We start from the raw sequence: 50,650 nt of genomic DNA, 5'->3' as shown, positions 1-50,650 counted from the left end.
GTGTTTGACTTGCTCATAAAATGTCTTTATTAAAAAGACTAAAATTTAAACGTTGACGTATTGTTTTGTTTAGTTTTCAAAGAACAAAAACATCCATTTCGCTCGTAAGCGACTTTAATATAATAACATATTAAACCACTTGATGTCAACAACTTTTTTCACAACTTTTTTTCTTAATTGTTGTTTGCTGTCGACTTTTATTATTATATAGACATTATTAATAGAAATCAATATCCTAATATAAATTTAGAAAATTAAATTTAATACACTCCGTCCATAAGAATAGGAACCGGAGTGTATAACTTAATAAATTTCTTCTATATACAAATCTCTTCTTTTCTCTAAATGTATAATTTCATTCGTATCCAAGATGTTTATAAGAGGCCGGGTTGGATAATTTGAATCAATAAAAAGTATTTCTCCATTATAACCATTAGACAATTTGACTCGATTGCCTATAGAAAAGTTTAAGATACCAGACATCAATGCATTTATAACCTGCAAATCAAATTTCCCAAAATCATCCTGCATAATCATTTCAAGAACTTTAAAAGGGGAATGTTTTTTTCTATATACTCTTTCGGATGTCATCGCATGATATACGTCTGCAATTGCGACGATTTTTGAAAAGAGATGCAAACTTGGTCCTTTATCACCTCTAGGATACCCTGTCCCGTTAATCCTTTCGTGATGTTGTAAAATTGCTATTTTGACAGCATCTTTTACCATTGTATTTCCGGTTTTATGAATCATATTGAATCCATATTCAGGGTGTCTTCTAACTTCTTCAAATTCCATAAAGGTTAAAGCCGTCTTTTTCTCTAAAATATTCTGAGATATTTTTGCCATTCCAATATCACATAGACAACCAGCTAATGCAACTTGGACTATATCACCTTTATCAAGATTCAGTTTTTTCCCTATGAATCCACATAAGATTGCTACCGATACGGCATGGTGATAGAGGTAATCGGCTTTAGTGGAATAATGGTGTAATTGAAAGATTTCTGAAGAATTTTCCATAGCCTTGTCTAAAAGAGGCAATAAGAATTCTCTAATTTTTGTGAGATCTAGTGGACTTCCGGCCTGTAGATTCTTAAATATCCTTTTATATGTCTGTACAGCATTAAGATATTGAGCAGAAAAACTAGTAGATGCCAAACTAGTATCTTGTTCTTCTTCTATTATTTCTTTCGGAACAAATGGTTTTCCATCTATTAAATTTTTTTCTACACTTACTTCAGGAACTAAAAAGGCTCGTAATACTTCCATTAAGTCACGAGTAACCACAGTTTTCTTTAACATTATAGGATTGTTCGTCATACAGGTTATATCTTGTGCGAGGATACAGCCCTCTTCTAAAAATTTAGTTCGAACTCTCAAACTGCTTCCCCCTACCGCTGTTATGCTGAGTATATATTACTATTATTTTACTTTATTTTACTTGTGGTTTCTACCAGTTATGAAAGATATCATAAGGACAACTCTAGTTAAACCATGAAAAAAGACTATCCTTTATGGGATAGCCTTTCTTTCTTATTCTTCATCCATTATTTCTGCTTCTTCGGTTACTTCTGGTTCAGTTTCTAAAGGAGAAACAGTTTCTTCTTCCTCTCGGTCGACTACCGCAACCGTTGATACATATTCGTTATCATTAGCTTCTAAACGAATAAGTTTTACACCTTGTGTATTTCTACCTGTTTGAGAAATGTCACTTACATGCATCCGAATCAGTATTCCAGATGCCGTAATTAGCATTAAATCTTCCTCGCCATTTACCGTTTTAAGAGCTATTAGAGGTCCGTTTTTATCAGTAACGTTAACGGTTTTTATCCCTTTCCCACCACGGCTTTGGATTCGGTACTCTTTTTCATGAGTTCTTTTTCCATATCCATTTCGGGTAACAATTAATATTTGCGAATCTTCCTCTACTAATTCCATTCCAATGACTTCATCACCTTCACGGAGACTAATTCCTTTTACCCCTGTAGCAGTTCTGCCCATTGATCGAACATCTACTTCAGGGAAACGGATTAACATTCCGTTTTTCGTGCCTATGATGATGTCTTTTGAACCATCGGTTAGTTTAACTGAAATCAGTTCGTCTCCTTCTTTCAAACCTAGTGCAATCAAACCATTGGTTCGAATATTTGCAAAGGAGGACAATGGAGAACGCTTCGAGATTCCATCCTTCGTTGTGAAGAAGATGTACCAGTCTTCTTTGAATTCCGAAACTGGAATAATGGCATTCACCCATTCACCTTTATCAACTTCAAGAAGATTAATGATTGGAATACCTTTTGCCGTTCTACCATACTCAGGAATGTCGTACCCTTTTGAACGATATACCTTCCCTTTATTCGTAAAGAACAGAAGCGTATCATGGGTAGAGGTAGTCAACAAGTGTTCTACAAAGTCATCTTCATTGGTGCCCATTCCTTGAATACCACGACCACCACGTTTTTGGCTTTTATAGGTGGAAACAGGAAGGCGTTTGACATATCCATTATGAGTCAAAGTTACAACAATGTTCTCTACTGGAATTAGATCTTCGTCTTCAATGTTTTCCAAACCTGCAAGGATAATTTCAGTTCTTCTTACATCGTTAAAACGCTCTTTAATTTCAAGAAGCTCTTCACGAATGATTTCTAGAACTTTTTCATTATCTGCAAGGATCCCTTTTAACTCTTCGATTAGCTTCACTAAACTTTGATATTCATCCTCAATTTTCTCTCTCTCTAACCCTGTTAAACGCTGTAAACGCATATCTAGGATAGCTTGTGCTTGTTTTTCAGAAAGAGAGAATTGAGTCATTAATCCTTCTCTAGCAATTTCGGTAGTCTGTGAACTACGAATTAAAGCAATGACAGCATCTAAATGATCTAAAGCAATCCTTAATCCCTCAAGAATATGAGCTCTTGCTTCCGCTTTACGAAGTTCGAATTCCGTACGGCGCCTAATGACTACCTTTTGATGCTCTAAATAATGAACTAAACATTGTTTAAGATTTAGAACTTTAGGCTGACCATCTACTAGTGCCAACAAGTTGATTCCGAAGCTTGTTTGAAGAGTCGTCTGCTTATATAGATTATTCAAAAGTACATTTGCGTTGGCATCTTTTCGTACTTCCATGACAACACGCATTCCTTTACGATCTGACTCATCTCGAAGATCGGTGATACCATCAATCTTTTTATCGCGAACAAGCTCCGCAATTTTTTCAATCAGCTTCGCTTTATTTACCTGATATGGTAGTTCTTTTACGATAATCGTTTGCTTACCGTTAGCCTTCTCTTCGATTTCAACCTTTGCTCGAATAGTAATAGAGCCACGACCTGTTTGATAAGCTTTTCGAATGCCACTTCTCCCTAAAATCATACCAGCAGTTGGGAAATCAGGACCAGGTATATATTCCATTAACTCTTCCACTGTAATCTCAGGGTCTTTACTAACCGCCAATACGCCGTCAATTATTTCTCCGAGCTGGTGTGGAGGAATATTTGTCGCCATACCAACCGCGATTCCAGAAGATCCGTTAACAAGTAGATTCGGGTATCTAGAAGGAAGGACAATTGGCTCTCTTTCAGAACCATCATAGTTATCCTGATAATCAATTGTGTCTTTATTGATATCACGTATTAATTCCATGGAGATTTTCGACATACGTGCTTCTGTATAACGCATGGCTGCCGCTGCATCTCCATCTACTGAACCGAAGTTCCCGTGACCATCTACAAGCATATATCTGTAGTTGAAATCCTGTGCCATACGCACCATTGTGTCATAAACGGCTGAGTCGCCATGAGGATGGTATTTACCAATAACTTCCCCAACAATACGTGCGGATTTCTTATATGCTTTATCAGAAGTCATGCCCAAATCGTTCATCGCATATAGAATTCGACGATGCACAGGTTTCAGCCCATCACGAACATCTGGGAGAGCACGGGCTACAATAACGCTCATCGCATAATCCAAGAAGGAAGTGCGCATTTCCTGGCTTATATTAATCTCTTTAACATTGGACTTTTCTATTTCTGACATGGAGACAACCTCCTTTTCCCAAAGCAAAAGCTTTCAAATGTAATATAATCAAGCCGACCTATTATTCTTTGTCTATTTTAAAGTGGGTCTACTATGTAAAAGACAGGATAGAAAAGATCCCTCTACCCTGCTTTCAAAATATTTATGTCTTGGATTTCTCGTTAAATATCTAAGTTCTTAACGTAAATCGCATTTTCTTCAATAAAGTTCCTTCTCGGTTCTACTTTATCACCCATTAGGATTTCAAAAGTTTCATCCGCTTCAATCGCATCCTTCAATGTTACTTGAAGCAATGTTCTTGTTGAAGGATCCATTGTTGTTTCCCAAAGTTGCTCGGGATTCATTTCTCCAAGACCTTTATAACGTTGCAAGCCTGGCTTAGGCTGACTTGGAAGGGTACTTAAAATTTCTTCAAGCTGTCTATCATTATACGCATATTCAATCTTTTTCCCTTGAGAAATCTTATAAAGAGGTGGTTGTGCGATATAAATAAAACCATGTTCGATAATTTGTCTCATATAACGATAAAGGAAAGTTAATAATAATGTTCGAATATGAGCTCCATCGACATCGGCATCTGTCATGATAACGATCTTATGATATCTTGCCTTTGAAATATCAAAATCTTCCCCGATTCCTGTTCCAAGTGCCGTGATGATGGCCCTAATTTCGTTATTGGAAAGGATCTTGTCCAATCTTGCTTTTTCAACATTAATGATTTTCCCTCGTAACGGAAGGATGGCCTGGAAATGGCGATCCCTACCTTGCTTTGCAGACCCTCCGGCAGAATCTCCCTCTACCACATACAACTCACTAATAGACGGATCTTTTGAAGAACAATCTGCTAATTTACCTGGCAAACTAGAGACTTCAAGGGCACTTTTCCGTCTAGTTAATTCCCTTGCCTTTTTCGCTGCCATACGAGCTCTTGCAGCCATCAACCCTTTTTCGACGATTTTTCTTGCGACCGTTGGATTTTCAAGCATGAAGGACTCTAACTTTTCAGAGAGTATTGAATCAGTGATAGTACGAGCTTCTGAATTGCCAAGTTTTGTTTTAGTTTGGCCTTCGAATTGAGGATCTGGATGTTTAACAGATATGATACTCGTCAAACCTTCTCTTACATCATCACCAGTCAAGTTTTGATCATTATCCTTGATTAACCCTTGCTTTCGAGCATAGTCATTAATGACACGAGTCAAGGCTGTCTTAAAGCCTGATTCATGTGTACCACCTTCATACGTATGAATATTATTAGCAAATGAGTAAAGATTGCTAGTGTAGCTATCATTGTACTGAAGAGCTACTTCAATGGTGATTCCATCCTTTTCACCTTCAATGTAGATGGGCTCTTCATGAAGTACTTCCTTCGTGCGATTCAAGTGCTCTACATAAGAGATGATTCCACCCTCATAGTAATACTCACTCTTTTTGTTTTCCACTCGTTTATCTTCAATGGTTAGTCGAATAGCACGATTTAAAAACGCTAATTCTCTTAAACGGCTAGCCAAAGTATCAAATTCATACTCTAACGTTTCTGTGAAAATTTCTCCATCTGGGGAGAAATGAACCGTTGTTCCAGTACGGTCAGTTTCACCGATAATAGCTAGATCCGCTGCCGGAACACCTTTTTCGAATTTCTGGTAATGGATTTTCCCATCGCGATGTACAAAAACCTCTAATTCTGTTGAAAGGGCATTTACAACGGAAGCACCTACCCCATGGAGTCCACCAGACACTTTGTAGCCTCCGCCACCAAATTTCCCTCCTGCATGGAGTACTGTCATGATGACTTCAACAGCCGGCCTTCCCATTTTCTCATGAATACCAACTGGAATCCCACGGCCATTATCAATGACCGTAATACTATTATCTGCCTCAATGATGACATTGATTTCATTACAGAATCCTGCAAGTGCTTCATCGATACTATTATCTACAATTTCCCAAACTAGATGGTGAAGACCTTTGCTACTCGTTGATCCAATATACATCCCTGGTCGTTTACGAACCGCTTCTAGACCTTCTAATACCTGTATCTGACTCTCATCATATGATTGGGCCTGCACTTCTTTTTGTTCCATAGTCAACTTGTATCACCTACACTTTTCTTTTAGATGAAAATGTATTGCTGTTGTTCTATTTCTTGCTATCTATTAACAGTCACACTCTCTTCAAATGGATGCTGAGTAGAGCGTTTCATTAGCGTGGAAGATGAAAGTGGTGAAAAAAATAGCTGTTCTTTCGTTACAATAATGGATTTAATGGAACCCTTGCTCATTACTTCTGAGTTCCCTGCTTGCTTGAAAAATTCTTCCATCATCGATGAATGATTCAACAGCTGTTTATCTAGGATTGCTACGATGTCTTTCGTTTTTACTAATATATCTTCCCCTATGTGAAGGTACATGGAGACACACCCCATTATTGAACTTTTGAAATACTTCCTTGCACAACATGATAAGTGGAAGCCTCGCGTAATGTTTGATGGTCGATCCCTTCTACGCTAGTGGTTGTCACGAAAGTCTGAACTTTTCCTTGGATGGTATTAAGCAAGTGTGATTGTCTGAAATCATCCAGCTCTGATAGTACATCATCCAAAAGAAGAATCGGATATTCGCCAATCTCTGCATGTATGAGTTCGATTTCAGCTAGTTTGACAGATAACGCTGTTGTCCGCTGTTGCCCTTGTGAACCAAACGTCTGTACATTTCTTCCGTTCACAATAAAAGCGAGATCATCACGGTGCGGGCCTATCAAAGTCACACCTCGATCAATCTCTCTTTGTCTTATTTTAGCAAATTTTTCTTGGAATACCTCTATCATTTTCGACAAATCCATTGTTTCTGATACATCGACTGATGGAATGTACTCAATTTTCAAGGATTCAAGTCCTCTTGAAATTCCTGAATGGATTGGTTCTGCCCATTTTTGAAGCATAGAAATGAATTGATATCGTTTATCGACAATCTTCACGGCATATTGGACGACTTGTTCGGTCAAGATGTCCAACATGGCAAGATCCGATTGTTTTTTTAGCTGTAGCATTTTCAAATAGTGGTTACGTTGAAGCAAGACCTTTTGATACTGGCTACTTTCATGAAGATAGAGAGGAGATACTTGTCCAATCTCCATATCAATAAAACGTCGTCTTACCTGTGGACTTCCTTTTACAAGATTTAAGTCTTCAGGCGCAAACATGACGACGTTCATATTTCCGATATATTGACTTAAGCGTTGTTGCTCAATATGGTTATATTTTGCTTTTTTACCTTTTTTTGAAAGAATTAACTCTAAAGGAACAGTAGAATTTTTTTTATGTATCCTACCTTCTATTTTAGCATACTCTTCGTCCCAGCGAATAAGTTCTTTATCATTGGAAGTCCGATGTGATTTCGCCATAGCCAACACATAGATGGATTCCATAATATTCGTTTTTCCTTGAGCATTTTCTCCAAGGATGACATTAACTTTATTCTCGAAGGAAAGTTCCAAATGATCATAATTCCTGTAATTCTTTACTTTTATTGATTCAATGAACATAATCCAAGTCCTTTACAAAAGGTTTAATGGACTCCATAGTTCCCAAAGCCTGGAATCTCAATCTTATCACCGCTACGAAGCTTTCTTCCTCGGCGAACATCTAATTCGCCATTGATGTACACTTCATGCTCACTTAAAAACCATTTCGCCATCCCGCCACTTTGGATGATATCGGCTAACTTTAAAAATTGACCTAGGGTGATATATTCGGTATCGATTTGAATAATTTTCATAAGAATCTTCACTCTTTTCTAAATGAATCTCTAATATTTTATTTTACTAAACTTTTCACAAATAAACAAAATAAAGCTGTTAGCGACGTTTACTAACAGCTTTAAGAAATTTCCTAAACGAAATATGCTTTTGTTGCTTACGAATTTTTAATAAGTTCTTACAGGAAGGATCAGTTGGAGCATAGACTCATCATTCAAACTTTTAATTACGAATGGTCTCATTGCTCCAGTGAAGCTAATTTGAATATCGCTACCTTCTAACGCACGTAAAGCATCCATCATAAATTTAGCATTGAAAGAGATTTTAAGCTCTTCTCCTTCAATTGATTCCACTTGAACTTCTTCTTCTACTTTTCCGATTTCAGGGGTATTGGAGGAAATTTCAATAAAATTAGAATCGAAAGTCGTAAGTTTTACGACGTTATTTTTCCCTTCCCCAAGAAGTGAAGCACGGACAATCGCTTGTAGGAAATCTTTTGTATTCAGTGTCACATCCGTCTTGCTCTCATTTGGGATTAAGCGTGATGTATCAGGATAATTCCCTTCTAACAATCTTGAGAAGAAAAGAAGATGCTTGGCTTTAAATAACACTTGGTTTTCAGTAATGACAATATCAACTGAATCTTGAGTATCATCTAAGATCTTACTAAGCTCATTTAAGCTTTTCCCTGGAATGACCACATTATAATTACCAAGAGCTTCACCCTGTAATTTAGCTTTCCTCATTGCCAATCTGTGACTATCTGTTGCAATACAGATTAACTCCCCGTTTTCAACCTTCCAGTTGACACCTGTCAAGATAGGACGTGTTTCTGAGGTGGACACTGCATAAACCGTCTGCCTGATTAATGTTTTCAATAAATCTGTAGGTAGTTTAATAATGTTTTCTTCCTCAATTTGTGGGAGGTGTGGATATTCTTCTGCGTCAAGCCCATTCAAATTAAATTCAGCTTTGCCAGAACGAATGATCGTTTGGAATTGATTTTCAACCCTTATTTCAACAGAATCCATAGGTAATTTTTTAATGATTTCATTAAAGAAACGCGCTTGTAATACAATGCTGCCTGTTTGTTTTAGTTCAACTAATTCGTCCCCCTCTTCTTCTAAAGGGATAAAAGATTCAATGGAGATATCTGAATCACTACCAGTAAGTGTTACTCCTGAATCAGTTGCCGTAATTTTAATACCAGTCAAAATTGGAATAGTTGTTCTAGAAGCAACAGCTTTCATTACATCTTGGACACTTTGTACTAAGCGGTCTCTTTGGATAATAAATTTCATTGTTTCCTCCCGAATGAGTTCTATTTTTTTTCTGCTAGCATATATTATTATTTTTTATAAAAAAATTAGTAGTAATAGTAATAGGGCCTGTGAACATGTGGATAACTCTAAAATACTAAGGAAAAACAGTCTATCCACATGTGGACAGACTGTGCATAAACTATTGCAGGTTATTAACATTTTCCCACAAGTTTTATACTTTTAATCGCTCATTAATTTCTTTCAGTTGCCTTTGCAATTGAGAATCAGTTTGTAAAAGCTTTGAGATTTTTTCATGAGCATGAATAACCGTCGTGTGGTCACGTCCACCAAACTCATCCCCAATTTTGGGTAATGAAAAATCAGTTAACTCCCTCGATAAATACATAGCGATTTGTCTTGGGAAGGCAACCGTTTTCGTACGCTTTTTCGCTTTAAAATCCTCTAATTTTACACTGTAATGATCCCCTACAGCTTTTTGAATATCATGTATCGTAATGATTTTCGGTTTTGAGCTTGGAATGATATCTTTTAATGCTTCTGCTGCCAAATCAGCGTTTATATCCTTATTTATTAAAGAAGAGTAAGCCACTACGCGGATTAGTGCACCTTCGAGCTCACGAATATTGGAGTCAATTTGGTTCGCGATATAAAGCATCACTTCATTTGGGATATCTAGGCCTTCTGCTTTTGCTTTCTTTCTCAGAATAGCAATCCTTGTTTCTAAATCTGGTGGCGTAATGTCTGTGATTAACCCCCACTCAAATCTTGAACGAAGGCGGTCTTCTAGAGTTGGAATTTCTTTAGGTGGTCGGTCACTAGAGATGACTATTTGTTTGCTCTCTTCATGTAGGGTATTGAACGTATGGAAAAATTCTTCCTGTGTTTGTTCTTTTCCAGCCAAGAATTGAATATCGTCAATAAGCAGGACGTCGACACTACGATATTTATTTCTAAAATCAACTGCTTTATTGTCACGAATCGAGTTAATGAATTCATTTGTGAATTTCTCAGAAGATAAATAGACAACTTTTGCTGATGGATTATGTTCTAAAACATAATGGCCAATGGCATGCATTAAGTGGGTCTTTCCTAGTCCTACGCCCCCGTAAATGAATAGCGGATTATACGCCTTTGCTGGTGCTTCAGCCACTGCAAGAGACGCAGCATGGGCAAAACGGTTGCCTGATCCAATAACGAATGTGTCGAAAGTGTATTTAGGATTCAACATATTTTGAGGAAAATCGATTTGTTCCTCTTCTCGTCTTTTCGGTTTTTTTGCCGGCGTTGGAATATCAAAATCTTCTTCCCCTTGATTTTGGGGAATGATGAACTTTACCGTCAATTCTTCGCCTGTTACATCATATAAAACTCCTGAAATCAGAGGAGCATAGCGTTCTTCAAGCCAGTCCCTGGCAAACTCATTCGGTGCGGTTACCGTTAATGTGTCTCCTTGCAAGGTATGAGCCTTTGTGGATTTCAGCCATGTTTCAAAGCTTGGTTTACTAATTTTCTTTTCGATTTCTTTAAGTGCCTGGCTCCATAAGGCAGCTATATTTTCCAAACAGATTCCCTCCTTTGCAAGGTTTTCTCTCTATATAATTTTGCTCCATGTCAAAATAAATTCCATAGTTTATCTATGAAAAAAAGCGTCTCCAAAGCTACTTGTACAACATATGTACAAGTATTTTCGGCTCGTTTGATTGTTAATTTCATTTTTATACAAACAGATGAATGGGAAAAATATATAATAAGGTAAGAAAACAATTTTCGACAATATCCACTGGTTGTGGATGAAAAGTTACTAACAAGGTGAATAACCTGTCCACAGGTTATTCACAGTTTGTGGATAAGTGAAAACTGTGAATAAAGTTATCCAGAATGAAAACAAAGTAATAATATCAAAAACTTTGAGTGGTTGCAATGCTTTTTATTGGTTATCCACAATACCAAAATCATGGGGACAATAATTTTCCACAAGAGTCTAAGTTGTGAAAAACCTGTCAATTAGTGATGTGGATAAGAAAAAAATGTCGAAATAATTATCCACATAATACTTTTTGTATAATAAATTCCAGAAAAAATATTTTTTAATTTGGCTGTTTTCGTAAATTTTGTTGCTTTTAATTTAATTTTATTTACTATATTTAAAGGCAAGTGTCTCTTACTGTATTCAAAGGTCACGCTTTTTAAATAAAAATTACAATTAAGATGGGATGAGTCTTTTCCTTTCTCTGTTTAACCAATGAATTATTTTCGATCTATATCATTTGCGGTTTGGATGGAGGAACATACCTAAGTTAATTTGATGATTTTATGAAAGTTTGATTCAATATAGAGGAGAATATAAATATGGGCGGATATAAGGATTAATAGTAGGGGAAAAAATGTGAAACCTTTTCTGCAATGCAATAGTTAACTTGCAGTTAGGTTATCAATTGTATTAAACTTTTATCTGTCTATTTTTTTAATTGAGATGTTTTTTGAAAGATGGTTGACAATTTTTATGTCTCGTCTATATAATTAGAAGGACTGTCTTTAACTGTTATTCCTCAGGGAGGTGTCATATAATGAAAAGAACTTATCAACCAAATAAGCGTAAGCGTAGTAAAGTTCACGGTTTCCGTGCGCGTATGAGCACTAAAAACGGACGTAAAGTATTAGCTGCACGCCGTCGTAAGGGCAGAAAAGTATTATCTGCATAGGCCACTGATCAGTCTCAGTGGTCTTTTTTTTAAGAATGGCAGCGACGGTACTGTGGGCTGTCATTCTTTTTTTGTTTTTTCCTAAAATATAAAGTTATAGAAACCAACATGAAGGTAAGTTTATCTTATGGTTCTAAATGTTTGATTCAAATATAGATTGGAAAGAATGTATTCTTATTGAGCTGAAAGAGAATGTGTTGTTCTTTTAGCGGAATCCTCGTTCTTTTTGAAGGTGTAATGAAATGAAAAAAAAATTTCGGATTAAGAAAAATAACGATTTTCAGGAAGTTTTTCAAAAAGGGGAATCTTTCGCCAATCGACAGTTTGTTATTTATGTCCTAAATAAACCTGCTCAAGGATATTATCGAGTGGGTCTTTCTGTCAGTAAAAAAATCGGCAACGCAGTCATGCGTAATCAAATTAAAAGATACATACGGCAAGCATTCCTGGAATTAAAGGATGGCCTGGAAATCGATAAGGATTATATAGTGATTGCCAGAAAACCAGCTGCTGACATGGATTTTTTTGAAGTCAAAAAAAGTCTCATTCATGTATTTAAACGTGCGAAGATTTTTCAACAAAAAAAATAAAGTCATATGATGCATTCGATTTTAGTAATCCACTTTAATCTTTTTTAGGACTATGTAGGAATACTGGATATCTATAGAGAATTGTATTTCTAGAAATCATGAAGAGTTTTCTAGCCATTTTGGCTGTTAACAATAAAGTAAAAGTTAGTAAGGAGGAAAAAGCGTTTGAAGAAACGATTATTGGTCATCCTTGGATTAGTTTCCTTGATGATACTGCTAACAGGATGTACTGAGGTAAATGATCCTATAACATCTGAGAGCAAAGGGTTTTGGAATGAATTTATTGTTTATCCTCTTTCTTTACTGATTGTAAAGGTATCAGAATTTCTGGGAGGAAGTTATGGTTTTGGGATCATTGCCGTAACTTTATTAATCAGATTGCTAATTTTGCCTTTAATGATCAAACAAACAAAGAGCTCTAAAGCTATGCAAGCTTTACAACCAGAAATGCAAAGACTTCGTGAGAAATATAGCTCGAAAGATGCACAGACACAACAAAAGCTTCAACAAGAAACCATGGCATTATTCCAGACGCATGGTGTTAATCCACTTGCTGGATGTTTCCCATTACTAGTTCAAATGCCAATTTTGATTGGTTTTTACCACGCGATTATGAGAACTCAAGAGATTGCTAATCATAATTTCCTTTGGTTCGATTTAGGGGAAAAAGATCCATTCTTTATTTTGCCAGTGGTTGCGGGTATCACAACGTTTATCCAACAAAAAATGATGATGGCTGGCCAAGAGGCAAATCCTCAAATGGCGATGATGCTTTGGATCATGCCAATCATGATTGTTGTTTTTGCAATCAACTTCCCATCTGCATTATCTCTGTACTGGGTAGTAGGGAACTTGTTCATGATTGTTCAAACATACTTTATTAAAGGACCTGAATTAAAGACGAATGCTACTGCAGGAGGAGCGAAAAAGTGAAAGAAGTAACTGCTACAGGACAAAATGTCGAGGAAGCAGTAGAATCCGCTTTAGCTCAGCTTCAAACAACCAGAGAAAAAGTAGAAATAACCATCATTGATGAAGGTAAAAAAGGTTTCCTAGGACTTTTTGGTAAGAAGGAGTCGATTGTAAAAGTAGTCCTCCATCCTGATCCTATTGATGAGACAGTTAGTTTTCTCCGAAATGTTAGTGAAAAAATGGGTGTCGAAATTGACATTCAAGTGAAAAAAGAAGGCAAAAACCTTCATATTCAGCTATCAGGAGAAAAAATTGCTCTTTTAATTGGAAAAAGGGGACAAACTTTAAATTCCCTTCAATACTTGACACAACTTGTGGCAAACCGGTATTCGAAGCAATATTTGACAGTGTTACTAGATGCCGAGGACTATCGTCTTCGCAGAAATGAAACGTTGACTCAGCTTGCGGACCGAATGGCACAAAAAGTAATCAGAACGAAAAAAGAAGTGTCCTTTGAACCAATGCCATCTTATGAGCGAAAAGTCATTCATACCGCTTTAATGAAATATCCTCAAATTCGAACGTATTCACATGGGACAGAGCCTCATCGTCATATCGTAATTGCGTATGAATTGAAAAAATAATAGAGTATTCCCCCTTTGTCTTGTAGGCAAAGGGGTTTTTTATGACCTCTGTTAAATGGTCTGTTTTTCCGCTCCAGACGCTTGCTTTCTGTGGGCGTGCGTCCGGAGTGGAAATCAACTTCTTTGTTCTTAAATTGTTATTCACATGTGGATAAGTTACAATGTTCGATACAAAACAATTTTTAATGTGGATAAGTATGTCTGTTTTTAAGTATTTCTCTTTTTTTACTTTATATCGTGTGCTATTGTAGTAATTTAGGGAATTATGAACAGTAATAGAATTTAAATTATACTTTGTGTTTTTTATATATTGATAAAGAGGTGACGCGGAATGGAATTTGATACAATTGCTGCGATTTCTACCCCGATGGGAGAGGGAGCGATCGCAATAGTTCGCCTAAGTGGAGAGGAAGCGATTCGTATAGCTGATAAACTCTATCAGGGGCCTCAGGGGAAAAAGTTGGGCAATGTAAAATCCCATACCATCCATTATGGACATCTCGTTGACCCAAGAAACGGTGAAGTAATAGAGGAAGTCATGATCTCGGTCATGAAAGGTCCTAAGACATTTACAAGAGAAGATGTGGTAGAAATAAACTGTCACGGCGGACTTGTCTCTGTCAATCGAGTATTAAAGCTCGTTCTTTCAAACGGTGCAAGACTTGCAGAACCAGGTGAGTTTACGAAACGTGCTTTCTTAAATGGAAGAATTGATTTATCACAAGCCGAAGCCGTAATGGATTTAATCCGTGCAAAAACGGATCGAGCTATGAATGTAGCCCTCAATCAAATGGAGGGAAGATTGGCGTCTCTTATTAGAAAGCTACGACAGGAAATCCTTGAAACATTGGCTCACGTAGAAGTAAACATTGATTATCCGGAATACGATGATGTGGAAGAGATGACTCACCAACTTTTCATGAAAAAAGCAGTCGATGTTAGTAAAGAGTTACAAAAACTGTTGCAGACTTCCCAACAGGGAAAGATTTTACGAGAAGGTATTTCTACAGTGATTGTCGGAAGACCTAATGTCGGAAAATCTTCATTATTAAATAGTCTTGTCCATGAAAATAAGGCGATCGTAACGGATATACCTGGAACGACTCGCGATGTCATAGAGGAATATGTCAATGTGAGGGGAGTCCCATTAAGACTTCTTGACACAGCTGGAATTCGTGAAACGGAAGATATAGTTGAACGGATTGGTGTAGAACGGTCACGCGCAGTTTTAAAAGAAGCGGATTTAATTTTGCTTGTTTTAAATTATTCAGATGATTTGTCATTTGAAGATGAAAATCTGTTTAAGGCTGTTGAAGGAATGGATGTTATTGTCATCGTAAATAAGACAGACCTTCCTCAGAAAATTAATATGGAACGAGTAAAAGAACTTGCTTCCCAAAATCCGCTCATCACCACTTCCTTATTAGAAGATCAAGGTGTGGATGAGCTAGAGGAAGCGATAGCCTCCTTATTTTTTGAAGGAAGCATTGAATCAGGTGACATGACTTACCTATCAAATACTCGACATATTGCGCTAATCGAGCAAGCCTTGAATGCTATGGAAGATGCTATTGAAGCGATTGAAAGTGGCACTCCTATTGATCTTGTTCAAATCGATTTTACAAGAGCATGGGAGTTACTCGGTGAGGTCATTGGAGACAGTGTCCATGAAAGTTTGATTGATCAACTGTTTTCACAATTCTGTCTTGGGAAATAATGAATCGATAGATATAGGGAAAAGAAATTAGGAGGGTAAAGATATGTCATATGAAGCAGGTAGCTTCGATGTTGTCGTCGTAGGTGCGGGACATGCTGGCTGTGAGGCTGGCCTTGCAGCTGCTCGACTTGGTGCCAAGACGCTTATGCTGACGATTAACTTAGACATGGTTGCATTTATGCCGTGTAATCCATCAGTAGGTGGTCCAGCCAAGGGAATCGTTGTCCGTGAAATTGATGCCCTAGGCGGGGAAATGGGGAAAAACATCGATAAGACCCACATTCAAATGAGAATGCTGAACACAGGGAAAGGTCCAGCAGTTCGCGCATTGCGAGCACAAGCAGACAAGTTCTCTTATCAACATGAAATGAAAAAAACGATTGAAAACGAGCCTAACTTAACGTTAATGCAAGGGATGGTTGAACGTTTAATAATCGAGGATGACGAGTGTAAGGGCGTGGTGACCCAAACAGGAGCAATTTACCGTTCAAAGACTGTCGTTATTACAACTGGAACGTTTTTACGAGGTGAAATCATCCTTGGGGAATTGAAGTATTCTAGTGGTCCTAATAATCAACAGCCTTCAATTAAGCTTTCAGAACATCTCGAAGAACTGGGCTTTGATTTAGTTCGCTTTAAAACAGGAACGCCACCGCGTGTTAATAGTCATACGATTGATTATAGTAAAACAGAAATTCAACCTGGAGACGATGTTCCTAGGGCATTTTCTTATGAGACGACCCAATACATTACCGACCAACTTCCATGTTGGTTAACATACACTAGTGAAACAACCCATCAAATCATTGATGAGAACCTACATCGTTCACCGATGTATTCGGGTATGATCAAAGGAACTGGACCAAGATATTGTCCATCCATCGAAGACAAAGTAGTTCGTTTTAATGATAAGCCGAGACATCAGATTTTCCTGGAACCAGAAGGGAAAAATACTCAAGAAGTTTATGTGCAAGGACTTTCAACTAGCTTACCGGAAGATGTTCAGATGAAGATGCTCGCTTCTATTCCAGGGTTAGAAAATGTTCAAATGATGCGTGCTGGATATGCCATTGAATATGATGCAGTAGTCCCAACCCAACTTTGGCCAACACTTGAAACAAAAAAAGTGAAAAATCTTTACACAGCAGGCCAAATCAATGGTACATCAGGGTATGAAGAAGCGGCTGGCCAAGGGTTAATGGCAGGTATTAATGCCGGTCTGAAATCATTAGATAAAGAAGAACTAATCCTAAGCAGGTCTGATGCCTATATCGGCGTTTTAATAGATGATCTAGTCACAAAAGGCACAAATGAACCTTATCGTTTACTGACATCACGTGCAGAATATCGATTATTGCTTCGTCATGATAACGCGGATTTAAGATTGACTGCGATCGGTCATAAAATTGGATTAATAAAGGAAGAAAGATACAAATCTTTTCTGGATAAAAAAGCGGCAATTGAAACAGAAAGAGAGCGTCTTCAAGCTACTTTATTAAAACCTACACCACAGTTACAAGAAATCATACGAAGTGTCGGGGGAAGTGAGTTAAAAGACGGAATCCGTGCTGCAGATCTACTAAAAAGACCAGAGATGAATTATAACCATATAGAACAGGTTGCTCCGAGCGAAATGGAGCTTCATGAAGATGTAAAAGAACAAGTAGAAATCCAGATTAAATACGAAGGATATATTGAAAAATCCTTGCAACAGGTTGATAAACTTAAAAAAATGGAAGATAAAAAGATACCGGAAAACATCGATTATGATGCTATTTCTAGTCTTGCTTCAGAAGCTCGACAAAAACTTAAGCAAGTTCGACCATTATCCATTGCTCAAGCATCTAGGATTTCAGGAGTAAATCCTGCTGATATTTCCATTTTGTTAGTCTATATTGAGCAAGGAAAAATCGCACGAATTAATTAGTATGAAACACTATCCTTTATATAACGAGGTTATTTTAAATGAATGTTGAACAATTTCAGCAGCTGTTGGCGGAGAAAGATATTATTCTTTCTCCTAAGCAGCTAGAGCAATTTGAGCTTTACTATCAATTGCTTGTTGAGTGGAATGAGAAAATGAATCTGACAGCAATTACGGACAAGTATGAAGTATACTTGAAGCACTTTTTTGATTCTATATCAGCAGCTTTTTATACGGATTTCTCTGCACCATTATCCATTTGTGATGTGGGGGCAGGAGCTGGCTTCCCGAGCATTCCGATTAAAATTTGCTTTCCACACCTACAAGTATCCATTGTTGATTCTTTAAATAAAAGAATTTCATTTTTGGATCACTTAGCGAAATCATTGCAGTTGGAAAATGTCCATTTTTATCATGATCGTGCAGAAACATTTGGACAAAATCCGAAACATCGTGAAGCTTATGACCTAGTGACTGCACGCGCAGTAGCGAGAATGTCGGTTTTATCAGAATTATGTATGCCTTTAGTGAAAGTTGATGGATATTTTGTCGCTATGAAAGCAGCTAGCGCGAATGAAGAGCTTGATATGGGCAAAAAAGCAATCGCAACTTTTGGAGGGGAAATAGAGAAAATCGATTCGTTCGTTCTTCCTTTTGAGGAAAGTGAAAGAAATATTATCACTGTGAAGAAAAGGAAGTCTACTCCTAAAAAATATCCTCGTAAACCTGGCACACCAAACAAATTACCTATAGAATAAATAGTGAAGATTTGGTTTATTTAAGGTAAAATCTTAAGTATCGGATACGGAAAAGCATGGATAGTTGACGATGTAATAGTAATGTTTCATGTGAAACGTTACCTCGAATTTTGTTTGATTTTGTCGCCAATTTATAGAAGGAACATGTCGTTTCTATAGAGAATATGTATCATTGGGAGTTTCATAAAGGTGGTGTAGGGATATGAAGCCTTTTTCGCGACTTTTTGGGATAGGCGAAAAGGAAGAACAAACGGTAGAAGTGGAAAAGCCAAGTAGCAACGAGGAGATAAAGAATATCCCCATTGCTGATATCGTTCCAAATCGATATCAGCCAAGGACAGTATTTAACGATGATAAAATTGCTGAACTAGCTCAAACGATTCATACGCACGGAATAATACAGCCGATTGTTGTTCGATCTTATGAACCTGGGAAATTTGAAATCATTGCTGGAGAAAGACGATTCCGTGCATTGCAAAAGCTTGGCTGGGAAACTGCTCCGGTTCTTATCAAAGACTTCAATGATACCGAAACAGCTTCTGTAGCCTTGATTGAAAATTTACAACGAGAAGAGCTTTCTCCAATTGAAGAAGCCATTGCCTATGGCAAACTTCTCGAATTGCATAACCTGACACAAGAGGCCCTTGCCCAAAGACTGGGGATTGGTCAGTCTACTGTAGCTAATAAGCTTAGACTCTTAAAGCTTCCACAAGAGATACAAGAGGCCGTGCTTGCCAAAAAAATAACGGAACGACATGCACGATCTTTAATTCCTTTAAAAGATCCTCAAAAACAGGTCTTTTTATTACAGGAAATCATTGAAAAGAATCTGAATGTAAAACAGACGGAAGAACGTGTTGTTAAAATGCTTACTTCCCCTGATAAAAAGGCTAAACCAAAGCGTAAAGCATTCAGTAAGGATATGAGGATTGCAGTAAATACGATTAGACAATCCTTAACGATGGTGACAGACAATGGAATCAATCTAGATTCAGAAGAAGAAGAGTTTGAGGATTATTATCAGTTCACCATTAAAATTCCTAAGAAACGTTCTTAAATCATGGCTTTTATATAATGATAGACACATATACGACGGCTGAAAGGAAGGGACAGGCATGTTTCCAATCTTTAGTCGTCTTTTTTTCTCTTCTATATCATTCTCTCTAAATTTATTTCCATCAAATATCATTTGTATTTCTAAAAGTTTTTAGAAATAAATTTCCTAAACATACTTTCATGATAAAATAGAATAAGTGCAGTTCTATTCATTCAAATTAAATAAATTTACTAGATATATATAAATGTTAAGGGAAGGGTAAGGTAGGTGACATCGTGGGTAAAATTATCTCCATAGCAAACCAAAAAGGAGGCGTTGGCAAAACCACAACGTCTGTTAACTTAGGTGCTTGCTTGGCTTACATAGGAAAGAAAGTATTAATGGTAGATATAGATCCTCAAGGTAATGCAACGAGTGGAATCGGTATTGAAAAGGCCGATGTCGATCAGTGCATTTACGATGTATTAGTAGATGACGTCGAAGCATCAGACGTCATTAAGCCTGCAAAAGTGGAAAACCTCTATGTATTGCCGGCTACCATTCAATTGGCTGGTGCAGAAATTGAGTTGGTTCCCACTATCTCACGTGAGGTGCGCCTAAAACGTGCACTTGAAGAAGTGAAGGATGACTATGATTATATTATTATTGATTGTCCTCCATCGCTAGGCTTACTTACAATTAACGCATTAACCGCTTCAGATGCAGTCCTAATTCCGGTTCAGTGTGAGTACTATGCTTTGGAAGGATTAAGTCAATTGCTTAATACTGTAAGACTTGTACAAAAACATCTTAACCAGGAATTGAAAATTGAAGGGGTACTTCTAACGATGTTAGATGCAAGGACAAATCTTGGCATTCAAGTCATAGAAGAAGTGAAAAAATACTTCCAAGATAAAGTGTATAAAACAATCATCCCTCGTAATATTCGTTTAAGTGAAGCACCGAGCCACGGCGAACCGATCATCATTTATGATCCAAAGTCAAGGGGAGCAGAGGTTTATTTAGATTTGGCAAAGGAAGTGGTTTCAAATGGCTAAAGGACTAGGAAAAGGGATTAACGCGCTATTCCCAGATCTTGAGGCAAACAAAGAAGATGCTGTAATTGAGATTAGCATAAAAGAGTTGAGACCTAACCCTTACCAACCTAGGAAACTATTTAAAGCGGAAGCTATCGAAGAATTGAAGGAATCAATTCTTCAGCATGGAATTCTACAACCCATCATTGCGAAAAAAAGCGTCAAAGGATATGAAATTGTCGTCGGTGAAAGAAGATTTAGAGCGGCTAAGGCTGCTGGCCTAAAAAAAGTGCCAGTAGTTGTACGGGATTTAACAAGTCAGCAGATGATGGAGCTTGCTGTCTTAGAAAACCTTCAGCGTGAGGATTTAACTCCAATTGAAGAAGCCATCGCATATCAATCTTTACTGGATAAGCTCTCGTTAACACAGGAAGAACTGGCGAAAAGGTTAGGAAAAAGCCGTCCGCATATCACGAACCATATTCGCTTATTATCCTTGCCAATAGATATCCAGGATTTAATATCGGAAGGCAAAATCTCGATGGGTCATGGTCGAGCATTGCTAGGATTGAAGAAAAAGACTCAGCTTAAACTGATTGTTGATAAGATTGTTAAGGAAGAGTTGAATGTCCGTCAATTAGAACACCTAATTCAACAAATTAATACGAATGTTTCACGTGAAACAGTGAAAAAACCTGTGAAAAAAGATGTATTTATACGAGAACAGGAAGAGAGTCTGAGAGAAAGATTCGGTACGACGGTTACGATTACGCAGAAAAAGAAAAAAGGGAAAATTGAAATAGAATTTTTCTCACCTGAGGATTTAAATCGCATCCTTGAATTATTGGAAAAAAAATAATATTATTTGCACACTATTAAATTAAAGTAGTGTGTTTTTCTATATTAATTTTAAAATAAACAGTCAATTTGATTGAAGAGACAGAGGATATTAAAATGATTCTTTTAGGGACGATTGTAAATGGGCTATGTATCATCGTTGGTACTTTACTAGGAAAACTTTTTCATCGAATTCCACAGAAGATGAAGGATACTGTTATGAGCGGGATTGGATTGGCAGTTACGGTGTTAGGATTACAAATGGGATTTAAAAGTGAGCAATTTCTTATTGTAATTTTAAGTTTGGTTGGAGGAGCCGTAATAGGTGAATTAGTTGACCTCGACTTGAAATTAAATCAGCTAGGAAATTGGTTGGAGAAAAGGCTTGGATCCTCTGAAGGAAATTCCATATCGCAAGGCTTTGTGACTGCGACACTCATATTTGTTATTGGGGCAATGGCCATTATTGGGGCGCTTGATAGCGGAATTCGTGGAGATCATGATGTACTCTATACAAAAGCAATTATAGATGGATTCACATCTGTCATACTTGCTACTACTTTAGGGATAGGTGTACTGTTTTCTGCTATACCTGTCATGTTGTATCAAGGAATTATTGCTTTGTTTGCTACTCAAATTGATCGGTTTGTTCCTGCAGCATTATTAGACTCCTTCGTTGTAGAAATGACATCGGCAGGTGGTATAATGATTGTGGCGATTGGGTTGAATCTACTCGGTTTGACGAAAATTAGGGTAGCGAATCTATTGCCTGGCATACTTGTAGTAGCTACATTAGTTTCATTTTTTTATTATTTTAATATAGAATTATAAGAGGAGAGACAATTTTGTCCCTCCTTTACTTATTATGATTCAATTATTGGGAAGCTTGTTCTTGATCGAATCCCCAACCGAATTTGGAGAAAGCATTCGTTGGTTTGTACCGTTTATTAGCTAAATGGATACCATCCGCTATAGTACGTGCCATTTTCAAGACAAGATTCAACCGCGTATTCTGTAAAACAAAAAATTCCATAAATCCACTTACATTTACAATTCCCGTTATATGGGCATCACCAACGGGAGGCAGTTCTTTATTAACTCCAGCCCCAGGTTTAACAGGGCCTTCACCTATCTGGACTGTTCCCACATTTTTCAGTCTTCCAAGACAAGCATCCACTCCAATGATAAAGGGGTTATGGTGGTTCATTTTAATTTGTGTCAACCTTTCTTCAAGGTTAACGGCATGAATGGGATCTTCTAATGTACCGTAGACATGGAAAGTGGGATTTTTTTCTGATAGAAAGGTTCCGACGAGAGGACCTAATGAATCTCCAGTTGAACGATCAGTTCCAATACAAACAATAATAACGTTTTGGATTCTAGAGACAGGGAACAATGAAAGTAAATCTTCTGATATTCTTTTTACAGCGTCTTGTTCTTCGAATATGATTCTACTGGTCTTATCTCGACTGTTATCTAAAAATCCCGGATTAAAATTCATTTAAGTCCCACTCCTCTATAAATGTAGTAACAGTATACGGAAATTCAGAAAATTGTATACATGCAGTAGTGGAGATTGTAAAAAAAGGGCATTATAATAAAGGTGTTCATTTCGTATATCTATTCCTAATTAATAACATATTCATCTTAGAAACTATTTATCCCGCATAAACGGGCAGTACAACCTAGACTTTAGGAGTACAAGGAAAAAAGAAATACAGTTGGGAGTTAACTGCCCGTAAAAGTCCGATTGATTCGACTAAAGGAAGTTTAGCTTTATCATGATTTTTCTTATACCCTTCTTATACATAAGCAAAAACTTCATTTTGAAAGAGAGGTACGATATGAGTTATTCGGAAAAAATCATCAATAGATATGTAGAAAAATTTTCCAATGAAGATCTCTGGATTAACTTAGGGGAAATGTTGATTAAAGTCATAGTCATTGTAATTTTGGCTGGAATAGCCATCCGAATTGGGAAATCGATTATTCGAAAATTTTTCCTCGTTAGATCGAAAAGTCCTCTTCGAATTTCAGAAAGAAGAGAAGCGACTATACTGAAGTTGTTAGAAAATATCCTTACATATGTCCTCTTTTTCATAGCATTTATGATGGTACTAGAGGCTTTGACTATCGATGTGAAGGCATTATTAGCAGGAGCAGGAATAGTAGGGCTTGCAGTGGGTTTTGGTGCACAAAGCTTAGTGAAAGATGTAATCACTGGTTTTTTCATAATCTTAGAAGATCAATTTTCAGTAGGAGATTATGTTCGGATTGGCCAGTTTGAGGGAACCGTCGAGGAAATTGGGTTAAGAACTTCTAAAGTAAAAAGTTTTACGGGCGAAGTCCATATCATTCCAAATGGAAATATATTAGAAGTGACGAACTTTTCAATTCATAATAGTGTTGCAGTCGTGGACGTCAGCATTGCATATGAAGGAGATATGGAATTTGCAGAGCGAGTAATAAAAGATTTACTAATAAATATGAAAGATAAATATGAGGACCTAGTTAAGGACCCAGAACTTTTAGGTGTTCAAACTTTAGGCCCTTCCGAAGTAGTGTACCGAGTCACTGCTGAAACGGCTCCAATGAAACACTTTTTCATTTCAAGGGTTTTACGTAAAGAAATTAAACAGTGTTTAGACGAGAATGGAATTGAAATACCATTCCCACGCATGGTCATGTATAACAGACAAGATGAACCAGGGACGAAACAAAGGGGATAGGGAGGAAAAGTAATGGAACAAAAGGAATTTGGATTACATGATATCGTAGAAATGAAAAAACCCCATCCTTGTGGCATTAATCGTTGGAAAGTCATTCGATTAGGTATGGATATTCGCATTAAATGCGAAGGATGCGACCACAGTGTTATGATTCCTCGAAAAGAATTCACAAGAAAAATAAAAAAGATTTTAGTCAAGCATGCTGAATGAAGCGTGCTTTTTTTTGACTCTTTTGAGGGGTATCACCTTGCAAATCGAGTACCGGGAATCAAATAGTAAGCTAAGAAGCATTTTGTATGCTTGCCCTCTAAATTTGGGGAAAATTGAACTTTAATATTCTAGGAAGGGATTCAATTAGAACGATGCTTGTCTTTTTATAGGGAAATCTCTATAATTGGGTAGGGTTTCATAAGAAAATATTCATAATTAATTTTGTGTTTATCCATAGATTACAGTCTGAACTAGAGGAGTGAATTGGCATGGCATTAACAGCTGGAATCGTTGGTTTACCGAACGTTGGAAAATCAACTCTATTTAATGCAATCACACAAGCAGGAATTGAATCTGCAAACTATCCGTTTTGTACAATCGAACCGAATGTTGGCATTGTAGAGGTCCCAGATCAACGTTTGCAAAAATTAACAGATTTAGTTCAACCTAAGAAAACAGTACCTACAACATTTGAATTCACGGATATTGCAGGGATTGTTAAAGGGGCAAGTAAGGGTGAAGGACTCGGTAATAAGTTCTTATCTCATATTCGTGAAGTAGATGCAATCTGTCAGGTTGTTCGTTGTTTTGAAGATGAAAATATCACACACGTTTCTGGTAAAGTCGATCCGATCGATGATATCGAAACAATCAACTTAGAGCTTATTTTGGCTGATCTTGAATCAGTTGATAAACGTCTTGCAAGAGTAGGGAAAATGGCTAAGCAAAAAGATAAAGATGCAATGGCTGAACAAGAAGTTTTAGAAATGCTTAAAGAAGCTTTGGAAAATGAAAAGCCAGCTCGTACAGTAGAATTTACTGAAGAACAATTGAAGCTTGCAAAAGGCCTACATTTGTTAACAATCAAGCCTGTACTTTATGTAGCAAACGTTGGGGAAGATGATGTGGCTGATCCGTCTGAAAACCCGTATGTACAAAAAGTAAGGGAATTTGCAGCTGGTGATAACGCAGAAGTAATCGTAATCTGTGCGAAAATCGAAGAAGAAATTTCTGAACTTGATGGTGAAGAAAAAGCAATGTTCTTATCAGAACTAGGCATTGAAGAGTCTGGACTTGATCAATTGATTCGTGCTGCATACAGCTTATTGGGACTTGCTACGTATTTCACTGCTGGTGTTCAGGAAGTACGTGCTTGGACATTCCGCAAAGGGATGAAGGCTCCTCAATGTGCTGGAATCATTCACTCTGACTTCGAGCGTGGTTTTATCCGAGCTGAAACCGTATCCTACGATGACTTGCTTGCAGGCGGTTCCATGAATGCTGCTAAAGAAGCTGGAAAAGTGCGATTAGAAGGAAAAGAATACTTCGTTCAAGATGGAGATGTAATTCACTTCCGTTTCAACGTATAAAATATTTCAAAACCTTATCTATTGATAGGGTTTTGTTTTTTTATTACAGAGAAAAATAGGTTTTCTCTTTGTGATATTGCATTTCCTTATGTTCTATGCTATACTTTCAACTTGTGAGTAATTAACTTAATTGCTCCTTGCCCATAATGGGCCGTTAGACCAAAAGGAGGTGACAGTGATGAGAAAATACGAAATTATGTACATCATCCGTCCAAACATTGAGGAAGAGGCTAAAAAAGCTTTAGTTGAGCGTTTCAACACAATCCTTACTGACAATGGTGCGGAATTAGCAGAATCAAAAGATTGGGGTAAGCGTCGTCTTGCTTACGAAATCAATGATCTACGTGATGGCTTCTACATGATTCAAAAAGTTAACGCAGAAGCTGCAGCGGTTCAAGAATTTGACCGTCTTGCTAAAATCAGCGAAGACATTATCCGCCATATCGTAATTAAAGAAGAAGAATAATTCCATTTAAATATATATGTTTCATGTGAAACATCACATGAGATTGGGAGTTGATTCTGATGATGAATCGCGTCATATTAGTAGGACGCTTAACAAAAGATCCTGAATTACGTTACACACCAAGTGGAGTGCCAGTGGCAACTTTTACTCTTGCTGTGAATCGGGCTTTCTCGAATCAGCAGGGTGAGCGTGAAGCTGACTTTATCAACTGTGTGGTGTGGCGTAAGCCGGCAGAAAACGTAGCAAACTTCTTGAAAAAAGGAAGCTTAGCTGGCGTGGATGGTCGCCTTCAAACACGTAATTATGAAGGACAAGATGGTAAGCGAGTGTATGTTACGGAAGTCACAGCTGAAAGTGTTCAATTCCTTGAACCGAAAAATTCAGGTGCATCAGGAAGTAACAGAAATGAGAGCGGTTCTTTCGGTGGACAGCAAAGAGACGATTACTCTTATGGAGAAAACCGAAATCAGGGTCAACGCAACAATTACACTCGTGTAGACGATGATCCATTCGCAAATAACGGTCAAACGATTGATATTTCCGATGATGATCTACCGTTCTAAACCTGATTCTAATTAAAACTGAAGGAGGGAATAACCAATGGCAATGGGTGGACGCAGAGGTGGCCGTGCTAAAAGACGTAAAGTATGTTTCTTTACTTCTAACGGCATCACTAAAATCGATTACAAAGATGTAGATCTTCTTAAGAAGTTCGTATCTGAGCGTGGTAAAATTTTACCTCGTCGTGTAACTGGAACTAGCGCAAAATACCAACGTAAATTAACAGTTGCTATCAAACGCGCTCGTACTATGGCTTTACTTCCATACGTATCTGGTGAATAATTAAATTGATTAAAGGCTCAATGAGGATCTTCCTTGTTGAGCCTTTTTAATTGAAAAAAATCATAGTCAACCAAAATAGGTAGTAATATAACTCCATGATATAATAGGAGAGTTGAATTTTATTTTGAAAGGGGTGTGAGAAATGACCCAAGGAAAGAAAATTGCTGAAGGTGGCGTATTGCTTGCCATATTCAGTTCATTGATCTTTTTGTCTATCCAAATCCCTATTTTAGGCATTGTATTGATGTGGTTCATGCCAGTTCCTTTTATTTTGTTTGCTGCAAAGAATACGATTTCTTGGTCAGTGGGCTTTGTTCTTGTATCTACATTGCTAGCAACTCTATTCGGGACATTGGTTGCTGCTCCAACTGCTATGATGATAGGATTTATGGGTATAACTATCGGATCATTCATAAATCGGAATAAACAAGCTTTGGATACATATATAGCAGCAGTCCTTGTTTTCTTAGGTTCAGTTCTTGTATTTTATGGAGTAGCGGCACTATTTTTTGATTTTAATATTATTAAAATTTCAATGGATATGACAAAAGAAGCCATTACCCAGTCACAAGAAATAATGAAAAAACTGGGGCAACCAGAGAATAAGGCGTTAATAGATCGATTAGAGGCCGCCATGAAGCTCGGGGAAATTCTTTTACCTAGTTTGATTGTCGTGTCTTCCATGGTAATGGTGATGATGTTTTTCTATGCGAGTAATCCATTAGTTAAACGGTTTAGTGGAAAAAAACTCGCTTTATTAGCGTTTCGAGAAATTCGTCTTCCTAAAAGTCTTTTATGGTATTATTTAATTGTTATGTTAGCTACATATTTTATTAATCCTATACCAGAACAATTTTTATATACGGTATTAATGAATTTAATATTCATGCTTCAATTTTTAATGCTGCTTCAAGGATACTCATTTATTTTTTACTTTTGCTATGAAAAGAAGTGGCCGAAAGCTCTTGCAGTTATCACCACCCTCTTATCCTTAATCGTACCGGTCCTTCTTTTTTTCATCCGATTTTTAGGTATAATTGATTTAGGCTTTAATTTAAGAGAAAAGATTCAAAAGAAGTAACCAAATAGGAGCTTTTCTTCATAGAAGTGCTTTTAGGAGCTGAAAGTATGCCATCGTATTTGAAAAACCAATCATTTCGATATCCAATATACGGTCTAATAGGAGTAGTGGTCGTCCTTCTTGTCATTCTAACCTATTACCAATGGATCGTCGGAATAATCGGTTTTGTGATGATTTCGGGGTTGTTTTATCTGTTGTTCAGGCTGGAGTCAGAAAACCGGAAGGAAACGGAGGAGTATATCTCCACACTTTCTTATCGTTTGAAAAAAGTTGGCGAAGAAGCCTTATTGGAAATGCCAATTGGGATTATGCTAATTAATGATGAAAATTATATTGAATGGACCAATCCTTTTATGGCATCTTGCTTTAATGAGGATACTCTAGTCAGTCGTTCATTGTATGATGTTGCAGAAACCTTAATACCATTCGTTAAACAAGAAGTCGAAATGGAGACTATTACCCTCTATGAACGTAAATTCAAAGTCATTCATAAACGGGAAGAACGTTTATTATACTTCTTTGATGTAACGGAACAGGTCGAGATTGAGAAATTATATGAAGATGAGCGTACCGTCATTTCAATCATTTTCCTCGATAATTATGACGAATTGACGCAAGGAATGGACGACCAACGTCGAAGTAGTTTAAACAGCATGGTGACATCCTTATTAGATAAATGGGCAAAAGATAATGGCGTCTTTTTAAAAAGAACTTCATCTGATCGTTTCATTGGGATATTTAATGAACACATTCTTCAACATCTTGAAAAAGGGAAATTTACGATACTAGATGAAATTAGAGAAACGACCACTAAACAAAATGTCCCTTTGACATTAAGTATTGGTGTAGGTTCTGGTGTTTCCTCTCTTCCTGAGCTTGGTCTGTTGGCCCAATCCAGTTTAGATTTAGCTCTAGGGCGCGGGGGAGACCAGGTGGCCATCAAGTTGACAAATGGTAAAGTTAAATTCTATGGTGGAAAAACCAACCCAGTAGAAAAGCGAACAAGGGTACGTGCCCGCGTCATTTCTCATGCTTTGAAGGATATTATTGTAGATAGTGATAAAGTAATCGTAATGGGCCATAAATTTCCCGATATGGATGCCATAGGTGCTGCTATAGGAATTCAAAAAGTTGCACAAATGAACGAGAGAGAAGCTTATATTGTATTAAATTCTCAAGAAATCGATACGGGTGTTCAACGATTGATTCAGGAAATTAAGAATAAGCCTGACCTGTATTCTCGCTTCATTAGTCCAGAGGATGCATTAGAAATGATAACCGATGATACTCTGTTAGTGGTGGTTGATACACATAAACCATCCATGTTGATTGAAGAGAAGATTTTGCGAGCGACAGAGAAGGTCGTAGTGATCGATCATCATCGTAGAGGGGAAGAATTTATCAACCACGCACTACTGGTCTATATGGAACCGTATGCTTCCTCTACAGCAGAACTAGTGACGGAGTTGTTGGAATATCAGCCAAAACGAAGCAAAATCGACATGCTAGAGGCTACAGCGTTATTAGCGGGAATCATTGTTGACACAAAAAGCTTTACTCTTCGTACAGGATCGCGTACCTTTGATGCTGCATCCTATCTTCGTGCACGTGGCGCTGATACTGTATTAGTCCAAAAGTTTTTAAAGGAAGACGTAGATACGTATATAAAACGATCGAAGTTAATAGAAACGGTTGAGTTTTATAAAGAAGGCATTGCAATTGCAAAAGGTAATAAAGAACAAATCAATGAACAAATCCTGATTGCTCAAGCAGCAGATACCCTACTGACGATGGATGGTGTAATCGCATCTTTTGTTATTTCCTACAGAGAAGAAAATATGGTTGGTATCAGTGCTAGGTCATTAGGAGATGTGAACGTTCAGATTATCATGGAGGATCTGGAAGGGGGAGGGCATTTAACAAATGCAGCTACCCAACTTTATGGAATCAGCATTGAAGAAGCTGAACAGAGGTTAAAACAAGCTATAAATCAATATTTGGAAGGGAGTCAAAAAGAATGAAGGTCATTTTTTTGAAAGATGTAAAAGGTAAAGGGAAAAAAGGCGAAGTTAAAAATGTAGCAGATGGATATGCTCAAAACTTCCTTATCAAACAAGGTTTAGCAGTGGAAGCTTCCAATGCTAATATGAGCAAGCTAGAAGGCCAAAAAAATAAAGAAAAACAATTGGCAGTGGAAGAGCTTGAAAACGCAAAGGAATTAAAAGAAAAGTTAGAGAAAATTACAGTCGAAATCCAAGCCAAGGCTGGTGAAGGTGGACGTCTATTCGGCTCAATCACTACTAAGCAAGTAGCGGAAGAACTACAAGCAAAACATGGCATTAAAATTGATAAACGTAAAATGGAATTAAATGAAGGGATTCGCTCTCTAGGACATACAAAAATTCCAGTGAAGCTTCATTCAGAAGTCTTGGCAACTTTGACCGTTTCAGTGAAGGAAATTAAATAAGTTCAACTTACTTCGTATGATTAACCAAAAAATAGCTCTTTACCCTAGAATGTAAAAGCTGTAAAATGTGATGGAGCCCATCTATTCCTAGTTTGGGCTCATCACATTTTTTTTTACTTTTAAAAAGATTAAAAACTACTGCTTTTGAATCACTTTTAAGAAGTGTAAAGTGGCAGCAAAGAAGTATCTCGAACAAGTGACGAATTGTAGGATTTATATATACGTGCAACTAGGCATTCGCCATCTAAGTCTTGGCGCTCGCCAAGTGTTCTAATAAGGCTCGCCAAATGACATGGCGAGTTTTCTAATGTATCATCTGCTAATTTATACTGAATTTAACAATTATTACCCTCATATATATGCTTTTAATTAAAGATGGGAGGTACACATATGAATGAAATCTTTCGCGATCGTATACCACCACAAAATATAGAAGCCGAGCAGGCTGTACTAGGAGCTGTATTCCTAGAGCCATCTTCTTTAACACTTGCTTCTGAAGTTTTGATACCGGACGATTTTTATCGTGCATCCCACCAAAAGATTTTCAATGTCATGCTAACGTTGAATGATAATGGAAAGGCAGTCGATTTAGTCACTGTTACAGAAGAGCTAGCAGCATCCAAAAATCTTGAGGAGGTTGGGGGAGTTGTATATTTGAGTGAATTGGCAAACTCAGTGCCAACCGCTGCAAATATCGAATACTATGCAAGGATTGTTGAAGAAAAGTCCTTGCTTCGTCGATTAATTCGAACCGCAACAAATATTGCTCAGGATGGATATAGCCGTGAAGACGAAGTAGAAAGTCTTTTGAGTGAAGCAGAAAAAAATATTATGGAAGTAGCACAACGAAAGAATGCTGGTGCCTTCCAAAATATTAAAGATGTTCTTGTCAAAACCTATGATAATATCGAGGAATTAGCAAATCGTAAAGGAGATATTACCGGAATCCCAACTGGATTCTCTGAATTGGACAGAATGACAGCTGGATTTCAACGCAATGACTTAATCATTGTAGCGGCTCGTCCGTCAGTAGGTAAAACGGCCTTCGCCTTGAATATTGCTCAAAACGTCGCCACGAAAACAGACGAAAATGTTGCGATTTTCAGTCTTGAGATGGGTGCCGAGCAGCTAGTAATGCGTATGCTGTGTGCAGAAGGGAATATTAATGCACAAGGATTAAGGACAGGCTCTTTGACGGATGAAGATTGGCGTAAATTAACCATGGCAATGGGAAGCCTTTCAAATGCAGGGATTTTTATTGATGATACACCTGGAATTCGTATTAGTGATATCCGTGCTAAATGCCGACGACTTAAACAAGAGCAGGGTTTAGGAATGGTACTGATTGATTATTTACAATTAATTCAAGGAAGCGGCCGTTCTGGAGAAAATAGACAACAGGAAGTATCGGAGATTTCACGTTCCCTTAAGGAGCTTGCCCGTGAACTTAAGGTTCCTGTCATCGCCTTATCGCAGCTATCCCGTGGAGTAGAGCAACGTCAAGATAAGAGACCGATGATGTCCGATATCCGTGAATCAGGAAGTATTGAGCAGGATGCCGATATCGTAGCCTTCTTATATCGTGATGACTACTATGATAAAGAATCAGAGAATAAGAATATTATAGAAATCATTATAGCTAAGCAACGTAATGGTCCGGTTGGAACCGTCTCACTTGCTTTTGTGAAAGAATATAATAAATTCGTAAACCTGGAACGTCGATTTGATGATGACGCAATTCCCCCAGGAGCTTAAAGAAGCGCCTCTTTTATCGAGAGGTGCTTTTTGTACTTTAGGCTTGGTGCTAGCCAAGTTTCTTATACTTTTACAGTTATCTATTCATCTATGAAACAAGTATTATAACGAACAAATAATATCATTATTCTACTAATTGTTCGGATTTAGGTTGACTTTCACTCGATTTTGTTGATAAAATGAGTTTGTTTGAAAAGAGGTCGATTTAAAAAATCACCGAACGTGAACCTTTGGAGGTGCAGGATATGTCATCAGTAGTTGTTGTGGGAACACAATGGGGAGATGAAGGTAAAGGTAAAATCACAGACTTTTTGTCTGAGCATGCTGAGGCAATTGCCCGTTATCAAGGTGGTAACAATGCGGGTCACACAATCAAGTTTAATGGTGAAACATATAAGCTTCATTTAATTCCTTCTGGTATATTCTATAGTGAAAAAATTTGTGTAATCGGGAACGGTATGGTTGTAGATCCCAAAGCCTTACTTAAGGAATTAGCATATCTTCATGACAGAGGAATTACTACTGACAATTTGCGCATTAGTAATCGTGCCCATGTCATTCTTCCATATCATTTAAAATTAGATGAAGTCGAAGAAGAGCGCAAAGGTGCAAATAAGATCGGAACGACTAAGAAGGGGATTGGTCCTGCATACATGGATAAAGCAGCCCGTATGGGAATCCGTATGGCAGATCTTCTTGATCGCGAAGTATTTGAAGAGAAACTTACGCATAATTTAAACGAAAAGAATCGCTTATTGGAAAAGTTCTATGAGACGGAAGGTTTCCAATTAGAAGACATTTTAGATGAATATTACGAGTACGGACAACAAATCAAAAAATATGTTTGCGATACATCTGTAGTGTTGAATGACGCTCTAGACGAAGGTCGCCGAGTACTTTTTGAAGGCGCTCAAGGCGTCATGCTGGACATTGATCAAGGAACGTATCCATTCGTTACTTCTTCTAATCCTGTAGCAGGAGGAGTTACGATTGGTTCTGGAGTAGGTCCTACAAAAATCAATCACGTGGTCGGAGTATCCAAAGCGTATACAACCCGTGTAGGTGATGGTCCATTCCCAACTGAACTAGACAATGAGATCGGCCACCAAATTCGTGAGGTTGGTCGTGAATATGGAACAACAACAGGACGTCCACGTCGTGTAGGTTGGTTTGATTCAGTGGTAGTTCGCCATGCTCGTCGTGTAAGCGGAATTACAGACTTATCTCTTAATTCTATCGATGTTCTTACTGGTATTGAGTCATTGAAAATTTGTGTAGCGTATCGTTATAATGGCGAGGTTATTGAGGAGTTCCCAGCAAGTCTTAAAGTCCTTTCTCAATGTGAACCAGTATATGAAGAGCTTCCAGGTTGGACAGAAGACATTACTGGTTGTAAATCCTTAAATGAACTTCCGGAAAATGCCCGTCACTATTTAGAGCGCATTTCCCAACTAACTGGTATTCCATTATCGATTTTCTCTGTAGGACCTGATCGTTCACAAACGAATGTTGTAAATAATCCTTGGAGAATGTAATAGCACTAATAGAGGATGTTCCATTTTGGGACATCCTCTATTTTTATCGGGGTTAACTTATGTCTTAACAATGCATCAAATCGATACGCTTATATGGTTGTTTGGTGATTATCCATCATGTTCTTAAATAAAAATTTTTTAGGGTTGAACATGCTATTGTCCAGGCAATAAGTTTTTTTAGAAAAATACTATTGCTTTGTTGTAGGTATCTATGATACTATTAAAAACGTCGCTGGTAACCTTTAAAAATAGTATGAGCTACTAATTTGGTGAATTGCACTTTGCAAGAACTATGTGGCAAAGCTACAATTTTATCCGAGCCATTAGCTCAGTCGGTAGAGCATCTGACTTTTAATCAGAGGGTCGGAGGTTCGAGTCCTCCATGGCTCACCAGTTTATTATTCATGGCCCGTTGGTCAAGCGGTTAAGACACCGCCCTTTCACGGCGGTAACACGGGTTCGAATCCCGTACGGGTCATCGGCACATATAAATAATGAGCAAGCGGCTGGCAAGGACGGCTTCCTTGCTCGTTATTTATCCTAATACATTTCATTTATTCTGGTCCCGTGGTGTAGCGGTTAACATGCCTGCCTGTCACGCAGGAGATCGCGGGTTCGATTCCCGTCGGGACCGCCATTTATATTTATTACAGAATGTTAATATGGCTCGGTAGCTCAGTCGGTAGAGCAACGAGCATCACATCCATGAATATTCTACGAGTTGTACCCAACGAGCTGCTGCTTGGGAAACTTCCTGAGTTGGGGACAAAGGATAGGCTAATCAAATGTAGCGGCGAAATATTATTATATGGCTCGGTAGCTCAGTCGGTAGAGCAAAGGACTGAAAATCCTTGTGTCGGCGGTTCGATTCCGTCCCGAGCCATCCTTCAAAACACTGATGATATCAGTGTTTTTTGTTTTGTAGTTATCTGGTATTTTTTTCATGATATGAGTCTTTTTACCTGTAATATAAATGACATCAATTATACAGTTGTGTTACAAATTGACTACGTTCCCCCACATGTTTTTTTTCTATGTTAAATTAGTAGAGGTTATTAAAAACAGTGAAATCTACGACCTAAATACATAGAGATAAACCCTTCCAAAGAGAAGGGCGAAGTATAGTATAGGGGGAAGTAATTTTGTTTAAAAGAGATAAGATGATGGGGAAGAGTGCAAAGCAGGTCTTCATTAAGGCTGCGGCTTTGACGTTTGCGTTATCTTCCATGACGTTCCATCATGGATTTGCGAAGGAAGATAAAGATATAGAGACTATTTATCATGTATATTTAAAAGATGAATATATTGGAAGATTATCAGATACGAAGGCGTATGAAACGCTTTTACAGAATAAAATTGAAGAGGCTAAGAAGCAGTATCCTCACATGGATTTTGGCGCTGATCGAGATATTTCTCTTATCGAGGAAAATGTGTTTGAGCCGAACCATCAAAGCAAAAAAGTACTAGACCGTTTGGATAAAGATATGACTGTCGATGCCAAAGCTTATGCGATTACAGTAGATGGGAATCCAGTGGCTTATGTAGAAGATAAATTGTCTGCTAATCAAGCATTAAAAGCGCTACAATTACAGTACGTGACAGGGCAAGAGTTGGCAGTAGCAGAGGAACGGAAGAAACAGGCGGTGACCGTTTCACCTTTAGAAGAACCAGGTTCGAGAGTTTCAGATGTTAGATTTACTAAACTGACAGATATAAAGGAAACCTTTGTGAATCCAGAAAATATTTTGGATGTCCAAAAGGCTTTAACCTTAATTAATAAAGGCACTCTTGAAGAAAAAAAGTATGAAGTAAAAGAAGGCGATGTACTAAGCAGTATTGCTAGTGCCCATAAGCTGGATATGAAAACTATACTGGCTTTAAACCCAGGATTAACAGAAGATTCCATGATTAAAGCTGGAATGAATCTTAATGTCACGATTACTAAACCTTTGGTAGAAGTGGTTGTTGAAAAAGAAGTATTACGTGAGCAACCTATTCCATTTGAAAAACAAGTTATAGAAGATTCTCAATTACCTAAAGGTGAGACAAAGACGAAACAAGAAGGAAAAAATGGTCAAAAAGCAGTTTATCTTTCTATTAGGGAGATAAACGGAAAGCCTTCTGCTCAAAGTGTATTGTCTGAAAAGGTAATTCAAGATGCGGTACCTCAAATTATTATTAAAGGAACCAAGGTGATCCCTTCTCGTGGCAGCGGAAAATTTTCATGGCCCGCTGTTGGGGGATACATCTCCAGTAAAATGGGACATCGTTGGGGAAAAATGCATAAAGGTATCGATATTGCTCGTCCAACCAACCGCACAATTAAAGCAGCTGATAATGGTGTTGTAATCTTTGCTGGAAGAGATGGCGGATATGGAAATAAAATAGAAATTAATCATAATAACGGTATGGTAACTCATTACGCTCATCTATCTAGTATCGATGTAAATGTTGGAGATGTAGTAGAAAGTGGAACGAAAATTGGTGTCATGGGATCTACAGGCAATTCCACAGGTGTTCACCTTCATTTTGAGGTACTAAAAAATGGCCAACATGTAAATCCATTGTCATACTTGAATAGATAGCAATACAGTCCTCGGATTAAACTCCGGGGACTTTTTTAAAATAGAGGGGTAATTAACACGTTATGTACCTGGACTATTCAAAAAGATGAATTACTATGTATATCATGTTAAAGTAATAGTGGGTACATAGATATTTTTTTATTAGAGTCATCCTTTGATATACGATTTTTATGAATGTTCTATTTAGATGAGAGTAAACTGAATTTAAAGGAGTCGAATGTATGGATAAAAAAATTCTAGTAGTAGATGATGAAAAGCCAATTGCAGATATACTGCAATTTAATCTAAAAAAAGAGGGTTTTGATGTTCATTGTGCCTACGATGGCAATGAAGCACTTGAAATGGTTGAAGAGTTAAAACCAGATTTAATCTTATTGGATATCATGTTGCCACAAAGGGATGGCATGGAAGTATGTCGTGAGGTCCGTAAAAAGTATGAAATCCCAATTATTATGTTGACTGCAAAGGATTCTGAGATTGATAAAGTTCTTGGTCTCGAGCTAGGTGCGGATGATTATGTGACTAAGCCTTTTAGTACAAGAGAATTGATTGCCCGTGTAAAAGCGAACTTGCGACGTCAACAGGCCATTGTGAATTCCAGCCAAGAAGAAGAGGAAACAAGGGAAATCACGATTGGGTCATTAACTATTCATCCAGATGCCTATGTAGTATCAAAGCGTGGTGAAACCATTGAATTGACTCATCGTGAATTTGAATTACTACATTATCTAGCTAAACATATTGGGCAAGTAATGACTCGTGAGCATTTACTTCAAACCGTTTGGGGTTACGATTATTACGGTGACGTCCGTACCGTTGATGTAACGGTAAGAAGATTGCGTGAAAAAATAGAGGACAATCCTAGTCACCCAGGTTGGATTGTGACAAGAAGAGGGGTAGGCTACTACCTTCGCAACCCAGAGCAGGAGTAAGTAAATGAAAAAAGTGGGTTTTTTTCGTTCCATTCATCTTAAGTTTGTACTGATTTATGTATTGCTTATATTGGTAGCCATGCAAATCATTGGCGTATACTTTGTTGATCAATTAGAGGATCGTCTAATTGATAACTTTCAAAAATCCCTAAGCGAACGTGTGAACCTTCTCGAATACAATATTGAAGAGGAAATGGTGAAAGAACGTGATGACGATTCTCCTACTTTAGAGGAAGACATACGTTCAATACTGCTGGATTTTTCAGCTGTTGATATTACTGAGGTTCGTGTGATTGACACGCGCAGGCGAATCATCGGAACCTCGGACATTGATAATCAAGGAATTGTTGGTAAAAGGACGACCGAACGTCTGATTAAACGTACGTTAGTGGTTGGATCTGAATCAAGCAGAGTATTAGTGAATCCGAAAACAAAAAACAGGATTTGGGTTCTTTCCTCACCGATTGAATCAAAAGGTGAAGTAATAGGAGCTATTTACCTCAATGCAAAGATCGAGAATGTATTTAAACAGATGAGAGAAATCAATAATATCTTCGCTTCTGGGACTGCAATTGCTCTTGGAATTACAGCCATTTTAGGGATTCTATTGGCACAGACCATCACTCGTCCTATGTCTGATATGAGACGTCAAGCACTAGCATTAGCAAAAGGCAATTTTTCTAGAAAAGTAAAGGTCTATGGTTATGATGAAATAGGTCAGTTAGCCATTACTTTCAATAATCTGACTAAGAAACTTCAAGATGCACAGGCATCTACTGAAGGAGAGAGGCGCAAGCTTTCTTCCGTTCTATCTTATATGACGGATGGAGTGATATCTACGGATCGAAGAGGTAGGGTCATACTGATTAATGAGCCAGCAGCACAGATGTTGAATGTTTCACGTGAAACGGTCCTTTCACAGCCAATCGTAAACTTGCTTGGCTTAGAGGATGAATATACGTTTGAAGATTTATTGAATGAACAGGAATCAGTGATTCTAGACTACAGCACGAAAAATGAACCATATATATTAAGGGCGAATTTTTCAGTCATCCAAAAAGAAACAGGCTTCGTTAATGGACTAATTACGGTGCTACATGATATCACCGAGCAGGAAAAAATTGATGAGGAAAGAAGAGAGTTTGTTGCCAATGTTTCACATGAGCTGCGGACACCACTAACGACGATGAGAAGTTATTTGGAAGCGTTAGTTGAAGGGGCATGGAAGGATGAAAATATTGCACCGAATTTTTTAAGCGTGACACAAAACGAAACGGAACGAATGATTCGTCTTGTTAATGACTTACTACAACTTTCCAAACTAGATAGCAAGGATTATCGACTATCAAAGGATTGGGTAAACTTTAGTGTCTTTTTTAACCATATCATTGATAGATTTGAGATGACGAAGCAACAAAACATTACGTTTAAAAGGAACATCCCTAAAGATTCTCTGTTTGTGGAGATTGATGAAGACAAAATCACACAAGTTTTATACAATATCATCTCTAATGCAATGAAATATTCACCGGAGGGTGGGCAAATTTCATTCACGGTCAATGTGATGGAGAGCATGTTGCAAATTAGCATCACAGACCAAGGTGTGGGTATTCCTAAAGATAAATTGGACAAGATCTTTGACCGTTTCTATCGAGTCGATAAGGCACGTTCCCGTAATCTAGGTGGAACTGGACTTGGACTTGCTATTGCTAAAGAAATGGTATTAGCTCATGACGGTAAAATCTGGGCAACAAGTGAAGACGGCAAAGGAACAACGATTTATTTCACTTTACCGTATGAGCAGGAACAAGAGGATGAATGGTCATGAATGTAGAAAGTATCAAATCTGTCATTCTTACTGTTTTAGTATTGCTGAGTGTTTTTTTGACATGGAATATTTGGACATACCAACCTAATCTTGATCAGATCGAGCAAACTCAATATATGGAAGTCGCAATTTCAAATAAACAGGAACTTGAAAGTGTCATCCGACCAACCCAGATTTTATACCATCATGATACGACGTATGGAACATCCAATGAAAATGAAATTGAAAAGACGATGTTAGAGATATCAAAATGGAATTTAGACACCATTAAGGATATCAGTCAATCGATACCGGACAGGGATTTCTTAAATTTTGTTCATGGTAAAGGAAACACAGAAATCAAATTTTCGGGAAAAGTTCCTTTAGGAGTTTATAAGAATATTATTCGAATCAATGAAAAGGAATTTCCAGAATTTAAGTTCGACCGGATTGTAATAAATACCATTAAGGGTCAGGATAGCCTCTACTTCGTGGCATATGATGAAAGAAAAGTATATAGAGCAAGTGTTAACATTTCCTTGCTTGAAACCTTCAACAAGGATTTCTATTCGTATGCATATCGCTACCCAAAGTATGAGTCTTATAAATTGTCAGATCGTAAAATGTTTTTCCTGCCAAAAGAAATGGTTAAACTTCCTCAGTATAAATATTATCCTATTTATTTGGATACGAAGAAATTTCGTGATGCACTGTTTAGCGATCCAAGCATTGTAAAACAGGACTATATTGCACAAGGTGAGGAATATACGGACGGTTCGAGCTTAATGAACGTGTATTACAATACCATGATGATTTACTATGTAAATCCAGCAAAACGAAAGAATATACCGCCTCAATCGGACGATTTGCTTCAGAAGAGCATTGATTTTGTAAATGATCATGCAGGTTGGGAAGACCAATATCGTTTTGCGGAATTAAGTGAAGCAGAACAAAAAACGGTATTTCGTCTTTTTCTTCAAGGACTTCCTGTCTTTAATGAAGAAGGAATGTCTGAAATAGTGCAAGTATGGAGTAAGGATGAAATCTACCAGTATACGCGTCCCTATTTCTCGCTCGATTTTCCACTTCCTTCTGAGATAAAGGAAAATGTGTTACCAACAGGTAAAGAGGCATTTGAAGAAGTCACCTCATTGAGGGATTTTGACCCTAACTTATTGGAAGACTTAGTAGTTGGCTACAAACTGAGTCGCGATCCATTAGAGCAAAAAATCATTTCTTTAGAGCCTGCATGGTATTACCGATATGGTGGTGCCTGGATTAGGGTTATCTTCCCTGAACGAGGAGGTGTACGTAGTGGATTGGAATAAAACAAAGACGATATTCATTCTAGTTTTTTTAATTCTCGATTTGTTTCTTATCTATCAGTATTTTGAAAAGAAAAATTCCAATCAGTACGAGCTTGTTGCAGAATCCTCGTTTGAAGAACGGCTGAGTGAAAATGAGATTAAGTATACAGCCTTACCTAAAGAATCAGTGAAGGAACGTTATGTAAGTTCAAAAAGTAAAAACTTCACTGAGGATGATATAAAAAAGCTCAATTATCAAGAAGCCACACTTTACGATAACCAAAAGCTTTTTGCCAAGTTGGAAAAACCATTCCCACTTTCAGAAGGGACCCATAATGAAGCTTTGGACTCCTTTGTTAAGGATACGGTATTAAGTGGCGATCAATATAAGTATTGGAATTATGATAAGGCGACAAATGCCATTATCTACTATCAAACCTATGACAATAAAATGTTTTATAATAATATGAATGGCAAACTAGTTCTATATATGAATGCGAATAGAGAAGTTACTTCCTATGAGCAGACACTCTTAGAGAATATCGAAGAGTTTAATGAGGAAGAAGAAGTACTTCCTGCCATTAAGGCCATTGAAACCCTTTTTACAAAAGGATATTTAAAGCCAAAAAGTAAAATTACTAAGGTGGAGCTTGGTTATTATACACTGGTCCAATTGACAGCTTCACATGTTTTGACCCCGACGTGGCGAATTGTCATCAATGATGAAGAAAATATGTACGTGAACGCGTTAGAAGGTCAAATTATACAGTTTGATACAGAAGATAAAATAATGGAGTGAGATAACATGTCTTTGCATTTTAGTGTTCTCGCAAGCGGGAGTACAGGAAATGCGTTTTATGTGGAAACGGAGGAGCATTCGATTTTAGTCGATGCCGGCTTAAGTGGAAAGCAAATGGATTTGTTATTTCAACAAATCAACCGAGACCCTTCCAAGCTTTCTGCTATTTTAGTAACGCATGAGCATAGTGACCATATTAAAGGGCTTGGCATTTTAGCCCGAAAATACAATTTACCTATCTATGCCAATGAAAAAACATGGGCAGCCATGGAATCAGGCATTGGACAAATATCAACAGATCAAAAATTTGTCTTTGATATGGAAACAGTTCAAAGTTTTGGAGACCTTGATATTGAATCTTTTGGAGTATCACATGATGCTGCAGAGCCGATGTTTTATGTGTTTCACCACCAAGGAAAAAAGGTAGTACAAATCACAGATACAGGGTATGTCAGTGATCGGATGAAAGGTATCATATCGAACGCAGATGCGTATATATTTGAAAGTAATCATGATGTTCAAATGTTACGTATGGGCCGTTATCCATGGAGTGTTAAACGTCGAATATTAAGCGATGTGGGCCATGTTTCCAATGAAGATGCAGCCATCGCTATGAGTGAAGTAGCTGGGGACAGGACGAAACGCATTTACTTAGCCCATCTAAGTCTTGATAATAACATGAAGGATCTTGCCCGAATGTCAGTTGCCCAAACATTGGAGGCACAAGGAATCCGAGTAGGGGAAAATTTTGATTTATTTGACACAGATCCAAAAAAACCGACTGAATTAGTTTGTGTTTAGTCAAATATGGTTAAAAAAGGAATGAGAATAATTTTCTCGTTCCTTTTTTATTTTTTAAGCAAATTTTAAGAATTGCAGAGTATTATGAAGCTGTAAAACAAACAATAATAGAGCCATTATATAGTAGGAAAGAGAGGAATGAGGAGATTGGGATATTATGATCAAGATTATGAACATGTGAGATCTAAAAAGAAGGGGCGTGGAGGAACTTTTTTTGCAGGACTGGTAGGTGCAATTATTGGTGCTTTAATAGTCGTTATCGCTCTCCCTCGTCTTGGTATCGAAACGGTTAATGAAAATGATATTCAAATTGAACAGAAAAAAGAAGGAAAAACAACAAATGGCATTCAACAGAATGTTTCTGTTAATGTAACAACTTCTGTGACACAAGCTGTTGATAAGGCAGGAGATGCAGTGGTTGGCATCACCAATATTCAGCAATCTAGCATGTGGCAACAACAGGCCGGTGAAGCTGGAACGGGTTCGGGTGTTGTATACAAAAAAGGCAATGGTAAGGCCTTTATTGTAACGAATCACCACGTTATTGATGGAGCCAATGAATTAGAAGTGACATTGTCTGATGGTACAAAACTTCCTGCCAAGTTATTAGGAAGCGATGTTTGGACCGATTTGGCTGTCGTAGAAGTCGATTCCGATAAGGTTAAAACAATTGCAGAGTTTGGAAATTCCAATAGTTTAAAACCAGGTGAACCTGTAATAGCCATTGGTAATCCATTAGGCCTACAATTTTCTGGATCTGTTACACAAGGAATAATCTCTGGTCTTGAAAGAACAATAGAAATTGATGTAAACCAAGACGGAGTGGTTGATTGGAATTCTGAAGTTATCCAAACGGATGCAGCGATTAACCCAGGAAATAGTGGAGGAGCGCTGGTAAATTTAAACGGTCAAGTGGTAGGGATAAATTCCATGAAAATTGCGCAGTCAGCAGTAGAAGGTATTGGATTATCGATTCCAATCAATTCGGCTATTCCTATTATTGAGGATCTTGAAAAGTATGGTGAAGTACGTCGTCCATACATGGGAGTTAATTTGGCTGGGGTAGAAGAAGTAAGCCAATATCACCGTCAAAACACACTAAAACTTCCTAATGATGTAACAAAAGGGGTTGCCATTACGCAAGTTGATCCAAGCTCTCCAGCTGCAAAGGCAGGATTACAGGAGTTCGATGTAATTGTTGAAATGGACGGAGAAAAAATTGAAGATGTTCCTGGTCTACGCAAGCATCTATATGTGAAAAAGAAAATTGGAGACAAATTAAATATTACATTCTATCGACAAGGGAAGTTGGAAGAAGTCACGATGACATTAAGCGGCCAAACTTTTTAAGTTGAGCGATGTGGATAAGTAAGAGAGCCTTAAATGGAGGCTCTCTTATTTTTGGTTTGTGGTATGATGAGTGTGGATATTTTGTAAAGGGAAAAAATTGTGGATAAGTAAAGTAGTTGATTTTTCTATCACATTTAGGGGAAATTAATAAAAAAAGATGGATTAAAGGAGCGGAAAAATATATGATATATTGCTGTAAAGAACATGTTGAACTAGCGCTGGATGTAGTAGTGGACGAGCATGAAGTAGCACCAGAATTAAAAGAGTTCACACAAGAAAATGAGCTGTTAATAACCTGTGAATATTGTAATAATCCTGCAATATATATGGTGGCGAACTAATATTCGCATACAATATGTGGACGGAAATTGTGTATATGTGGATAACTTCTGTGGATAACTTGTTTGTAAAGTGAGGACAAGCTGTGAATATCTCAATTATTACGGTTGGCAAATTGAAGGAGAAATATTTAAAACAAGGAATAGACGAATATTTGAAACGATTAACCTCGTATGCGAAAGTCGAAGTCATTGAACTGGCAGACGAAAAAGCACCTGAAACACTAAGCGAAATTGAAATGGAACAAATTAAAGATAAAGAGGGCGAGCGGATCTTAGCAAAAATTAGTCAAGATACCCATGTCATTGCACTCGCTATCCAAGGGAAAATGAAATCATCAGAAGAACTCGCAGATGGACTTGATAAACTCGCTACCTATGGAAAAAGTAAAGTGGCATTCGTAATTGGGGGATCATTGGGCTTAAGCGATACTGTCATGAAGCGATCTGATGAGAGCTTATCCTTTTCAAAAATGACCTTTCCTCATCAATTGATGAGACTGATTTTGGTAGAACAGATTTATCGGGCTTTTAGGATTAATCGGGGAGAACCGTACCATAAGTAAATGAGGTTTTTTATTGAGATAGTTAATTCCTATTGAATTAGCTATCTTTTTAAATTGTTGAAAGTAGAGAAACGTTAAATTTATATTTTATAATTTTGTTGCAAAAGTCATTTTAATATTAATAGTTTTTATAAAAGCAATGGTGTGTTATCATTTTGATATTAAGCACTGCCAAAAGGAGAAAAGTATGATTAATGTTGGTAATGAACTAAAAGAATATCGTATTAATATGGGTTTTACCCAAGGGGATTTAGCGGATTTAATGGAAGTTTCTAAAAGTACAATTGTTAGATGGGAGTCTAATCATAAACCATCTAACTTAGGTATTCAAAAGTTAAGAGAGCTTAAAATTATTGGTGAAGATAGATTAAGAGAAGTTTTGATACAAAAAAAGGGATCAAAAGAACTAGGATTAAGTATTCCAAATAGAAAATTGAAAATACCATCTGGGGAAAAGAGTATTTTTTATGCACCTTATGTGGTTAATGGACCAGAGGATCAAAAGACATTCCACGATTTCTTAATAGACCTACAGGAACATGAAAATCTCATGATATCAGAGGAGATTTACTTAAATAGACTTTCTCTTGTGAAATCTGTAGAAGATATAGAAACTGCACAGTCATTATTAGAAAAGAGTAGTAAAAGTGCTAAATCGTGGAATTCAAATTATGGAACCCATGGATGGCATAGATATATTGGGAGATTTCCACCTCACTTAGTTAGGGCGATTTTAAATCACTTTCAGGCAACAGAGAATGATTTAGTTTTGGATCCATTTGCTGGAAGTGGGACAACATTAGTTGAATGCAGGTTATTAGGTATTCCTGCAATTGGAATTGAAATTTCACCTTTGTCAGCTTTAATCACTAGAACTAAGGCTCAGTTTAGAGAAACATCTGATGAAATTCTAAATATAATAGCTCACCTAGAAGTTTTCTATGTTGAACGATGGACAACATTTATAAGTGATAGAGATATTAATGAGTTTTCATATGATGAAATTATAAATCGAGAAGGCAATACTGTTTTGGATTTTACTAATTATGAAAAATGGTTTTCCAAACAAGCACTCTTAGGTGTATCTATAGTAGTTGAGTTTGCTAAAACAATTGAGGGGTATTTAAAGGATGTTCTATTGGTAGCATTATCATCTAAAATGAGAAGTATTGGTAATGTAGACGTAGATGTAGTAAGAGCTGAGTATAGTAAAGTACCTCGTGAAAATGTAGATGTTCTATCATTGGTTAAGTCACAATTAATAAAGATGGCTAACTCGATAAAAAGATCATATCAGACACATGCTACAACTATTGCATCCCCAAACGAAATTAAGTTAATAGAAAACGATGTATTAAAGACTAATCTCGAAAAGGAATCTATTTCTTATATTATTACATCTCCTCCATATGGTGTAGAGTCAATTAGTTATTTAAGAACGCATTTATTATCATTTAAGACCCTAGAATCTATTTTAAATGTAGACCCCTATGAGATTGGTGAATCGGTAATAGGCTCTGAGTTTTTACCAAAGGAAGTTCCTACTGTAAAATCATTTAAATCTACAAATATTAGTGCTACATTTAATTCGTTTTTTGAAGCAATTTATGACGAAACAGAAACTAAAAAAACAAAAACTAGAACATTAATGATGATGCAATTTTTTGATGATATGTATGATCTTGCAGAAAAATTTAAACTATGGTTAAAATGTGGTGGGAAAATAGCTTTTGTAATTGGAAATAAAAAAATTGGAGATCATATAATTCCGACACATAAAATAATCGAAGAAATTTTTAAGTATCACGGATTAAAGCTTTATAATATTACTAGACATAAATTGAAGACAAATAATTCAAACTCCCAAGTTCCATGGCAAGATCGTATTATTGAGGAAGAATATATAATGTTCTTCGAAAAGGAGTTACAATAATGAGAATGAATGAAGGATATATTCACGTAGCTATGAGGGGGTTCTTTAAACGTCAAGGCTGGCAACTAATTGCAGGGCAATATCCTGGTGGAACAGATGATGAACTGGCCGTATTAAATATTGTTGATTTAGATGTTGCTAGAGATAATAGTCCAGATCCCAGAAGACATAGTAAGGGTAAATTCGTGCCAGATTTATTTGTTAGAAAAAACAATGAGATTTTAATTATAGAGGCAAAGCCTAGATTTTCAATGGAGGATAGGGAAAAACTGATAGAATTAATGAATGAAAAAAGGGAAGAATTAATTGTAGCTTTTCAAAAGTTTGTGATTGAAAGGAAGATTGAGATTCCATACACCATATCAGAAATTCAGTTTACTCCATGTTTAGCTTTTTCATCGAGCTCGAAAGTTAAGATAATAGATCCCGATTTTAAATATATATTGGTAAATCATATTGAAAATGTAGAGCTCTGGGATCTGTTCAATAATACTTTGCTAGAAGGTGACGAGTAAATTGGCAATACTAGAGAACTTAAATTTAGAAAAAATCATTAATGGTGAAGACTGGGAATTTGGAGATGTTGATACCCAATTTTTAACTCATAATATCCATAGATACTCAGGGAAATTTATTCCTCAAATAGCTTCAAAAGTAATTGAATTAATAACATCAAAAGGTGATGTAATTTTAGATTCTTATATGGGGTCTGGAACAACCTTGTTAGAGGCATCGTATTTAGAAAGATACTCTATTGGTATTGATTTAAATCCTCTAGCAGTTTTAATAGCTAAGGTTAAAAATTCACCTATATCTACAGAAAAGCTGAATAGCCTATATAATCATTTTGAAAACTTTTGTGTGAAACTTGATGCGTATTTTGAGGATAATTTATTTAATATAGATGAGGATTTCAAAAGTTTTATCCAAAATGAAGTTTTAATGCATCAAAAGATGAATGATGAGTGGTTTAATAAATGGTTTGAAAAAAGTGTACTTATAAAACTAGTTTCTATTTCTACTTCAATTGAAAAATTTGAAGATGAAGGTTTGAGAAATTTAGGTTTAATTGCATTAAGTGAAATTTTAAGAAGGTGTAGTAATGCGCATCCTTCATATCCGAATGTTATGTATGATAAGGAGTGGCATCTAAGAAAGAAATCAGACCCTATACCAGCATTTCTACAAAGTCTTAAGGAAGCAATTGATAGAGTAAAAAGATTAGATACGGAAATTTTAGAGAAATTTAAGCCGTCGATTAATCTAGGGGATAATAGGGCATTGAGTTTAGAAAACAGTTCAGTGGATGCAATAATAACGCATCCCCCTTATATTGCTGCTGTTCCTTATGCGGAGTATGGATCAATAAGTTTGAAATGGTTAGGTTATGAGCCAAAAGAATTAGATGGGAAGTTGACTGGTGGTAAAAGAACTTCAAAATATGTTGTAGATAAGTTTAAAACTGGTTATGCTCAATTTTTCGATGAATCCTATAGAGTGTTGAAAAAGGGAAAATATATGTTTGTTATGGTTGCAAATCCTACAGTCAAAGGTAATGTGATAGATTTATCGAAAATGAGTATTGAATTAGGTAATAGTTCAGGATTCAAACTAGTTGCTTCAGCTAAAAGAAATGGGAAAAACCGAAGAGCAAATAAAATGAAAGGAGAACATTTATTGTTTTTTAAAAAGGAGTAATTTAGATAGGAATGGCGTCTATTATTATAGTGATAATAAACGCCAAATTTATTTATAAATTAGATTTTTTAATGTAACCATCAGTAAATAATATTCCATCTGATACATGTCTATAGAGTTTAATATCTTTTCGATCGGATGTTGCAAGGTTATTCCAATCTTCAGTTGCCAAATTCTTAAAATGTAGAACAAGAAGGTTATCAGATGGCTTTTTATATAAATATTCATAGAGCATAGCTGTACCTGTATATGGATCCGAACGAAGATAATTCATTCCAATTTCATAAACTACGATATTATTATTATTTGAATTACTTATATTATGACCATATTCTACACTAAAGTCATTCGTACTGTAGATCTTAACTGATGGTGGTGGACTATCATAAGTAGTTCTACGTTTTAGACTTCTTGAAAAATCGGCTACTTCGTTATATTGGTCTTGTTGGAATTCCGAGTTTAATATATATTCATTAATATTTTCCATCCCATGTTCAATGTAATAGTTTAAAAACAAATCCAAATAAATTTTTAAATCATTATCCTTTTCTGGAGTTGTGATTATCTCACAATCTTCATCTACTGGCCAATTAATTGTGGTTACAGCTGAACCTGTATAATTTATAAGCTCAGATAAGGAATAAAAAAGCCTTAAATTAGCGTATCGTGGGCCAGCTGTTTCACCACCGTGTTTAGTTGCTTTATAAGGAAAAAAATAAACCGAAGGTATTGATTCTTCAGCCGCACCTGCTATTCTGGCAAATCTTTGCCCAACATTGTGCCCACTTGGTACCTCAATAGTTCTTTCTACTACTAAAATAGGTTCATCGTTATGAGCTAAAATAATATCGGCTCGATCGTATTTTAATGCTTTTGCTATTTTAGGATTTTGGGCAATTGACCCAGTAATGGGTTCAAGTGAAGAGGTAGACAACAAAGGGTTTAAATTTTTGAACCACATTCCTTCTTGAAGATCATCATAATAGATAGTTAGATTATCCAAATTAGACACCACCATAGAGTTAGAATTTTATACCTATTATAAATATACCATTAAAAAGGAAAAACTGGTAATTTACTCATTCTGAGTGTTCCTTTTTCAAAATAGGACATTTATTTGTAGTTAACTTATTTTAATAAAGAAGTCCAATCTTTAGAGAATAAATATGGAATATATAGGTTTGTGTTATTTGATTCGAATTTGTGTTTCTAAACCCATTTAAATAGTTTAAACGGAGAATATAAATAAGAACCAAAGCGTATTTAAAATAAGAAATGAATATATATTATTAATATGAATATTAACCAAAATAAGCCTTATCTCTTTGGAGATAAGGCTTATTTTATTTAAAGGAGGAATAACTGTGAAAAGTCAAATAAGTCTACTGAAGTCAGGAAAGGAAATACCAGCAAAAAGAGTAAACATTGTTTCATTAAAACTAGTAAAAGAGTCAAGCCTTCTTTACAAAGAACGAACAGTAAGGTCTCCAGAAGATGGATACAAATTATTAAAACAGTTTTTAGAAGATGCAGACCGTGAGCAATTTATTGTAGTTTCTCTGGACACAAAGAACCAACCAGTATCTATTAATATTTGTCATATTGGTAGCTTAAATGCAAGCATTGTCCATCCTAGAGAGGTTATGAAATCTGCAATACTATCAAATGCTGCTTCCATAATTGTTGGGCATAATCATCCCTCAGGAAGGGTGGAACCAAGCAAGGAAGATATTGAGGTGACTAAGAGGTTAGTAGAAGCAGGAAAAATAATAGGTATTGACGTACTAGATCACATTATTGTTGGCGATGAAACCTATACTTCTTTGAAAGAAAAAGGCTATATTTGATAGGAGTGAGAACAGTGAAAACAACAAAAAGCACGATAAAGACAGAAGTCATTTATGATGACGATAAGAATAACAAGTATCTTATTAGAAAAGAGTGGGACAAGAACAAGAAGAAAGCCCTTATCATTATGAAAAATGCAGGTCAAGCAGATGAAGTAGTGCAAGACCATACAACAATGTTTGTCATTAATAATCTCACAAGATTAGGATATGGGGTTGTAGATATTGTAAATCTATTTCCAACTATTGAAGGTAAAGAAACTAAAGAGTCTGTTACTGATAATTTAAAATGCATTCAAGAAGCTGTTGTAAGAGCAGATGATATTATTATTGCTGTTGGTAAAGGAGCAGAGAAAATCAAGAAGGCTGTAGAACGCCTAAATATGATTTTAGCCATTCTGTTAGATAAGAAAGCGAACATACTTCAAATAGAGGCGAATTTTGGTCGAAAAGGTTTTCATCCTCTTTATCCTGCTCTGAAGTATCAATGGAAGTTAGTACCGTATAGCCATACTGTTGTTACTCAATAAAAAAGGTGAGAAAGGAGCTAGGTCATGTTTGATATAAAGAGGTTTAAAAGTTTTATGGAAGAGAAATTAGATGTAGCAGTTGTATTAGATGAGGTAGGTCAGGAAGCTGTACTTCTAGATCATGACGAACTAGATGAGAGCCTGATTTTAGAGGCTGATCTGAAATTATTACCGAATCCAGTGTTGTTTCAATTATATAGTTATCAAGCAGAACATGAGTGGATAGTAGGAGTTGCAATGGAAGAAGCAACCTACAATCCACTCTTTTTAGTTTGTTTAAAGGATGGTGAACGAGTGTATAACCAATTCTTTAAGGAGTAGTGATCGAATAATGAAAGGAGGTGAATTAGAGTGTGGGAAAAGATAGTCATACCAATGTTATGATAAGTGGGATTATTGTACATTCATACTCTAACTCGATTATTATTGGCTTTTTAGTAAAATTAGATCAATTTTACTTT

Annotated in this window: 47 protein-coding genes and 4 tRNA genes; 41 read left to right on the top strand and 10 right to left on the bottom strand. The window is 36.8% G+C overall.

Translation table 11 applies throughout. The features are described from left to right. Window positions 1-303 precede the first annotated feature (303 nt). The 8 genes from DBX25_RS18780 to dnaA form a co-directional block, all read right to left on the bottom strand. Window positions 304-1,383, bottom strand: coding sequence for an HD-GYP domain-containing protein (locus DBX25_RS18780; RefSeq protein WP_108672287.1), 1,080 nt, complete (start codon window positions 1,381-1,383; stop codon window positions 304-306). A gap of 153 nt (window positions 1,384-1,536) precedes the next feature. Further along, window positions 1,537-4,044 carry a DNA gyrase subunit A gene (gene gyrA / locus DBX25_RS18775; RefSeq protein ID WP_108672286.1) on the bottom strand — a complete coding sequence of 836 codons (2,508 nt, stop codon included), beginning with the start codon at window positions 4,042-4,044 and terminating at the stop codon, window positions 1,537-1,539. A gap of 161 nt (window positions 4,045-4,205) precedes the next feature. Beyond that, window positions 4,206-6,128, bottom strand: coding sequence for a DNA topoisomerase (ATP-hydrolyzing) subunit B (gyrB, locus tag DBX25_RS18770; protein WP_108672290.1), 1,923 nt, complete (start codon window positions 6,126-6,128; stop codon window positions 4,206-4,208). Between the two features lie 65 nt (window positions 6,129-6,193). Further along, window positions 6,194-6,454 carry an extracellular matrix regulator RemB gene (gene remB, locus DBX25_RS18765; RefSeq protein WP_108672285.1) on the bottom strand — a complete coding sequence of 87 codons (261 nt, stop codon included), beginning with the start codon at window positions 6,452-6,454 and terminating at the stop codon, window positions 6,194-6,196. 14 nt (window positions 6,455-6,468) lie between these two features. Then, complete coding sequence (recF, locus tag DBX25_RS18760; protein WP_108672284.1) at window positions 6,469-7,587, bottom strand: DNA replication/repair protein RecF; 1,119 nt, start codon at window positions 7,585-7,587, stop codon at window positions 6,469-6,471. A 23-nt stretch (window positions 7,588-7,610) separates the two neighbouring features. Further along, window positions 7,611-7,820: a S4 domain-containing protein YaaA gene (gene yaaA, locus DBX25_RS18755; protein ID WP_108672283.1), complete on the bottom strand. Its 210-nt coding sequence runs from the start codon at window positions 7,818-7,820 to the stop codon at window positions 7,611-7,613. A gap of 147 nt (window positions 7,821-7,967) precedes the next feature. Beyond that, the gene (gene dnaN, locus DBX25_RS18750; protein WP_108672282.1) at window positions 7,968-9,101 is read right to left on the bottom strand and encodes a DNA polymerase III subunit beta; all 1,134 of its coding nucleotides are present in this window, start codon (window positions 9,099-9,101) and stop codon (window positions 7,968-7,970) included. Window positions 9,102-9,294: 193 nt separating this feature from the next. Next, window positions 9,295-10,644: a chromosomal replication initiator protein DnaA gene (dnaA, locus tag DBX25_RS18745; RefSeq protein WP_108672281.1), complete on the bottom strand. Its 1,350-nt coding sequence runs from the start codon at window positions 10,642-10,644 to the stop codon at window positions 9,295-9,297. A gap of 1,006 nt (window positions 10,645-11,650) precedes the next feature. Here dnaA and rpmH point away from each other — a divergent pair. The 11 genes from rpmH (at window position 11,651) to DBX25_RS18690 (ending at window position 22,071) form a co-directional block, all read left to right on the top strand. Continuing rightward, a complete protein-coding gene (rpmH, locus tag DBX25_RS18740) occupies window positions 11,651-11,785 on the top strand; it encodes a 50S ribosomal protein L34 (RefSeq protein ID WP_108672280.1) in 135 nt (44 codons plus the stop codon). A gap of 242 nt (window positions 11,786-12,027) precedes the next feature. Beyond that, complete coding sequence (gene rnpA / locus DBX25_RS18735; RefSeq protein WP_108672279.1) at window positions 12,028-12,375, top strand: ribonuclease P protein component; 348 nt, start codon at window positions 12,028-12,030, stop codon at window positions 12,373-12,375. A gap of 207 nt (window positions 12,376-12,582) precedes the next feature. Continuing rightward, the gene (gene spoIIIJ / locus DBX25_RS18730) at window positions 12,583-13,308 is read left to right on the top strand and encodes a YidC family membrane integrase SpoIIIJ (RefSeq protein ID WP_420812968.1); all 726 of its coding nucleotides are present in this window, start codon (window positions 12,583-12,585) and stop codon (window positions 13,306-13,308) included. Then, on the top strand, window positions 13,305-13,931 hold the full coding sequence (gene jag / locus DBX25_RS18725) for an RNA-binding cell elongation regulator Jag/EloR (RefSeq protein WP_108672277.1): 627 nt from the start codon (window positions 13,305-13,307) through the stop codon (window positions 13,929-13,931). The genes spoIIIJ and jag overlap by 4 nt, the downstream gene beginning before the upstream one ends. 331 nt (window positions 13,932-14,262) lie before the next feature. Beyond that, on the top strand, window positions 14,263-15,648 hold the full coding sequence (mnmE, locus tag DBX25_RS18720; RefSeq protein WP_108672276.1) for a tRNA uridine-5-carboxymethylaminomethyl(34) synthesis GTPase MnmE: 1,386 nt from the start codon (window positions 14,263-14,265) through the stop codon (window positions 15,646-15,648). A 43-nt stretch (window positions 15,649-15,691) separates the two neighbouring features. After that, a complete protein-coding gene (mnmG, locus tag DBX25_RS18715; RefSeq protein WP_108672275.1) occupies window positions 15,692-17,575 on the top strand; it encodes a tRNA uridine-5-carboxymethylaminomethyl(34) synthesis enzyme MnmG in 1,884 nt (627 codons plus the stop codon). A 38-nt stretch (window positions 17,576-17,613) separates the two neighbouring features. Then, window positions 17,614-18,330 (top strand): 16S rRNA (guanine(527)-N(7))-methyltransferase RsmG, encoded by a 717-nt coding sequence (rsmG, locus tag DBX25_RS18710; protein WP_108672274.1) that lies wholly within the window; start codon window positions 17,614-17,616, stop codon window positions 18,328-18,330. A gap of 202 nt (window positions 18,331-18,532) precedes the next feature. Next, entirely contained in the window at window positions 18,533-19,387 is an 855-nt protein-coding gene (gene noc, locus DBX25_RS18705) for a nucleoid occlusion protein (RefSeq protein ID WP_108672273.1), read from the top strand. Between the two features lie 275 nt (window positions 19,388-19,662). Further along, window positions 19,663-20,424, top strand: a complete 762-nt coding sequence (locus tag DBX25_RS18700; protein ID WP_108672272.1) for a ParA family protein — start codon at window positions 19,663-19,665, stop codon at window positions 20,422-20,424. Beyond that, entirely contained in the window at window positions 20,417-21,262 is an 846-nt protein-coding gene (locus DBX25_RS18695) for a ParB/RepB/Spo0J family partition protein (RefSeq protein WP_108672271.1), read from the top strand. Before DBX25_RS18700 ends, DBX25_RS18695 begins: the two co-directional genes overlap by 8 nt. A 95-nt stretch (window positions 21,263-21,357) precedes the next feature. Continuing rightward, on the top strand, window positions 21,358-22,071 hold the full coding sequence (locus DBX25_RS18690) for a DUF554 domain-containing protein (RefSeq protein ID WP_108672270.1): 714 nt from the start codon (window positions 21,358-21,360) through the stop codon (window positions 22,069-22,071). Window positions 22,072-22,114: 43 nt separating this feature from the next. On the opposite strand, the gene yyaC is transcribed toward DBX25_RS18690, so the two are convergent. Beyond that, window positions 22,115-22,741: a spore protease YyaC gene (gene yyaC, locus DBX25_RS18685; protein ID WP_108672269.1), complete on the bottom strand. Its 627-nt coding sequence runs from the start codon at window positions 22,739-22,741 to the stop codon at window positions 22,115-22,117. Window positions 22,742-23,084: 343 nt separating this feature from the next. Between yyaC and DBX25_RS18680 the strand changes: the two genes are divergently transcribed. The 27 genes from DBX25_RS18680 to DBX25_RS18550 all read left to right on the top strand — a co-directional run bounded on the left by DBX25_RS18680 (window position 23,085) and on the right by DBX25_RS18550 (window position 47,812). Then, window positions 23,085-23,969 carry a mechanosensitive ion channel family protein gene (locus DBX25_RS18680; RefSeq protein ID WP_108672268.1) on the top strand — a complete coding sequence of 295 codons (885 nt, stop codon included), beginning with the start codon at window positions 23,085-23,087 and terminating at the stop codon, window positions 23,967-23,969. A gap of 12 nt (window positions 23,970-23,981) precedes the next feature. Beyond that, window positions 23,982-24,179 carry a DUF951 domain-containing protein gene (locus DBX25_RS18675; protein WP_108672267.1) on the top strand — a complete coding sequence of 66 codons (198 nt, stop codon included), beginning with the start codon at window positions 23,982-23,984 and terminating at the stop codon, window positions 24,177-24,179. Between the two features lie 269 nt (window positions 24,180-24,448). Beyond that, window positions 24,449-25,549 (top strand): redox-regulated ATPase YchF, encoded by a 1,101-nt coding sequence (gene ychF / locus DBX25_RS18670; protein ID WP_108672266.1) that lies wholly within the window; start codon window positions 24,449-24,451, stop codon window positions 25,547-25,549. 178 nt (window positions 25,550-25,727) lie between these two features. Next, window positions 25,728-26,015: a 30S ribosomal protein S6 gene (gene rpsF / locus DBX25_RS18665; RefSeq protein WP_108672265.1), complete on the top strand. Its 288-nt coding sequence runs from the start codon at window positions 25,728-25,730 to the stop codon at window positions 26,013-26,015. Between the two features lie 59 nt (window positions 26,016-26,074). Continuing rightward, on the top strand, window positions 26,075-26,578 hold the full coding sequence (ssb, locus tag DBX25_RS18660) for a single-stranded DNA-binding protein (protein WP_108672264.1): 504 nt from the start codon (window positions 26,075-26,077) through the stop codon (window positions 26,576-26,578). 43 nt (window positions 26,579-26,621) lie between these two features. Continuing rightward, on the top strand, window positions 26,622-26,858 hold the full coding sequence (gene rpsR / locus DBX25_RS18655) for a 30S ribosomal protein S18 (RefSeq protein ID WP_205439673.1): 237 nt from the start codon (window positions 26,622-26,624) through the stop codon (window positions 26,856-26,858). Between the two features lie 142 nt (window positions 26,859-27,000). Continuing rightward, a complete protein-coding gene (locus tag DBX25_RS18650) occupies window positions 27,001-27,939 on the top strand; it encodes a YybS family protein (RefSeq protein WP_108672262.1) in 939 nt (312 codons plus the stop codon). Between the two features lie 47 nt (window positions 27,940-27,986). Continuing rightward, window positions 27,987-29,960 (top strand): DHH family phosphoesterase, encoded by a 1,974-nt coding sequence (locus tag DBX25_RS18645; protein WP_108672261.1) that lies wholly within the window; start codon window positions 27,987-27,989, stop codon window positions 29,958-29,960. Next, window positions 29,957-30,406, top strand: coding sequence for a 50S ribosomal protein L9 (gene rplI, locus DBX25_RS18640; protein ID WP_108672260.1), 450 nt, complete (start codon window positions 29,957-29,959; stop codon window positions 30,404-30,406). Before DBX25_RS18645 ends, rplI begins: the two co-directional genes overlap by 4 nt. 390 nt (window positions 30,407-30,796) lie before the next feature. Beyond that, window positions 30,797-32,161, top strand: coding sequence for a replicative DNA helicase (gene dnaB, locus DBX25_RS18635; protein ID WP_108672259.1), 1,365 nt, complete (start codon window positions 30,797-30,799; stop codon window positions 32,159-32,161). A 245-nt stretch (window positions 32,162-32,406) separates the two neighbouring features. Further along, on the top strand, window positions 32,407-33,696 hold the full coding sequence (locus DBX25_RS18630) for an adenylosuccinate synthase (protein ID WP_108672258.1): 1,290 nt from the start codon (window positions 32,407-32,409) through the stop codon (window positions 33,694-33,696). Window positions 33,697-34,013: 317 nt separating this feature from the next. Continuing rightward, window positions 34,014-34,089 (top strand) — tRNA-Lys (locus DBX25_RS18625). Window positions 34,090-34,102: 13 nt separating this feature from the next. After that, window positions 34,103-34,174, top strand: a tRNA-Glu gene (locus DBX25_RS18620). An 83-nt stretch (window positions 34,175-34,257) separates the two neighbouring features. After that, window positions 34,258-34,333 (top strand) — tRNA-Asp (locus tag DBX25_RS18615). 173 nt (window positions 34,334-34,506) lie between these two features. Beyond that, a tRNA-Phe gene (locus DBX25_RS18610) sits at window positions 34,507-34,579 on the top strand. Between the two features lie 259 nt (window positions 34,580-34,838). Then, a complete protein-coding gene (locus tag DBX25_RS18605) occupies window positions 34,839-36,281 on the top strand; it encodes a peptidoglycan DD-metalloendopeptidase family protein (RefSeq protein ID WP_108672257.1) in 1,443 nt (480 codons plus the stop codon). 221 nt (window positions 36,282-36,502) lie between these two features. After that, window positions 36,503-37,213, top strand: a complete 711-nt coding sequence (yycF, locus tag DBX25_RS18600; RefSeq protein WP_108672256.1) for a response regulator YycF — start codon at window positions 36,503-36,505, stop codon at window positions 37,211-37,213. Between the two features lie 4 nt (window positions 37,214-37,217). Beyond that, complete coding sequence (walK, locus tag DBX25_RS18595) at window positions 37,218-39,041, top strand: cell wall metabolism sensor histidine kinase WalK (protein ID WP_108672255.1); 1,824 nt, start codon at window positions 37,218-37,220, stop codon at window positions 39,039-39,041. After that, window positions 39,038-40,348 (top strand): YycH family regulatory protein, encoded by a 1,311-nt coding sequence (locus DBX25_RS18590; RefSeq protein WP_157951017.1) that lies wholly within the window; start codon window positions 39,038-39,040, stop codon window positions 40,346-40,348. The genes walK and DBX25_RS18590 overlap by 4 nt, the downstream gene beginning before the upstream one ends. Beyond that, window positions 40,335-41,126: a two-component system regulatory protein YycI gene (locus DBX25_RS18585; protein WP_108672253.1), complete on the top strand. Its 792-nt coding sequence runs from the start codon at window positions 40,335-40,337 to the stop codon at window positions 41,124-41,126. The genes DBX25_RS18590 and DBX25_RS18585 overlap by 14 nt, the downstream gene beginning before the upstream one ends. 6 nt (window positions 41,127-41,132) lie before the next feature. Beyond that, window positions 41,133-41,927, top strand: coding sequence for an MBL fold metallo-hydrolase (locus DBX25_RS18580; protein ID WP_108672252.1), 795 nt, complete (start codon window positions 41,133-41,135; stop codon window positions 41,925-41,927). Between the two features lie 147 nt (window positions 41,928-42,074). Next, complete coding sequence (locus tag DBX25_RS18575) at window positions 42,075-43,277, top strand: S1C family serine protease (protein WP_108672289.1); 1,203 nt, start codon at window positions 42,075-42,077, stop codon at window positions 43,275-43,277. 182 nt (window positions 43,278-43,459) lie between these two features. Then, window positions 43,460-43,618, top strand: a complete 159-nt coding sequence (locus DBX25_RS18570) for a CxxH/CxxC protein (RefSeq protein ID WP_108672251.1) — start codon at window positions 43,460-43,462, stop codon at window positions 43,616-43,618. Window positions 43,619-43,701: 83 nt separating this feature from the next. Further along, window positions 43,702-44,181: a 23S rRNA (pseudouridine(1915)-N(3))-methyltransferase RlmH gene (gene rlmH, locus DBX25_RS18565; protein ID WP_108672250.1), complete on the top strand. Its 480-nt coding sequence runs from the start codon at window positions 43,702-43,704 to the stop codon at window positions 44,179-44,181. 187 nt (window positions 44,182-44,368) lie between these two features. Further along, the gene (locus DBX25_RS18560) at window positions 44,369-46,114 is read left to right on the top strand and encodes a DNA (cytosine-5-)-methyltransferase (RefSeq protein WP_170110145.1); all 1,746 of its coding nucleotides are present in this window, start codon (window positions 44,369-44,371) and stop codon (window positions 46,112-46,114) included. After that, complete coding sequence (locus DBX25_RS18555; RefSeq protein WP_108672248.1) at window positions 46,114-46,629, top strand: hypothetical protein; 516 nt, start codon at window positions 46,114-46,116, stop codon at window positions 46,627-46,629. The genes DBX25_RS18560 and DBX25_RS18555 overlap by 1 nt, the downstream gene beginning before the upstream one ends. Before the next feature lies 1 nt (window position 46,630). After that, window positions 46,631-47,812 (top strand): DNA methyltransferase, encoded by a 1,182-nt coding sequence (locus DBX25_RS18550; RefSeq protein ID WP_157951016.1) that lies wholly within the window; start codon window positions 46,631-46,633, stop codon window positions 47,810-47,812. Window positions 47,813-47,864: 52 nt separating this feature from the next. Here DBX25_RS18550 and DBX25_RS18545 read toward each other — a convergent pair whose 3' ends face one another. Continuing rightward, a complete protein-coding gene (locus DBX25_RS18545; RefSeq protein WP_108672246.1) occupies window positions 47,865-48,815 on the bottom strand; it encodes a hypothetical protein in 951 nt (316 codons plus the stop codon). A gap of 361 nt (window positions 48,816-49,176) precedes the next feature. On the opposite strand from DBX25_RS18545, the gene DBX25_RS18540 reads away from it, so the two are divergent. Genes DBX25_RS18540 through DBX25_RS18530 form a run of 3 tightly spaced genes read left to right on the top strand, consistent with a single transcriptional unit; the run spans window position 49,177 to window position 50,510 of the window. After that, a complete protein-coding gene (locus tag DBX25_RS18540; RefSeq protein WP_240620421.1) occupies window positions 49,177-49,659 on the top strand; it encodes a JAB domain-containing protein in 483 nt (160 codons plus the stop codon). Between the two features lie 14 nt (window positions 49,660-49,673). After that, window positions 49,674-50,189: a DUF1643 domain-containing protein gene (locus DBX25_RS18535; RefSeq protein ID WP_108672245.1), complete on the top strand. Its 516-nt coding sequence runs from the start codon at window positions 49,674-49,676 to the stop codon at window positions 50,187-50,189. Window positions 50,190-50,213: 24 nt separating this feature from the next. Further along, window positions 50,214-50,510 carry a hypothetical protein gene (locus DBX25_RS18530; protein ID WP_108672244.1) on the top strand — a complete coding sequence of 99 codons (297 nt, stop codon included), beginning with the start codon at window positions 50,214-50,216 and terminating at the stop codon, window positions 50,508-50,510. Window positions 50,511-50,650 lie beyond the last annotated feature (140 nt).

It is taken from the genome of Peribacillus acanthi (assembly GCF_003073175.1).
GTDB classification, from domain to species: Bacteria; Bacillota; Bacilli; order Bacillales; family DSM-1321; genus Bacillus_BN; species Bacillus_BN acanthi.
This window is presented reverse-complemented; position numbering and strand designations above follow the sequence as displayed.

Coding starts and splice junctions, on each gene's coding strand:
- gyrA (WP_108672286.1), bottom strand. CDS start 4,044: ATGTCAGAAATAGAAAAGTCCAATGTTAAAGAGATTAATATAAGCCAG.
- gyrB (WP_108672290.1), bottom strand. CDS start 6,128: ATGGAACAAAAAGAAGTGCAGGCCCAATCATATGATGAGAGTCAGATA.
- remB (WP_108672285.1), bottom strand. CDS start 6,454: ATGTACCTTCACATAGGGGAAGATATATTAGTAAAAACGAAAGACATC.
- recF (WP_108672284.1), bottom strand. CDS start 7,587: ATGTTCATTGAATCAATAAAAGTAAAGAATTACAGGAATTATGATCAT.
- yaaA (WP_108672283.1), bottom strand. CDS start 7,820: ATGAAAATTATTCAAATCGATACCGAATATATCACCCTAGGTCAATTT.
- dnaN (WP_108672282.1), bottom strand. CDS start 9,101: ATGAAATTTATTATCCAAAGAGACCGCTTAGTACAAAGTGTCCAAGAT.
- rpmH (WP_108672280.1), top strand. CDS start 11,651: ATGAAAAGAACTTATCAACCAAATAAGCGTAAGCGTAGTAAAGTTCAC.
- rnpA (WP_108672279.1), top strand. CDS start 12,028: ATGAAAAAAAAATTTCGGATTAAGAAAAATAACGATTTTCAGGAAGTT.
- spoIIIJ (WP_420812968.1), top strand. CDS start 12,583: ATGATACTGCTAACAGGATGTACTGAGGTAAATGATCCTATAACATCT.
- mnmE (WP_108672276.1), top strand. CDS start 14,263: ATGGAATTTGATACAATTGCTGCGATTTCTACCCCGATGGGAGAGGGA.
- mnmG (WP_108672275.1), top strand. CDS start 15,692: ATGTCATATGAAGCAGGTAGCTTCGATGTTGTCGTCGTAGGTGCGGGA.
- rsmG (WP_108672274.1), top strand. CDS start 17,614: ATGAATGTTGAACAATTTCAGCAGCTGTTGGCGGAGAAAGATATTATT.
- noc (WP_108672273.1), top strand. CDS start 18,533: ATGAAGCCTTTTTCGCGACTTTTTGGGATAGGCGAAAAGGAAGAACAA.
- DBX25_RS18695 (WP_108672271.1), top strand. CDS start 20,417: ATGGCTAAAGGACTAGGAAAAGGGATTAACGCGCTATTCCCAGATCTT.
- DBX25_RS18690 (WP_108672270.1), top strand. CDS start 21,358: ATGATTCTTTTAGGGACGATTGTAAATGGGCTATGTATCATCGTTGGT.
- yyaC (WP_108672269.1), bottom strand. CDS start 22,741: ATGAATTTTAATCCGGGATTTTTAGATAACAGTCGAGATAAGACCAGT.
- DBX25_RS18680 (WP_108672268.1), top strand. CDS start 23,085: ATGAGTTATTCGGAAAAAATCATCAATAGATATGTAGAAAAATTTTCC.
- DBX25_RS18675 (WP_108672267.1), top strand. CDS start 23,982: ATGGAACAAAAGGAATTTGGATTACATGATATCGTAGAAATGAAAAAA.
- ychF (WP_108672266.1), top strand. CDS start 24,449: ATGGCATTAACAGCTGGAATCGTTGGTTTACCGAACGTTGGAAAATCA.
- rpsF (WP_108672265.1), top strand. CDS start 25,728: ATGAGAAAATACGAAATTATGTACATCATCCGTCCAAACATTGAGGAA.
- ssb (WP_108672264.1), top strand. CDS start 26,075: ATGATGAATCGCGTCATATTAGTAGGACGCTTAACAAAAGATCCTGAA.
- rpsR (WP_205439673.1), top strand. CDS start 26,622: ATGGGTGGACGCAGAGGTGGCCGTGCTAAAAGACGTAAAGTATGTTTC.
- DBX25_RS18650 (WP_108672262.1), top strand. CDS start 27,001: ATGACCCAAGGAAAGAAAATTGCTGAAGGTGGCGTATTGCTTGCCATA.
- DBX25_RS18645 (WP_108672261.1), top strand. CDS start 27,987: ATGCCATCGTATTTGAAAAACCAATCATTTCGATATCCAATATACGGT.
- rplI (WP_108672260.1), top strand. CDS start 29,957: ATGAAGGTCATTTTTTTGAAAGATGTAAAAGGTAAAGGGAAAAAAGGC.
- dnaB (WP_108672259.1), top strand. CDS start 30,797: ATGAATGAAATCTTTCGCGATCGTATACCACCACAAAATATAGAAGCC.
- DBX25_RS18630 (WP_108672258.1), top strand. CDS start 32,407: ATGTCATCAGTAGTTGTTGTGGGAACACAATGGGGAGATGAAGGTAAA.
- yycF (WP_108672256.1), top strand. CDS start 36,503: ATGGATAAAAAAATTCTAGTAGTAGATGATGAAAAGCCAATTGCAGAT.
- walK (WP_108672255.1), top strand. CDS start 37,218: ATGAAAAAAGTGGGTTTTTTTCGTTCCATTCATCTTAAGTTTGTACTG.
- DBX25_RS18590 (WP_157951017.1), top strand. CDS start 39,038: ATGAATGTAGAAAGTATCAAATCTGTCATTCTTACTGTTTTAGTATTG.
- DBX25_RS18580 (WP_108672252.1), top strand. CDS start 41,133: ATGTCTTTGCATTTTAGTGTTCTCGCAAGCGGGAGTACAGGAAATGCG.
- DBX25_RS18570 (WP_108672251.1), top strand. CDS start 43,460: ATGATATATTGCTGTAAAGAACATGTTGAACTAGCGCTGGATGTAGTA.
- DBX25_RS18560 (WP_170110145.1), top strand. CDS start 44,369: ATGATTAATGTTGGTAATGAACTAAAAGAATATCGTATTAATATGGGT.
- DBX25_RS18555 (WP_108672248.1), top strand. CDS start 46,114: ATGAGAATGAATGAAGGATATATTCACGTAGCTATGAGGGGGTTCTTT.
- DBX25_RS18530 (WP_108672244.1), top strand. CDS start 50,214: ATGTTTGATATAAAGAGGTTTAAAAGTTTTATGGAAGAGAAATTAGAT.